Annotated in this window: 49 protein-coding genes (2 of these 49 cut by a window edge); 46 read left to right on the top strand and 3 right to left on the bottom strand. The window is 48.1% G+C overall.

Going from position 1 to position 57671, the window contains the following annotated elements:
- From mqnC to AB4Z29_RS17035, 7 genes are all read left to right on the top strand, one after another.
- On the top strand, positions 1-51 hold the 3' portion of the coding sequence (gene mqnC / locus AB4Z29_RS17065) for a cyclic dehypoxanthinyl futalosine synthase (RefSeq protein ID WP_441944235.1). It extends 1086 nt beyond the left edge of the window; 51 of the gene's 1137 nt are visible here — the last part of the coding sequence; its start codon lies beyond the left edge, outside the window; it ends in the stop codon at positions 49-51.
- A gap of 173 nt (positions 52-224) precedes the next feature.
- Positions 225-1157: a putative sporulation protein YtxC gene (locus tag AB4Z29_RS17060; protein ID WP_441944234.1), complete on the top strand. Its 933-nt coding sequence runs from the start codon at positions 225-227 to the stop codon at positions 1155-1157.
- A 413-nt stretch (positions 1158-1570) separates the two neighbouring features.
- On the top strand, positions 1571-3508 hold the full coding sequence (gene thrS / locus AB4Z29_RS17055) for a threonine--tRNA ligase (protein ID WP_441944233.1): 1938 nt from the start codon (positions 1571-1573) through the stop codon (positions 3506-3508).
- A gap of 61 nt (positions 3509-3569) precedes the next feature.
- Positions 3570-4172 carry a 3D domain-containing protein gene (locus tag AB4Z29_RS17050; RefSeq protein WP_441944232.1) on the top strand — a complete coding sequence of 201 codons (603 nt, stop codon included), beginning with the start codon at positions 3570-3572 and terminating at the stop codon, positions 4170-4172.
- Positions 4173-4233: 61 nt separating this feature from the next.
- A complete protein-coding gene (locus AB4Z29_RS17045; protein WP_269433050.1) occupies positions 4234-4362 on the top strand; it encodes a hypothetical protein in 129 nt (42 codons plus the stop codon).
- Between the two features lie 128 nt (positions 4363-4490).
- Positions 4491-5888: a methyl-accepting chemotaxis protein gene (locus AB4Z29_RS17040; protein ID WP_441944231.1), complete on the top strand. Its 1398-nt coding sequence runs from the start codon at positions 4491-4493 to the stop codon at positions 5886-5888.
- Positions 5889-5968: 80 nt separating this feature from the next.
- On the top strand, positions 5969-6352 hold the full coding sequence (locus AB4Z29_RS17035; RefSeq protein ID WP_183558835.1) for a hypothetical protein: 384 nt from the start codon (positions 5969-5971) through the stop codon (positions 6350-6352).
- Between the two features lie 221 nt (positions 6353-6573).
- On the opposite strand, the gene AB4Z29_RS17030 is transcribed toward AB4Z29_RS17035, so the two are convergent.
- Positions 6574-7869 (bottom strand): ammonium transporter, encoded by a 1296-nt coding sequence (locus AB4Z29_RS17030; protein ID WP_441944230.1) that lies wholly within the window; start codon positions 7867-7869, stop codon positions 6574-6576.
- A gap of 262 nt (positions 7870-8131) precedes the next feature.
- On the opposite strand from AB4Z29_RS17030, the gene liaF reads away from it, so the two are divergent.
- From liaF to serC, 11 genes are all read left to right on the top strand, one after another.
- A complete protein-coding gene (gene liaF / locus AB4Z29_RS17025) occupies positions 8132-9181 on the top strand; it encodes a cell wall-active antibiotics response protein LiaF (RefSeq protein WP_441944229.1) in 1050 nt (349 codons plus the stop codon).
- Positions 9182-9187: 6 nt separating this feature from the next.
- Positions 9188-10222 carry a histidine kinase gene (locus AB4Z29_RS17020; protein WP_441944228.1) on the top strand — a complete coding sequence of 345 codons (1035 nt, stop codon included), beginning with the start codon at positions 9188-9190 and terminating at the stop codon, positions 10220-10222.
- A gap of 23 nt (positions 10223-10245) precedes the next feature.
- Entirely contained in the window at positions 10246-10884 is a 639-nt protein-coding gene (locus tag AB4Z29_RS17015; protein ID WP_441944349.1) for a response regulator, read from the top strand.
- A 74-nt stretch (positions 10885-10958) separates the two neighbouring features.
- Complete coding sequence (locus tag AB4Z29_RS17010; protein WP_441944227.1) at positions 10959-11372, top strand: YugN family protein; 414 nt, start codon at positions 10959-10961, stop codon at positions 11370-11372.
- A 188-nt stretch (positions 11373-11560) separates the two neighbouring features.
- Positions 11561-13225 (top strand): S1C family serine protease, encoded by a 1665-nt coding sequence (locus AB4Z29_RS17005; RefSeq protein WP_441944226.1) that lies wholly within the window; start codon positions 11561-11563, stop codon positions 13223-13225.
- A gap of 82 nt (positions 13226-13307) precedes the next feature.
- Positions 13308-14000, top strand: coding sequence for a response regulator transcription factor (locus AB4Z29_RS17000; RefSeq protein WP_183558822.1), 693 nt, complete (start codon positions 13308-13310; stop codon positions 13998-14000).
- A 4-nt stretch (positions 14001-14004) separates the two neighbouring features.
- Positions 14005-15522, top strand: a complete 1518-nt coding sequence (locus AB4Z29_RS16995) for a sensor histidine kinase (protein ID WP_441944225.1) — start codon at positions 14005-14007, stop codon at positions 15520-15522.
- Between the two features lie 40 nt (positions 15523-15562).
- A complete protein-coding gene (locus AB4Z29_RS16990; protein ID WP_441944224.1) occupies positions 15563-16549 on the top strand; it encodes a 4-hydroxy-3-methylbut-2-enyl diphosphate reductase in 987 nt (328 codons plus the stop codon).
- A gap of 290 nt (positions 16550-16839) precedes the next feature.
- Entirely contained in the window at positions 16840-17901 is a 1062-nt protein-coding gene (gene aroF / locus AB4Z29_RS16985; protein WP_441944223.1) for a 3-deoxy-7-phosphoheptulonate synthase, read from the top strand.
- 335 nt (positions 17902-18236) lie between these two features.
- Positions 18237-19661 (top strand): type I glutamate--ammonia ligase, encoded by a 1425-nt coding sequence (glnA, locus tag AB4Z29_RS16980; protein ID WP_138754831.1) that lies wholly within the window; start codon positions 18237-18239, stop codon positions 19659-19661.
- A gap of 216 nt (positions 19662-19877) precedes the next feature.
- Positions 19878-20963, top strand: a complete 1086-nt coding sequence (gene serC / locus AB4Z29_RS16975) for a 3-phosphoserine/phosphohydroxythreonine transaminase (protein WP_441944222.1) — start codon at positions 19878-19880, stop codon at positions 20961-20963.
- Between the two features lie 100 nt (positions 20964-21063).
- Here the strand turns inward: serC and AB4Z29_RS16970 are convergent, their stop codons facing one another.
- Entirely contained in the window at positions 21064-21786 is a 723-nt protein-coding gene (locus AB4Z29_RS16970) for a response regulator transcription factor (protein ID WP_183558810.1), read from the bottom strand.
- Positions 21787-21936: 150 nt separating this feature from the next.
- Between AB4Z29_RS16970 and trmL the strand changes: the two genes are divergently transcribed.
- The 3 genes from trmL to AB4Z29_RS16955 all read left to right on the top strand — a co-directional run bounded on the left by trmL (position 21937) and on the right by AB4Z29_RS16955 (position 24417).
- Positions 21937-22401 carry a tRNA (uridine(34)/cytosine(34)/5-carboxymethylaminomethyluridine(34)-2'-O)-methyltransferase TrmL gene (trmL, locus tag AB4Z29_RS16965; RefSeq protein ID WP_183558808.1) on the top strand — a complete coding sequence of 155 codons (465 nt, stop codon included), beginning with the start codon at positions 21937-21939 and terminating at the stop codon, positions 22399-22401.
- Between the two features lie 176 nt (positions 22402-22577).
- Positions 22578-22826 carry an AbrB/MazE/SpoVT family DNA-binding domain-containing protein gene (locus tag AB4Z29_RS16960; protein ID WP_183558806.1) on the top strand — a complete coding sequence of 83 codons (249 nt, stop codon included), beginning with the start codon at positions 22578-22580 and terminating at the stop codon, positions 22824-22826.
- Between the two features lie 394 nt (positions 22827-23220).
- Positions 23221-24417, top strand: coding sequence for an aminotransferase-like domain-containing protein (locus AB4Z29_RS16955; RefSeq protein ID WP_441944221.1), 1197 nt, complete (start codon positions 23221-23223; stop codon positions 24415-24417).
- Here the strand turns inward: AB4Z29_RS16955 and AB4Z29_RS16950 are convergent.
- Positions 24401-25132, bottom strand: coding sequence for a DUF2161 family putative PD-(D/E)XK-type phosphodiesterase (locus AB4Z29_RS16950; RefSeq protein ID WP_441944220.1), 732 nt, complete (start codon positions 25130-25132; stop codon positions 24401-24403). The genes AB4Z29_RS16955 and AB4Z29_RS16950 overlap by 17 nt on opposite strands.
- A gap of 235 nt (positions 25133-25367) precedes the next feature.
- On the opposite strand from AB4Z29_RS16950, the gene AB4Z29_RS16945 reads away from it, so the two are divergent.
- The 25 genes from AB4Z29_RS16945 to AB4Z29_RS16825 all read left to right on the top strand — a co-directional run.
- Complete coding sequence (locus AB4Z29_RS16945; protein ID WP_441944219.1) at positions 25368-27263, top strand: PrkA family serine protein kinase; 1896 nt, start codon at positions 25368-25370, stop codon at positions 27261-27263.
- A 162-nt stretch (positions 27264-27425) separates the two neighbouring features.
- Complete coding sequence (locus AB4Z29_RS16940; protein ID WP_441944218.1) at positions 27426-28430, top strand: protoglobin domain-containing protein; 1005 nt, start codon at positions 27426-27428, stop codon at positions 28428-28430.
- 227 nt (positions 28431-28657) lie between these two features.
- Positions 28658-30115: a circularly permuted type 2 ATP-grasp protein gene (locus AB4Z29_RS16935; RefSeq protein ID WP_441944217.1), complete on the top strand. Its 1458-nt coding sequence runs from the start codon at positions 28658-28660 to the stop codon at positions 30113-30115.
- 18 nt (positions 30116-30133) lie between these two features.
- Positions 30134-31129 (top strand): alpha-E domain-containing protein, encoded by a 996-nt coding sequence (locus AB4Z29_RS16930; RefSeq protein ID WP_441944216.1) that lies wholly within the window; start codon positions 30134-30136, stop codon positions 31127-31129.
- Positions 31126-32016 (top strand): transglutaminase family protein, encoded by an 891-nt coding sequence (locus AB4Z29_RS16925; protein WP_441944215.1) that lies wholly within the window; start codon positions 31126-31128, stop codon positions 32014-32016. The genes AB4Z29_RS16930 and AB4Z29_RS16925 overlap by 4 nt, the downstream gene beginning before the upstream one ends.
- 129 nt (positions 32017-32145) lie before the next feature.
- The gene (locus AB4Z29_RS16920; protein WP_441944214.1) at positions 32146-32718 is read left to right on the top strand and encodes a YhcN/YlaJ family sporulation lipoprotein; all 573 of its coding nucleotides are present in this window, start codon (positions 32146-32148) and stop codon (positions 32716-32718) included.
- A gap of 190 nt (positions 32719-32908) precedes the next feature.
- Positions 32909-33616 (top strand): polysaccharide deacetylase family protein, encoded by a 708-nt coding sequence (locus AB4Z29_RS16915; RefSeq protein ID WP_441944348.1) that lies wholly within the window; start codon positions 32909-32911, stop codon positions 33614-33616.
- A gap of 210 nt (positions 33617-33826) precedes the next feature.
- Complete coding sequence (locus tag AB4Z29_RS16910; RefSeq protein WP_441944213.1) at positions 33827-35620, top strand: sensor histidine kinase; 1794 nt, start codon at positions 33827-33829, stop codon at positions 35618-35620.
- Positions 35610-37034, top strand: coding sequence for a response regulator transcription factor (locus AB4Z29_RS16905; RefSeq protein ID WP_441944212.1), 1425 nt, complete (start codon positions 35610-35612; stop codon positions 37032-37034). Before AB4Z29_RS16910 ends, AB4Z29_RS16905 begins: the two co-directional genes overlap by 11 nt.
- A gap of 190 nt (positions 37035-37224) precedes the next feature.
- Positions 37225-38130, top strand: coding sequence for an ABC transporter permease (locus tag AB4Z29_RS16900; protein WP_441944211.1), 906 nt, complete (start codon positions 37225-37227; stop codon positions 38128-38130).
- Positions 38130-39026 carry a carbohydrate ABC transporter permease gene (locus tag AB4Z29_RS16895; protein WP_441944210.1) on the top strand — a complete coding sequence of 299 codons (897 nt, stop codon included), beginning with the start codon at positions 38130-38132 and terminating at the stop codon, positions 39024-39026. The genes AB4Z29_RS16900 and AB4Z29_RS16895 overlap by 1 nt, the downstream gene beginning before the upstream one ends.
- Before the next feature lie 48 nt (positions 39027-39074).
- On the top strand, positions 39075-40718 hold the full coding sequence (locus AB4Z29_RS16890; protein ID WP_441944209.1) for a hypothetical protein: 1644 nt from the start codon (positions 39075-39077) through the stop codon (positions 40716-40718).
- 79 nt (positions 40719-40797) lie between these two features.
- Positions 40798-42510: an alpha-1,3-galactosidase-related protein gene (locus tag AB4Z29_RS16885; protein WP_441944208.1), complete on the top strand. Its 1713-nt coding sequence runs from the start codon at positions 40798-40800 to the stop codon at positions 42508-42510.
- Positions 42511-42633: 123 nt separating this feature from the next.
- Complete coding sequence (locus AB4Z29_RS16880; protein WP_441944207.1) at positions 42634-45012, top strand: glycoside hydrolase family 95 protein; 2379 nt, start codon at positions 42634-42636, stop codon at positions 45010-45012.
- A 552-nt stretch (positions 45013-45564) separates the two neighbouring features.
- Positions 45565-46248, top strand: coding sequence for a biuret amidohydrolase (gene biuH / locus AB4Z29_RS16875; RefSeq protein WP_441944206.1), 684 nt, complete (start codon positions 45565-45567; stop codon positions 46246-46248).
- Positions 46249-46344: 96 nt separating this feature from the next.
- Complete coding sequence (locus tag AB4Z29_RS16870) at positions 46345-47352, top strand: ABC transporter substrate-binding protein (RefSeq protein WP_441944205.1); 1008 nt, start codon at positions 46345-46347, stop codon at positions 47350-47352.
- 11 nt (positions 47353-47363) lie between these two features.
- Positions 47364-48188, top strand: coding sequence for an ABC transporter ATP-binding protein (locus AB4Z29_RS16865; protein WP_183558707.1), 825 nt, complete (start codon positions 47364-47366; stop codon positions 48186-48188).
- Positions 48185-48937, top strand: coding sequence for an ABC transporter permease (locus AB4Z29_RS16860; RefSeq protein WP_441944204.1), 753 nt, complete (start codon positions 48185-48187; stop codon positions 48935-48937). The genes AB4Z29_RS16865 and AB4Z29_RS16860 overlap by 4 nt, the downstream gene beginning before the upstream one ends.
- Positions 48934-50007 carry a ring-opening amidohydrolase gene (locus AB4Z29_RS16855; RefSeq protein ID WP_441944203.1) on the top strand — a complete coding sequence of 358 codons (1074 nt, stop codon included), beginning with the start codon at positions 48934-48936 and terminating at the stop codon, positions 50005-50007. Before AB4Z29_RS16860 ends, AB4Z29_RS16855 begins: the two co-directional genes overlap by 4 nt.
- Before the next feature lie 44 nt (positions 50008-50051).
- Positions 50052-50486, top strand: a complete 435-nt coding sequence (locus tag AB4Z29_RS16850) for a cupin domain-containing protein (protein ID WP_441944202.1) — start codon at positions 50052-50054, stop codon at positions 50484-50486.
- A gap of 15 nt (positions 50487-50501) precedes the next feature.
- Positions 50502-52109 (top strand): PucR family transcriptional regulator, encoded by a 1608-nt coding sequence (locus AB4Z29_RS16845; protein ID WP_441944201.1) that lies wholly within the window; start codon positions 50502-50504, stop codon positions 52107-52109.
- Between the two features lie 29 nt (positions 52110-52138).
- A complete protein-coding gene (atzF, locus tag AB4Z29_RS16840; protein WP_441944200.1) occupies positions 52139-53887 on the top strand; it encodes an allophanate hydrolase in 1749 nt (582 codons plus the stop codon).
- Between the two features lie 300 nt (positions 53888-54187).
- Entirely contained in the window at positions 54188-55417 is a 1230-nt protein-coding gene (gene spoIIP / locus AB4Z29_RS16835) for a stage II sporulation protein P (RefSeq protein ID WP_441944199.1), read from the top strand.
- Between the two features lie 244 nt (positions 55418-55661).
- The gene (locus AB4Z29_RS16830; RefSeq protein ID WP_441944198.1) at positions 55662-56384 is read left to right on the top strand and encodes a copper amine oxidase N-terminal domain-containing protein; all 723 of its coding nucleotides are present in this window, start codon (positions 55662-55664) and stop codon (positions 56382-56384) included.
- A gap of 401 nt (positions 56385-56785) precedes the next feature.
- Positions 56786-57671, top strand: partial view of an S-layer homology domain-containing protein gene (locus AB4Z29_RS16825; RefSeq protein WP_441944197.1) — the 5' portion only. It continues 2873 nt past the right edge of the window; 886 of the gene's 3759 nt are visible here — the first part of the coding sequence; its start codon is at positions 56786-56788; the stop codon falls past the right edge of the window.

Here is a 57671-nt window from a genome sequence, read left to right as displayed (position 1 = left end):
ATATACAATGAAGCCGACAAGGCTGACCTGGATTTCGTGATGCAAAACTAAGTCTGCTATCAGCCAATATGTATTGAATAGACGTTTGCGCAGCTTTCCACCTCCAGCGGGAGGAATGCTGCTCAGACGTCTTTTTGTATATACGCCTCTTTTATTCCAATGTCTTCATCGTATATCCCCGTGCGCGGCACCATATACTGATAAGGAAGGAAAGGGGTGAGCTTATGGAGCTATTCACGGTAACATTGCCTGCAAGTCTCCAAAAGTCAGTGAGCAAGCTGAAGGAATTGTTGACGGAACAAGCGCTAGCCGATTTACATAGCGATTCAAACCTGGAGCAGCCAGCGTTCATCGCGTATGAACAAACCTCGGAGCTGGCCATAAGCTGCGAAGCGCTGCTTCCGCATTTCCAGCTGAAAGTTCACGGTCAAGCCGTCTATCATGCGGCCGCTTCCGCAATTGCAGAATTTGTTGTCAGTGAAATGGAGCCTTCCATGCTGGCTGCTATTATACGAAAGAAATACCGCAACAACAGTGCTGCTGATTCAGCAGCAATTGAGAAATATTGTCATGATTTGCTGCATGGCAAAGAATGGGATGGGCTAGGCACCAAGTTTCTTGATGCTGACCGGCTCAGACGGAAAAACAAGGTAGCCGTAGAAGCGGAGCTGTTTTTGCAGGAGCATACAGTGCTTAACGTAAAGGGATTTACAACCTTCAGGCTAAATCCATACCGCAAGGAATTGGCGGAAGTGGTCGAATATGCGTTGGATGAATATGTATTAGATAAACAATATCAGGAGTTTATATCCTTGTTGAAATATTTTGTTTTTCTGCAGGATACGAAGCTTCCGATGGTTCATTTGCTGCATAAAGGCGGCCATGATTTCATGCTGTATGATGACGCTTTTCAACCGCTTGATCCTAACCCGCCGTCGGATCGTATCGTAGCGGAAATGCTCGAAACGGAGATGAACATCGAGGATATGGTTATTAGCTCGCTCATAGCCGTATCACCCAAACATATTACGATTCATACCAGGCAGCCGGATATGCAGGTAATCCGTACGATCGAAACGATTTTTGACCAGCGCGTTACCGTCTGTGTTCAGTGCGTTTCGTGCAGCAGCAGCTTGGATGAGCTCGTTCAGCCGTGACAATAGCCTTGACCAATTTAACAAGCCGGGCTATAATAATTTTCATATGAGATCTAATCAGCAATGACAAAGACATGCTTCTGCTTACGATGTTAGGCCTAGAGAGAGGAAACTTGGCTGCAATTTCCTTCCATAATGTCCGCAGATGTACCCCTTTGAAGCTGTATGGCGGAACCTGTAGCAATCTTTGATGAAGATGCTGTGGCACTATGCTGTACCGGATATCCCCGTTATCGGATATTACGAGGACTGCAATGCAGCATGGAGTAGCGCTTGCGCAGTCGAAGTAGGGTGGAACCACGAGTAAACAAGCACTCGTCCCTTTTTGGGATGCGTGCTTTTTTTGTGCTCATTTTTGCTTGTGGATAATGAAGCATCGATTCGTTTGCTAACTAATTGGAGGATGAAAAACAATGGCTATTCATATCACATTGCCAGACGGCGCAGTAAGAGAATACGAGGTCGGAACTACCATTGAGGAAGTGGCGGGCTCCATTAGTCCAGGACTTCGTAAAAATGCAATTGCAGGAAAAATCGACGGCAAAGTGGTCGACGTATACACGCCAATTGAAGCCGACGCTGCAATTGAAATCGTAACGGTTGATTCCGCTGACGGACTCGAAGTATACCGCCATAGTACAGCGCATTTGCTCGCGCAGGCGATTAAGCGCATATATGGCAATAAAAACGTTAAGCTCGGCATAGGTCCAGTCATTGAGGATGGTTTCTATTACGATATTGATATGGAGCAGTCGCTCACTCCCGAGGATCTCGTGAAAATCGAGAAGGAAATGGACAAAATCATTCAGCAGAACCTTGATATTCGCCGCAGAGTCGTAAGCAGGGACGAGGCGCTTGCGATCTTTACGGAGCTGGACGACAACCTGAAGCTGGAGCTTATCCGCGATCTTCCTGTTGACTCGGTTATTACCATGTACGACCAAGGTGAGTTTTTCGATCTTTGCCGCGGACCTCATTTGCCTTCTACAGGACGTATCAAAGCGTTCAAGCTGCTGAGCGTGGCAGGCGCCTATTGGCGCGGAGATTCCAAAAACAAAATGCTGCAGCGGATTTACGGAACCGCATTTCCGAAAAAAGCGCAGCTGGACGAGCATCTTCATTTCCTTGAGGAAGCAAAGAAGCGCGATCATCGCAAGCTGGGGCGCGAGCTCAAAATGTTCACCTTCTCTCGCGAGGTCGGCCAAGGCTTGCCGCTATGGCTGCCAAACGGCGCGAAGCTTCGCAGGACGATGGAGCGCTATATCGTAGACCTTGAAGAGAGATTAGGCTATGAGCATGTGTACACACCGGTGCTTGCGAACGTGGAGCTGTACAAAACTTCCGGGCACTGGGAGCATTACAGCGAGGATATGTTCCCCAAAATGATTATGGACAACGAGGAGCTCGTTCTCCGTCCGATGAACTGTCCTCACCATATGATGGTGTTCAAAAGCGATATGCGCAGCTATCGTGACCTGCCCGTCAGGATTGCCGAGCTTGGAACGATGCACCGCTATGAGATGTCGGGTGCGCTGACAGGCTTGCACCGCGTACGTGCGATGACGCTTAACGATGCGCACATCTTCTGCCGTCCGGATCAAATTAAAGAAGAATTCGCACGCGTCGTCAACCTGATCCGCAAGGTGTATGAGGACTTCGGCATCAAGGAATACCGTTTCCGTCTATCTTATCGCGATCCAAAGGACACGGAAAAATATTTCCAAAACGATGAGATGTGGGAAATGTCTCAGCGCATGCTTCGAGAGGTTGTCGAGGAGCTGGAGCTTCCATTCTTCGAGGCAGAAGGAGAAGCTGCGTTCTATGGTCCTAAGCTTGATGTGCAAATCAAAACAGCGCTTGGGAAAGAAGAGACATTGTCGACAGCTCAGCTGGATTTCCTGCTTCCAGAACGCTTCGAGCTTGAGTATGTTGGCGAGGATGGCAAGAAGCACCGGCCGGTCGTCATTCACCGCGGCATCATCAGCACCATGGAGCGTATGACAGCTTTCTTGCTGGAGAACTTCGCGGGCGCGCTGCCGCTATGGCTTTCCCCTGTTCAAGCTAAGGTTATTCCGGTATCTACAGCCTATGAAGGCTACGCCCGCAAAGTTGCGGAGCAGCTTCAGGAAAATGGCATTCGTGTCGAGAGCGATCTCCGCAATGAGAAGCTCGGCTACAAAATTCGCGAAGCTCAGCTGGAGAAGGCGCCATACATGCTGGTCGTAGGCGAGAATGAAATGCAAGCGGAAGCGGTATCCGTGCGCAAACGAGGCGAGGGCGACTTGGGAGCAATCCCAGTCACTGAGCTGATTACACAGCTGCAGAAGCAAATCGCAGACAAGGAACAATAAACATGTACGCATAAAGCTTGGGCCACTGGGGCATTATTCTTCTGAGGAGGAAGCAACCCAGATGGCCACAAGCTTTTTTTATTTCAGAAGAGGTTTTACTTTGCTGCTGCTTATTACTGTTTTTGTGATCGGTATAAATACAATGAGATGCTCAGCGCATGCGGAGCATTCCCATCCGAAAAAAAGTGCGAGTACGAGCTCGAGTGCTAGTATGGACTCAAAAACGGGCAAGGCATCGCGTGTGAACCCTGAGAAACTCGCTAAGGTAGAGGTAGTTGCTACCGGCTATACGGCAGGCGTGGAATCGACGGGTAAACGCCCAGGGCATCCACAATACGGAATCACCTATTCCGGTGTAAAGGTGCGCAGAGACCAGGTGTCAACGATTGCTGCCGATACGAGATTGTTCCCAATCGGAACCTTGCTCTATATCCCTGGCTACGGCTATGGCGTTGTAGCGGATACCGGCTCTGCGATAAAAGGGAAACGCATTGATTTGTATTTTGAAACGATCAAACAGGTGTACGAGCAATGGGGCAAGCGAACGGTGGATGTAGAGGTGCTTCGGATCGGAACGGGCAAGCTCTCACAGGCTTGGCTTAATCAAATCAATCAGGCAATTGAAGCAGGAAAGCCTATCCCACAAACGTATCTAGAATCGTAAATAGCCCGTATAATAAACGCCGATTCCGCCATACTATCTTTAGAACGGGGAGGTGATTATAATGGCTAAAAACAAAAACAACAAAGCCCAAAATAACCAATACAATGCGGAATTTGCAGAAGAATTGAACCAAAATAATGCTGCTGGCAAACAAGCAGCAAACACAGCGCAGCAAAAAGCAGAAAAGTAGTATTTTTTTCCATAAAATAACGTGAGTGAAAAGAGGAACCGTAGCGGTTCCTCTTTTCTTTTGTCCTATGCTGATATATAATTTAGGGAAATTTTGTATCAGCAAGCGAGAGGAGCGATAAACCTGACATGAGTCCCACGACCAGTTGGTTTTCACGGAATACGAAAGCCCGTTCAGCTGCCTCAGTAGAGGCGGATGATTCTGTTAAGATGACACGCTTGTTGAATGAATCCGTCGTCATCTCCGACCAATTAAACGCTGCTGTAGACGAAGTGGATCAATCTGCCAGCCGCTTGACTGAAATTGCTGATATCTCCTCAGAGCATGAACAGAAGCTGCGGTCGAACAGTACACTTGCGATGAGCCGAATTGAGGAAGCGTTCTCTGCGCTGCAAGAGGTTGCCTTGGCAGCCGAGCAGATCAGCGGGACATCAACGCATTTGAACACGAAGAGCAAAGAGACGAAGGATGTTGTTCTAGATGTTGTCCGTTCATTGACTAGCACGGATGAAGTTATGAAGAATTTGAACCGCAATAATCAATCGATGGAGGAGCATATTCGCCAGTTAATTGAACAAACCTCCCATATCAATGAAATTAATCAATTCATACAAGAAATTGTATCACAAACCTCGTTGCTGGCATTGAACGCTTCAATTGAAGCCGCTCATGCCGGCGAATACGGACGGGGTTTTTCTGTCGTTGCCCAGCAAATCAAAAAACTTGCGGAGCAGAGCGGGGAAGCAGTTAAACGTTCTTCATCCATCGTTGAGCAAATTGAAGGCAGAGTGAAGCAAGTTGTGGACGCAGTCGATACAGAGAAGCTTTCCGTTGAACGAGGGGTTGCGGAAATGAGTGTTACTCGAGATCGTATGGATCTTATTTTCTCTAGAATTGTTGAAGTGGATGAGCTAGTTGAACAGACGAGCGCAGCCAGCAAGCAGCAAACCGACCATATGACCGAATCAACGCTTATGCTGAAGGATGTCGTCGATTCGGTTCATAATACGCTTCAAAGCGTCGATAGCACGCTTGAGATGACAGAGCTGCAGCGTGAACAAATCGGCCATATGAACCGAATCAGCGAAACCCTTAAACGATCGTCCTCAGATCTGTCCCTAGCGATTGAGCAAGTAGGCGCTGGCCAAGCGAACCGTGAGATCAAAGTGAACGTCGCAGCTATTCAGGAATGGCTGAGATTGGCAGCTGCAGATGTGAAGCTGGCACAATTGAGTCAAACGGAGCATGAACCGAAGCTAACGGCTTTATTGAGATCAAAAGCCGAGATTGAGGCGATTTGGTCTAACCGGGCTGACGGTTCCTTTATCTTTTCTTTGCCGGAGGCAGGACTTATGAACGCAAAGGGAAGAGAATGGTGGAAACGGGCAATGGCGGGACAGATCTTTCGGTCTGAGGTTTATGTTTCTGCGATAACCAAGCAGCTGTGTTTAACCGTCTCGGTGCCTATCTATCGAGCGGATGGCAGCGTAGCTGGCGTAATTGGCGCAGATATTTCCATCGCGTAAAAAACAGTTTTCAACGATCCTGATTTGTTGTATGATTACATATGTAAGAAATAATAACATGACAAGACAGGTGAATTCTCATGACAGATCCGATCATTCATTCAGGCTTTGTAATTGCTGCCCATCATCGTAAAGCGGGCGAGGTTTTTCCTTTTATTGATGCCTACGTAGCTAAGAAAGAGCAGGAAATAGCCGAAATTGAACAGATGGTTGAGCGTTATGAGAAACGAAGGCTAATGGAAGACCGAGCTTATCAATCCATGTCTACACTAAGAAGAATGCTCACAGGCAAAAAGCCCGATCACCATTTGGCTGTTGAATATATCCATTTCGTAAGAAAGCCGATGGAAAAGGTTCGTGCACTGCGCCTTGAAATCGAAAGTGCCCGTTCCATTAAGAATGTAGCTGCTCCTACAGATATTGTTACGGTTTCCTACGAGCTTGCTAATGAGATGAACGAATAGCGCAAGCAGTTACGTGATGAATGACTAACGAAATAAATTGCAATATCAATGGCTAACGAGTCAATTGCAAATTAACGAAATCAATTGCATTTCCAATGACTAACGAGCCAATTGCATTATCAATGGCTAACGAGTCAATTGCATTACCAATAACTAACGAGTCAATTGCATATAGAAGAAAAGAACCGTCTTTGCCACGTGGCAAAGACGGTTCTTTGTGTTTATTTGCTGTTTCTCAAGCGATCGAAATCGAGGAAGTCATGCTCTTGGCTGTAGGCGGGTACGCCGTGTATGCCGACATCAAGCCCGATAAGCTCCTCGTCCTTGGATACGCGGACAGGCATCACTTTACGAATGAGCCATAGCGCCCCCCATGTAAGAAGGAAGCCCCAAACGGAAACGGTTACGAGTCCGAGCGCTTGCACGCCTAGCAGATTGAAGCCGCCGCCGTAAAATAATCCGTAATACCCTTTTCCGACTCCCTCCGTCAGTTCCGGAAGCGCGAACAGGCCAACTGCGAGAGTGCCAATGCTGCCGCTAACGCCGTGAACGGCAAAGGCGCCAACAGGGTCGTCTACCTGTCTGCCCTCCAGCCATTCCGTCACAAGCACCATTGCAATTCCGGATACAGCGCCTATCCCGATGGCCGCAATGTCGGAAACGAATGCGCAGCCTGCTGTTATTCCGACTAGACCCGCAAGCGAACCATTAATGACCATAGGGGGATCCGCTTTCTTATAGCGGAACATTGTGAACAGAATGCAAGTCGCGCCGCCTGCAGCAGCGGAGAGCATCGTTGTAATAGCGATATGGCCGATTGAACCGTTTGTAGCGCTAAGCGTGCTGCCTGCGTTGAATCCGAACCATCCAAACCACAGGATAAACGCCCCAACGGAAGCAAGCGGCAGGTTAGAAGGCGGTACAATGTTTACCTTGCCGTCAGCGCTGAATTTGCCGATTCGCGGTCCGATAAAAATTGCGGCTGCCAGCGCCGAGAAACCTCCCAAAGCATGGATAACGGCAGATCCTGCGAAGTCAATCATGCCCAGCTTTCCGAGAAAGCCGCTGCCCGACCAAACCCAGTGACCGGCAAGCGGATAGATAAAGCCCGTCATTGCGATGGTTAAGAGAATATAAGCTCTGAAATTGATCCGTTCCGCAACCGCTCCTGAAACGATGGAGATGACGGCAATTACGAACGCACACTGGAATAACCAAAAAGTTTCGTGAGTAATATTTAAGACAATGTGAGACAGGTCGCCATTAATGAGAAAGCCGGTTGTACCGATTAAACCGCCTGCATCTTGTCCATACATGAGAGCGAATCCAAAAAAATAAAAAACGAGTGCGCCGAAAGCGATGTCGACAAACACCTTCATAATAATGCTGACGGCATTCTTCTGCCTGACAAATCCCGCCTCAAGCAAGGCGAAGCCGCCTTCCATAAGCAAGATCATGGCTGCTGTCAAAACGACCCATATCGTATCCAGTCCCTTTGACAGTTCGATTACGTCCATTGCTTCATCCCCTGTTCCTTTATTTGTGCATAGTTGTCTCTATTATCCTAATCCGTTCATCATTATAAATAGAAGAAGTGAGCAATGTCAACGTGCGAAGTGATGTTTCATGACGCATGTTAGGTATGAATTGGATAGAATCAACAAAAGCTCCGTCTAGAGACTGACTGCGATTTCAATCGGTCGTCCCTTTTTCTATTGATTCCCGTCCGTTATACTAGGATTATCAAACCAAGATGGAATCGTAAGGAGCTGGAGCCGCATGAACGGAAATTTCGCAAACCGGTTGTTCACCGGGTTAGTCATCATTACAATTGGCGTGTTGTTTTTGCTTAGGCAGACAGGTCATGTGACCTTTGATATTGGTTATGTGATTTCCACTTATTGGCCTGTTGCGCTCATTATTGTCGGAATACGCGGTTTATTGTCCTGCAGGTCAAACGGCTCGGGTTCGAGCTGGTGGGGAGCCGTCGTGATGCTGATCGGCTGTATATTCCTAGGCCGGAATTTAGATCTATTCTCGTGGTCGATTGGCGATATTGTTCCTTATATTTGGCCAGTTGTCGTTATTTTAGTCGGTATTAATTTAATATGGAAACCTAAATCAAAGTTTCAGGAGCCTCCAACGGATGATTGGAAGTCTTATCAGCCTTATTCGGAAGAATCAACGGTTCCGCCGGCTCCTCCTCTGCATCCGGATCCTACTAAAGAGCCCCTTGAGGTTCCGAAGCAGGAAGCGAAGATGGAAGGTGAGGCTCATAAAACTTATGACGCATTTCCATCTGGCAAGAAGGAAAGCAAAGAGTGGAAAAATCATGATAAGGCAGAGCTCAAAAAGAACGCGCATGATTGGAAAAGAAACCATAATCATAAGCATAACCATAACCATAACCATAAAGAGCATGTAGAATGGTGGAGCCATGGTGACTCAAGCGTTCAGACTCGTTCCGGATTCATCGGCGACATTCACATCGGCCATGATTATTGGGATTTAAAGCCGCTTAATATCTCACATTTCATTGGCGATACGGTGCTTGATTTGACGAAAGCGCAGGTACACCCAGGCGAGACTAAAATTCATATCTCTTCCTTTATAGGCGACGTTAAGGTATTCGTACCGAATGATTATGAGGTAGGCGTGCAGGTCATATCCAGCGCTTTTATCGGTGACGTGAAAATATTGGGTCAAAAGGAAGGCGGATTATTCACGAATATTAATATCCAATCTCCTTCGTACCAAGAAACGGACAAAAAAATCAAGCTGATCGTCAGCACGTTTATTGGTGATGTGCGTGTCACGAAGGTAGGGTGATCGGAGATGATGGTTCGTTTTCTGCGGAGCGGCAAGTGGGAGCTGATCGGCATGTTCGTTATTGCCTCTGTTGTTTCGCTTGTGCTTGGTGCGGTTACCTGGCTCGGACTAATGAATGAAGCGGGAAAGACGGAAGTACGCCTTGGGGCGGCCTCCGTCTTCCTGCTTGTGAGCGCGGCTTTCGGTTATTGGGCAGCACAACGAATTGGACGACGGATTGATACGCTGCATTTGTCGTTAAAGCAGGCCGCTAATGGCAATTACGGCATTCGCATCACGGAAGGCGGGCATAATTCGTTTATTGAGGTTTATCGGGAATTCAATGAGCTTGCCGGGCAAATGGAAGAGAAAATGAAATGGCTGCAAATGCGCGGCGAGGAATATGTCATGACAGAATCCGCTTCTAATGAAGCAGCGGTTCTGGAGGAGCGTAAGCGGCTTGCAAGGGATTTGCATGATACGGTAAGCCAACAGCTTTTTGCGATTCATATGTGTGCCTCTTCGCTTCCAAAGCTGCAGCAGGTTGACCGCGAGCGTGCCGATTCTGTATTGGAGCAGCTAGTAAACATGTCCAATCTGGCGCAGAAGCAAATGAGAAATTTTATCGCGCAGCTGCGCCCAATGGAGCTCGAAGGTAGAACTTTATATGAAGCGCTGGATAAGTGGTTTCCTGATTATTGCCGGCAAAACAAGCTGCAGGGCGAATTGGAATGGCGTTTGAAGGAGCGCTTGTCCGAAGCGAAAGAGCATCAGCTGTTTCTAATCGCACAGGAAGCAATGGCTAACATTGTGAAGCATGCTGGCGCAGCAGGCTGTACGTTAACGCTTACGGACAATGAAAGACAGGTTGTGATGATTCTGCAGGATGACGGAATCGGATTCAAGCCCGATGAGGTCAAAAGAGGCTCCTATGGTCTTTCAACGATGCAGGAGAGGGCGCAAAAGCTTGGCGGAGCGGCAGAAATATGGAGCAAGCCTGGCGGCGGAACCAGAGTTAAAGTTACGATACCTAAGATGCTGAAGGGAGAACTGGAAGAGTGAGCGGAGCAGAGCAAATTAAAATTATGATTGTGGATGACCATGACATGGTCAGGACCGGTCTTCGGACGTATTTGATGCTGGAGCCTAAATTTCAAGTAATTGCGGAGGCGAGCAACGGACAGGCTGCTATCGACTTTCTGGATTCAAGTTCGGATGACAAACGCCCGCAAATTATTTTGATGGATCTAATGATGCCGGGAATGGACGGCATTGCTGCCACGAGAGCAATTATTGCCAAGCATCCGGAGATGAAGATCGTAATGCTGACGAGCTTTCTGGAGGATGATAAGGTTTATGGCGCGATCGAAGCAGGTGCTGTCAGCTATGTGCTCAAGACGGTTTCCGCCGAGGAGCTTATCTATGCGATTAGCGGCGCTTTCAAAGGAATGCCCGTAATGACGGCGGACGTATCCCAAGCCTTAACGAGAGGGCTTAGGCAGCGTACGGCGCAATCGGGAGATGAAGGCTTAACAGAGCGCGAGAAGGAAGTGCTGCTGCTTATTGCCGATGGCCAATCGAACAAAGAAATCGCAGAAGAGCTGCATATTAGCATCAAAACGGTGAAAACGCATGTGAGTAATCTATTAATGAAGTGTGAGCTGGATGATCGCACCCAGCTGGCTGTTCTCGCCCATCGCAAGGGTTGGGCGAATCGCACATAAAGGAAGAAATAGGCGGGCATACTACCTCTAGCCGAATAAAGCTGAGAAATATGCTAGGGGAAGGAGCGCCTTTCATGATACCGATATCGTCCGTGCTGGAGTCGCGGGAGCAACATTTTCTACAAACGAAGGAGCTGCTGGAGTCAAAGCAATTCACGCTCGGGGGCAACTGGGAATACGACGGAGGTTCATTTGACCGATCGCTTGATGAATCGCATAAAGTATGGCTTCGCATACCTTTCGAGGTGGTGGCAGGGCATATTGATATTGGTGAAGCCGATAACGAGGCAACGATCAAGATGGGGACGCCTTACGTGCTGAAGCATCTTTACCGGGAAGGAAATGATCCTGAAGCGTCGGTGCGCGTCGTCGGCGCGCTGTTCGATCAATTCCAAGCGCCAACTGATCCTGACGCACATATAGAGCCCAAATGGATTGACCAGGCTAAAGCGGCTCTTGATGAAGTTGAGCAGCTTTTCCCGCATTGAATACCAAATTTCCCATCCGGAAAACGTTTCCAAATTCACTTTGGAGCGTTTTTTTTATTTCTGTTTAAATTCCTTTTAAGTTTGTTTTAAGGTAGAATGTGCATGATAGAGCTATACCAAATAACAGGCTGCGTGCAAGAAGACCGCACGGGAGCATGATGCAATAAGATTCAAGGAGGAGAACGGACATGGATGATCAAAACAACAAAAAAGGCTTTGATGATTTCTTTCGAAAAAATGATGAGGAGCAAGGGGCGCCTGAACGTGTTGATAGCAGCGTAAACGAAGAGCCGCAAGCGGCAGCTGATACTCAGGAGCAAGCAGCTAAGCCCTCTTATTATTATTCTTACGGCCCTTTTAAAGCAAATGCTCAGGAAGGCGCAAATGCAGCCAATCCGGGTCCAAGCCCAGAGAAGCCTAAGCTGATTCAAGACGAGCCCTATGGGGACATACAGCGAACCCAACCCGATGCTTCGCATTCACAAGGTGCACTGCCGGAAGCGGAGCAGTCAAGGCCGCAGGCTCCGATCCAATCGCCAATTCGTTCGTTTAATCCATCTCCGCAGTCTGCAAAGGGACCTTGGCAGGTTCGCGAAACAAAACGAACTTCTTTTAAAGCGGTATTTGCATCGTTTCTTGCAGGCGTAATTCTTGTAGGGTCATTGATGTACACTGCCGATTTGAACAATTGGTTCACGAGCGAGCCGACTGCAGCGAGCACGACACAATCAAGCGGAGCGGGCTCTACGGCTTCTGCAGGAGCGGGAAGCTCAAGCGGTGCGGCTACGGTTGCAGCAAGACCTGACAACATCGCTCAATTGTTTGAGACGTCAAGTCCTGCAGTCGTAAAAATTGAGACGTATGTGAATACGGCTAAGCGAAGCAACAGCGGCAGCATGCTGGATGATTCCTTTTTCAGACAATTTTTCGGAGATGACTATCCGGGTACGACAGAGCCTGAAGCAGGAGCCAACCAAGATGATAGTCAAATGCAGCAATCAGGAATAGGTACAGGCTTTTTCTTCGAATCGACTGGCTATATCCTAACGAATCAACATGTTGTAGGCGAGTCCGATCAAATTAAAGTTATTGTGCAAGGCTATGATAAGCCGTTCACTGCTGAATTGCTTGGATCGAGCTATGATCTAGATTTAGCCGTACTTAAAGTGACTGGCGACAAAGCATTCCCAACGCTGCCGCTCGGCAACTCCGACAACATTAACATTGGTGATTGGGTTGTGGCGATCGGCAATCCGTACGGCTTCGATCACACGGTAACTGTAGGGGTGCTTAGCGCGAAGGAACGTCCTATCGATATTCAAGATGCACAAGGCGAACGCAAATACGAGCATTTGCTGCAAACGGATGCTTCTATTAATCCCGGCAACTCAGGGGGTCCGCTGCTGAACGTGAACGGAGAGGTAGTCGGTATCAATACAGCGGTAAGCTCGCAAGCTCAGGGTATCGGCTTTGCGATTCCGACGAGCACGATTCAGGAAGTGCTTGAGAATCTTAAAAACAACACGACGATTCCTAAGCCAGCTGTTCCTTATATCGGTGCAGAGCTGCAGGATGTAACGGCAGATATCGCGAAGCAGCTTGGTATGGATACGGTGGAAGGTTCTATCGTTCGTAATGTATACTATAATTCTCCGGCATATCTAGCCGAACTTCAGCAATTTGACGTTATTGTCGGAATTGACGGCAAGAAATACGGAAATACGCAGGAGCTCATTGCCGCGATACAAACGAAGAAGGTCGGCGATAAGGTCGAGTTGAATATCGTACGCAAAGGCAGCGCTATGAATTTGCAGGTTGAGATCGGCGATAAGAATTTATCGGGCGCTCAATAAGATTAAAAGAATGACGTAGGGCAAAAAGCGCAGAGTGACAGATGGCTCTGTGCTTTTTGCTGCAAATAAAGGGGATACGCAGATGAGGCAGCATATTGTGGTAGTAGATGACGATGACAAAATTATTTCGTTGCTTAGAAGAAGCTTGGCATTCGAGGGGTACGAGGTGACAACGGCTTCAAATGGCATGGAAGGTTTGAAGGTGCTGCTCAAAGCCGAGCCTGACTTGCTTATACTCGATGTTATGATGCCGCAGGTGGACGGCTGGGAGGTTTGCCGCCGCGTGCGCGAGAGCGGAAGCACGGTGCCGATTATGATGCTAACAGCAAAGGATGACGTCATTGACCGGGTAAAGGGGCTTGATCTCGGGGCAGACGACTATTTGGTCAAGCCATTCGCGCTTGAAGAGCTGCTCGCCCGCGCCCGCGCGCTGCTGCGCCGCAAGTCGGACAAAATCGAACAATCCAGCAACCAACTATTATATGAAGATTTAATATTGGATATGGATGCGAGAGAGGCTATTCGTTCCGGGCGCCGTATTGAGCTTACATCCAAGGAATATGACCTGCTTCTGCTGTTTATGCAAAATCCGCGCCGCGTGCTTACCCGCGATGCGATTATGGAGAAAATATGGGGCTATGATTTCAGCGGTGAATCGAATGTGCTTGAGGTATATATTGCGATGCTGCGCCAAAAGGTAGAGGACGGAGGCAAAAACCGGCTTATTCAGACGGTTCGCGGCACCGGCTATGTGCTTCGCGGAGAGGCAGGTTAGGCATATGTCTATTAGGCTGAGGCTTACATTATGGATTTCGGGCTTGCTAGCTGTTACGATGATCGTTTTTGGCATCGGCATTTACTTTTTCGTCAACTGGAATACGTATGCTGAGATTAAAGAACAAATGAGAGTCCAAGATAGCAAGATTGATGTGATCGGGGCAACGAATTTTTTGGATCAAACGTTGGATTTAATTGTAGGCCCTCAATTTCGAATAGAAAAGAAAGATATGTTCATTCAATTAGTGAATTATAAAGAAGGCGCTATCAAGCAATCGAACAATTTTCCCTATGAATTCGTCATTACCTACCCTGAAGCAAAAACGAATCCGAAAAAGGGTTTTGTAAAAACGCATGTCGTCATTAATAAAAGCAAATACTCCATGCTGACCTACCAGCGGCCCTATTATTTGGATAAAGATTTGGTAGGACTGGTTCAGGTTGCCGTATTTTCGTATAACGAGGAAAGATTTTTAAGCGGGCTCCGTACGATTCTCATATTCTCCTCGTTAGCAGTCGTTTTTATCGCATTCACGGTAGGGCTATTCGTGGCTCGCCAAGCCTTGCGACCGATTGAACGGGTCATTCGCGCCACGGAGCAAATTGAGAACGGCTCAGATCTTAGCGTTCGGATACCAGCATTGGGGCCGAAGGATGAGATCGGCAGGTTGGTCACTACATTGAACATTATGTTGGGACGACTTGAAATGGCGTATAACGAGCTTAATGAAGCCTATAAGGCACAGCGAAGGTTCGTATCCGATGCGTCGCATGAGCTGCGGACGCCGTTAACGACGATTAGAGGAAATATTGAGCTTCTAGAGCGGATGTGGACGAAGGTAAAGGAAACGAACCAAAATGCGGAAACCGGGGAATGGATGCCGCTTGATCTAGATCGGTGGGAAATGTCGAAGGAATCGATGAGCGATATATCTGCCGAAGCGACCCGAATGAGCACGCTGGTGAATGATCTGCTCGCATTAGCAAGAGCGGATGCAGGGTACACCATGGAGAAGACGCCACTTGACCTAATGCCGCTTACGGAGGAGGTTGTCCGCAGGGCACAGCTGCTTCCGCGAACAGCGGATTGGGTGGTCGGTGATCTAAATTCGCTTGTTGGCGTTCGCGTGAATGCGAATCACAATTATTTGCAGCAGCTGCTGTTTATTTTTATTGAGAATGCGTTCAAGTATACCCCGGAAGGTTCGATAGAGCTAAGTGCGGTTCGGAATGACCAGCAGATCGGGTACGTCATTCAAGATACAGGGATCGGCATGAACCCGGAGGAGATTCCACATATCTTCGACCGCTTCTACCGGGCAGATGAGTCAAGAGGCGTTACCGTCGGAACGGGCCTTGGCTTGTCGATTGCAAAGTGGATTATTGACGAGCACCAAGGGTCTGTGGAAGTGACGACACGGGAGGGCTTCGGAACGAAGTTTATTATATGGCTGCCATTAAGCTTTTCTGACACGCCTCATTCGTCTATAATAGTAGCAACGGATGAAATGAAGGAATGATAAATGTTACGTATATCCGGTCAGAAAGCAGGTGCAAGGAATGGAAATCGTAAGAATATCACCGCGCGGCTACTGCTATGGCGTCGTTGACGCGATGGTGCTGGCTTTGCAAACGGTCAAAAACTTAGAGCTGCCAAGGCCCATCTATATATTAGGCATGATCGTTCATAATGCGCATGTTACGGATGCATTCGAGCAGGAAGGCGTTATCACGCTCGATGGCGCGAACCGTCTCGATATTCTCGATCAGGTAGATAAGGGGACTGTTATATTTACAGCGCATGGTGTCTCTCCCGAGGTCCGCCAGCGCGCTCGCGAGAAAGGCTTGTCTGTCGTGGATGCTACCTGTCCCGATGTAACAAGAACGCATGATTTGATTCGCGACAAGTCAGCCGAGGGCTATCATATTATTTATATCGGCAAGAAGGGGCATCCCGAGCCGGAAGGCGCAATCGGTGTTGCGCCGGAGCAGGTGCATCTTATTGAGCGTGAAGAGGAGATTGCTTCTCTTAACGTGCCAGAGGGCCGTATTCTCATAACGAATCAAACGACGATGTCGCAATGGGATATCCGTCATATTATTAGCCGCCTATTGGAGCAGTATCCGACGGCAGAGGTGCACAACGAGATTTGCATGGCAACCCAGGTCCGTCAGGAGGCTGTTGCCGAGCAAGCAGGGGAGGCCCAGCTTACGATCGTTGTAGGCGATCCGAGAAGCAACAACTCTAATCGACTCGCCCAGGTTTCTGAAGAAATTGCAGGAGTGAAAGCCTATCGAGTATCCGATGTGTCGGAGATCGAGCAGGAGTGGCTTAAAGGCATAGACCGCGTAGCGGTTACCTCAGGCGCTTCTACGCCGACTCCGCTGACGAAAGAAGTGATCACCTACCTGGAGCAATATGATCATAGCAATCCGGATACGTGGGAGATTCGCCGTACTGTGAATATGAATAAGCTATTGCCTAACGTTAGGGTTAAATCCACTGTTTCGCCGTCAGCAACGGCAACGGCAGAAAAACCGGAATAAACCGCGTATCCAAATCGAATAAAGAAGCCAGGCTCATCGTAGAGAAAATACTCGCGGTGAGTTTGGCTTCTTTCTTTTTTACAACGCATGGGTTGACGCTTGCCGCATTCTCGTGTATATTTACTTTAGTGATTAAAAGCGTAGAAGCTTAAAAGCTACGAAGCATAAAAGCCTTAAAGCGAAAGAGGCACTGTTAATATTTATGCTTTCCCAATGTGCATACCAGACAAGTAAATGCTCGCGAAACGGGCCTTGCTTTATCCAACCAATAAAATTCAGGAGTGATCCCTATGATCGTTATTACACATTCAAACATTGCAGAAGAACGCATTTCCGAAATCGTCGCCCATATTGAAAAAGCAGGCGTTCAGGCGCATGTGTCCAGAGGTACGGACCGTACGGTTATTGGCATTATCGGCCAGGCTGAGCCAACCCTTGCTGAGCACTTGCGTCAAATGAAAGGCGTAGAAAATGTCATCAAAATTTCAAAGTCCTACAAGCTGGCAAGCCGCGACTTCCATCCGGACGATACGGTGATCGATATTAAAGGCGTGAAAATCGGCGGAAGCAACCTCGTTATTATGGGAGGACCATGCGCCGTTGAAACACCGGAGCAGATCGATGAAATCGCTCGTCTGGTGAAAGCCGCAGGCGGTCAAGTATTGCGCGGAGGCGCGTTCAAACCGCGTACAGGGCCTTACAGCTTCCAAGGCGTAGGCGTAGAAGGTTTAGTCATGATGGCCGAAGCAGGGAAGAAGCATGGGCTCCTGACGATCACCGAGGTTATGACGCCTGAATACGTAGACGTGTGCGCGGAATACGCTGACATTCTGCAAGTAGGTACGCGCAACATGCAAAATTTCGATTTGCTGCGCAAGCTTGGAACGATTCAAACGCCCGTGCTTCTGAAGCGCGGATTCAGCTCCACGTATGATGAATTCCTCAATGCAGCGGAATACATTCTAGCGGGCGGGAATCCAAACGTTATGCTTTGCGAGCGCGGAATCCGAACGTTCGAAACGTACACGCGCAATACACTCGATCTGTCGGCTATACCGGTACTGCAATCACTCAGCCATCTGCCGGTCATCTCGGATCCGAGCCATGGCACAGGACGCCGTGAATTGGTAGAGCCGATGTCCAAAGCATCGGTAGCTGCAGGCGCTAACGGCCTAATCGTGGAAATGCATACAGATCCTGATAATTCAATGACTGGAGACGGCGTACAATCGCTCTTCCCAGATCAATTCGCTAATCTTTTGAAGGATTTGGAAAAGCTTGCACCAATCGTTGGCAAGCAATTCGATACAGAGAAAGCACCGGTGGAAGCTTTTAAAGAATGGAAGATCTAATTCTTGGATAAATCAAAAAAGCTTTGCCGCCTTTGAAGAGGCAGCAAAGCTTTTTTGATTGCAGCTGGCAATTTCTGCCGTGTGAAAAAAAGGCTGAAACTATCTCTCAGCCTTTGCTATTCAAGGGATGAGGCGAAATTCGAGATGCTTTAAGGAGGAATTGTGAACAACTGTTCAAACTTGTAAGTATAGCTTACATAGCTTTAAAAAATACCTTACATAGCTATTGACGGAGATTGAGAGCTAGTTTTATAATAACGACATGGATTTGGAGCAATAATTGAACAATACCTGTTCAACACTACGCTAATGTTCGGAAATGGAGGAAATTATTAATGTCAGTTCAAAACGTTTTGGACAATATTAAAGAAAACAGCATTCAGTTTGTAGATTTCCGCTTCGTGGATCTTCTTGGTCATGCTCACCACATTACACTGCCAGCAGCTGAGGTAGACGCTGATACTTTCGTAAACGGGGTAGCATTCGACGGTTCTTCCATTCACGGTTTCCGTGGTATTGAGAATTCCGATATGGTTATGATCCCAGATACAGAATCCGTATTTATCGATCCTTTCACTGATCACCCTACACTAAACATTATGTGTAATATTCATACACCTGAAGGCGACCGCTATGACCGCGATCCGCGCAGCATCGCTCAAAAGGCTGAAGAGTATCTTCAAACAACTGGCATTGGTACGACAGCATTTTTCGCGCCAGAGCCTGAATTCTTCATCTTCGACGAAGTTCGCTACGAAAGCTCAATGAATTCTTCCTCGTACATGGTTGAATCCGAAGAAGCTGGCTGGAACACGAACCGCAAAGAAGAAGGCGGCAACCTTGGTGGCAAAATTCCGGTAAAAGGCGGCTATGTTCCTGTAGCGCCAGTTGATTCCCAACAAGATATCCGCAGCGAAATGGTTCGCCTATTGCAAGAGTCGGGTCTTCGCGTTGAGCGTCATCACCATGAAGTTGCTACAGCTGGTCAAGCGGAAATTAACTTCCGTTTCGATACCCTTACCAAAACAGCTGACAACCTGATGAAATTCAAATATATCATTCACAATACAGCTCGCCAATACGGCAAAACGGCTACTTTCATGCCGAAGCCTCTATTCGGTGACAACGGTAGCGGTATGCACGTTCATACTTCTATCTTCAACGGCGACGAGCCAATGTTCTACGACAAAGGCGCGTATGCAAACCTTAGTGAGCTTGCTATGCACTACATCGGCGGCGTGCTTTACCACGCTCCGGCTTTGATCGCGATCACTAACCCAAGCACGAACTCGTTCAAACGCCTTGTACCTGGTTACGAAGCACCAGTTAACCTTGTATTCTCGAAAGGTAACCGTTCCGCAGCAATCCGTATTCCGATTGCAGCTGTAACACCTAAAGGCTGCCGTATCGAGTTCCGTACACCGGATAACACAGCTAACCCGTACCTTGCATTCGCAGCTATGCTGCTTGCAGGTCTTGACGGTATCAAGCGCAAGCTTGATCCAGTAGCTCTTGGCTACGGTCCTTTCGACAAAAACATCTACGAATTGCCAGAAGAAGAGAAAAAAGAAATTCGCAGCGTTCCTGGAACGCTTGACGAAGCGCTTAGCGCTCTTGAAGCTGATTCCGATTTCTTGACAGAAAGCGGCGTGTTCACGAAAGAATTTATCGAGAACTACGTAGCAATCAAACGCCAAGAAGCGAAAGCTGTTGCAATCCGCATTCATCCGCATGAGTTCAGCCTTTACTACGATTGCTAATCCAATCGCTATGGAATATAAGAAACGGGTCCTTCTAGGGCCCGTTTTTTTATGGATTATGAGCAAAATGTAAATGAAAACCGAATGTTCATTGTCGGTAATTCGACATACGTTCGACTTTTAGTTCTTTTAATATGCGGAATACACTTGATGAAGGCCTCCAAAATTGCTATCATAACCATATCATAAAGAAACTATAGAGGTGGGTATCCGAAGATGACACGAGCATTTAATTTCAATGCAGGACCAGCCGCAATTCCACTCGAGGTGCTGAAGCAGGCGCAGGAACAATTTGTTGATTATCAAGGCGCGGGCATGTCCATTATGGAAATGTCTCACCGCAGTAAAATGTATGAAGCGGTAAACGATAAATCGCAGTCCTTGCTTCGCGAATTGTTCGGAATTCCTGAAAATTACGATGTGCTGCTTCTGCAAGGCGGCGCAAGCACGCAATTTGCCTTGCTTCCTATGAATCTTCTGCAGGCTGGCAAGCCAGGCGCGTATGTAATGACGGGTGCTTGGGCAGATAAAGCGCTGAAGGAAGCGAAGCTTGTCGGAGAAACGGTTGTAGCCGCATCGACGGAAGCCGACAAATTCATGCGCATGCCGACATTGTCTGAGATTGAGATTCCGGGAAATGCATCTTATTTGCATCTTACTTCGAATGAAACGATTGGCGGGACCCAGTTCAAGGAGTTTCCTGAAACGGGTGATGTGCCGTTAATAGCGGATATGTCGAGTGATATTCTAAGCAAACCAGTTGACGTAAGCAAATTCGGCGTTATCTATGCTGGCGCTCAGAAAAATTTGGGGCCATCGGGCGTTACGCTTGTTATTATCCGTAAGGACCTTGTTGAGAATGGCTCGAAAACCATACCTGCAATGTTCAGATACAGCACGCATGCGAAGAGCGGCTCGCTCTATAATACGCCGCCGTCTTTCTCCGTCTACATGATGAATCTCGTGCTGGAGTGGATCAAGAATAAGGGCGGAGTTGCCCAGCTGGACCAGATTAACCAGAACAAAACAAAGCTTATTTACGATACGATTGATCAAAGCGGAGGCTTCTATATCGGCTGTGCGCAGCCGCAAAGCCGCTCGCTTATGAATATAACGTTCCGGATCCAGAACGAGGAGCTTGAAGGTTTGTTCGTGAAGGAATCGGAGAAGGAAGGTTTTGTAGGCTTGAAGGGACATCGCGATGTCGGCGGTTTGAGAGCTTCGACCTATAACGCTGTACCGCTTGAAAGCTGCCAGGCACTTCAGCAATTTATGATTGATTTCCAAAAACGCAACGGATAACTGCCGATATCCCTGTGCGGTAGGTATCAGCAGGGTACAACAAGCCGCCCTCTCCTTGCAAGAAGCAGGAGAGGGCGGCTTTCATTTGCATAACTGATGATTATGCCTGAAGCGCAGAGTTCTCGGCAACCTGGGGGCCGCCCATCTTATAGCCGACGTTGCGAACGGTCATAATGTACTCCGGCGTACGGGCATTTTTCTCGATTTTGTCACGAAGATGGCTAATGTGAACGTCAACGATGCGAGTATCGCCAAGGAAGTGGTAATCCCACACGCCATGCAGCAGCTGCTGGCGGCTGAGTACTTTGCCCTTGTGCCGGCAAAGAAACAGGAGAAGCTCGAATTCTTTTGGCGTAAGCTCTACAGGCTTGCCATCGATGAATACTTCACGCTGCTCAACTAGAACCTTCAGCCTGCCAATCGTAAAGGTGGTTTCATCCGACGTGCCCGGCAAGGACTGGACTCTGCGGAATATGGCTTGAATGCGTGAAACAAGCTCTTGCGGACTGAATGGCTTAGTCATATAATCATCGGCGCCGTTATCGAGACCTGCAATTTTATCGGTAACGTCCTGAAGCGCAGTTAGCATAACGATCGGTACGGCATTGCTTTGCTTGCGAAGCTCGCGACAAACTTGGATTCCGTCCATTTTGGGAAGCATGAGGTCTAGCACGATCAAATCCGGGCGAAATGGTTTCAGCATATCAAAGACTGCTTCACCGTCGCCTACACAGCGTACATCAAAGCCTGCCAGCTTTAAATTAAATTCAATCAGCATCGAAATGGATGGCTCGTCATCCACGACCAGTATCTTTTTTCGCATGGTTCAGCTCTCCTTCATGTGTTTCCGCCTATTCTGTTTCCTATTATGAGGGTTGAAATTATGCTTGAGATTAACGGTACGTAAAGTGGGTGTAAAAATATTTAGCATTTTCGTGTATAATAGGCAAAATGAGAGGTGAGATAGAAAGCCATGCCATTTCATATTGTTTTGGTAGAACCGGAAATTCCGGCTAATACAGGGAACATATCGCGTACCTGTGCCGCAACCGGTACAATTCTGCATTTGGTAAGACCGTTGGGCTTCGATACGGATGACCGTACGTTGAAAAGAGCGGGACTCGATTATTGGCATTCTGTACAAATCGAGTACCATGATTCCTTTGAAGAAGTGCTGTCTGCGAATCCGCAGGGGCGTTTTTTCTATGCAAGCACGAAGGCGAGCAAGCCATATTCACAATTCGATTATCAGGATGGCGATTTTTTTGTTTTCGGCAAGGAAACAAAAGGTTTGCCACAGGAGCTCATAGATGCGAATATGGAAACTTGTATCCGGATGCCGATGACAGATAAGGTTCGATCGCTCAATTTATCGAATTCAGCAGCAATCATCGTGTATGAGGCGCTTAGGCAAATTGATTTTCCTGGACTTGACTAATAAAGTTTCTTTATTTATCATTTTTTGGGATTTATTAGCCTGAAAAAAAGTTTTTATTGCAGGATATTAAGAAATTATGAAAATGGGAAGGAAAAGCCGAAGAGCCATCGAAAGACTATAACGCAGGGGTTTCTCAAAGATGACTTGCGAAACCAGACACAGAAGAGGTGAAAGTGATGAAACCAGCAGGTGTAGTAAGGAAAGTGGACCAACTCGGACGTATTGTACTTCCAAAATCATTACGTAAACGTTATTTGATGAACGAGGGCGATCCCGTTGAAATTTTCGTCCAAGGTGACCATATCATTTTGGAGCGTTATCGCCCCAAATGCGTATTTTGCGGATCGATGGTTGAAGTTCGTGATTTCAAGGATCGATATGTATGCGGAGTATGCATGGAGGAAATGGCGGTTATTCAGCGTTAATTAAAGCTGGGAGCTGCTGCCGGAACGAAATGAAGCTTCCCGTAGTGAGCATAAGGCTCGTGCGGGAAGCTTCATTTGTTGTGAAGGGCGTTTCCTTCATAAGGAAGCGCCGGCACGCTATACGGAACCGAACGCTTGCTATATACCGATTGCAAACCGGATTATAGTCCTTTTGTTTTGTCTTCGTTGTAGGAGCTGGTAAGCATCGCCGTAATGAACAATGCAAACACAGTCATGACGATAATAAAGTTCATCTGTGGGACACCTCCAAGTATATTGTCTTTATTATAACCAACGTCGGCTAAAAAGAAAACTTTAAAAGTTGTGAACACATTGTTAACATAGAGAGTATAAGCGCAGTTATCGTTTCAGCACATGAGGAGGAGCATTTGTTATGAACTATCGTTTTTCATCCCGGGTATCACAGCTTAAATCGTCAGCGGTTAGAGATATTTTGAAGCTGACACAAGGCAAGGACATGATTTCGTTCGCAGGGGGCTTGCCTGCTGAAGAGTTATTCCCGGTACAAGCCATTCGCGAAGCGGCAGACCGTGCTTTTACAGCGGGTACAGGCGCGCTGCAGTATGGCTTGACTGAAGGCTATATGCCGCTGCGTGAGCAGCTATGTACGCGAATGGCTATAAAGAACATGCATGTGAATCCGGAGCAGATGATTCTGACCACAGGCTCGCAGCAAGCGATTGACTTGCTGGTTGGCGTGCTCACAGAGCCGGGCGATACGGTCTTGGTTGAGAAGCCAACCTATCTGGCTAGCCTGCAAGTATTCGCGCTGCATGGACTTAACGTTATTGCGGCCGAAAGCGATGAGGATGGCATCATTCCCGAGGATGCGGAACGGTTGATCAAAGAGCACCGTCCGAAGCTGCTTTATGCGGTGCCTACCTTCGGCAATCCGACGGGCAGGGTATGGAGCCTCGAGCGCAGGAAGAAGCTGCTTGCGCTTTGCAAACAAAATGAGATGCCAATCATTGAAGATGATCCTTATGGAGATATTAAATTTGATGACAGCGAACAATTCCCTACGATGTTCTCGCTTGAAGGTCAAGCAGAACGGGGAGCCGTTTTTTATACGAGCACATTCTCCAAGACGGTTGCGCCTGCTTTGCGTTCGGGCTGGGCTATGGGCGATAGCAGCGTGATCGGAATGGTAGCCAAAGCAAAGCAGGCTGCGGACCTTCATTCCAGTGCAATCGACCAGCAAATATTGAGCCAGCTGCTTAGTGGGTTTGATCTTGACGCTCATATCCGCCTGATCTCTACGTCTTACGGAGAGCGTATGCTGGAGATGCACGAGCTGTTGAAGCGCCAGAACCTAAAGGATATCTCGTGGGTTAAGCCAAAAGGCGGCATGTTCTTGTGGCTTGAGCTGCCGGACGGTCTGGATGCAGAAGCTCTTCTGCGCTGCGCAGTGCAGAAAGGCGTTGCTTTTGTGCCAGGCAGCTCGTTTTATGGGGTTGATCCGCAGCGCAATACCGCTAGGCTGAATTATACGTATAATTCAGGTGCGCGCACGGAGCTGGGTGTCGAGCGTTTTGTAGAAGCTATTAGTGAATTCACGGCGCGGAGCTGACCTGTGCAGCCCATTCGGCTATAACTTCGCCATATTCGGTTAATGCAGCCGCGCCCTCCGGGCGAAGGCTGTATTTGCCGCGGCCAACACGGTCGAACCAGCCGTAATAATTGTTCCGCAGCGTTTGCCCGCTTTGGCTATACCCTGTTATGGCGGCAACCTCGCGCGGAGCAAGCGGTCCCGCCTGCTGGAGGGCGTAAGCGCACCTTAGAGCCTTTTCGCGGTAAGCTGTAACAAGCTTGCGGCGGGTGCTTCCGCCAACGTTATAATCGCCGCTACGTTCTTTAAACTCCGTCAAAAGCTGAGCTTGCTTCCTGCGCCTGATGCCTCGCTGAGGAGCATCACCCGGCTGGCAGAGCAGCTCGATGACTGGCGGCTTCGTTTTATAGAAGGTTACTGTCATTAATCCAAGGCCGAGCATTCGGCAAAGCTCCGTCAAATCGCCGAAGCGCTGATTATGGGCACCGCTTTTTTTTCTGTTCCGTTCAATGGCGAGTACGACATGGCTATTCAAGCGAAGACGTTCAATCCCTTGCAGCAGCAAGGCGAGATTGAACGTTTTTTTCATTTCGACAATTATCGTTTCATCCTGTTCGGGATGGATTGCGACCAAATCGCAGTGCAGCACCTCGCTTTTTACGATAAAGCCAAGCTGCTCATAATGCTTTTTTATAGGGGTGTAGAGCTCTTCCTCGCGTGCAACAGCCACTTTCACTTTCTCCTCTCCTGTTGTTTCGATCGATTCATATGTCTTCATTATAACAAAGGAAGCAGCCAGCTTGTCGGTTTTTGATGGATGATGGACAAAAATAGTGTGCAATTATCCAGCCGAATAAGCATAGGATTGTTATATCTCAATAAAAGTTGGCACCACGGGAAAGAGCGTCTAGAGACAAATCCCGGGCGTAGAATGATAAGTGGAATGCGGAAGCGATGGGAGGAGGCACGGTATGGACATATTCAAGCGAATATCGGAGTATCAGGCTGAGAGCGAGAAGCTTGCATGGACAGGAACATTCAAGGAGTATATTGAATTGCTGAGGACGGACCCGTCCCCGGCCATGACTGCACATTCACGCGTTTATGAAATGATTGAATCTCATGGGGTGGAAGATGTTGGCGGCCACAAGCAATATAAGTTTTTCGATCAGGAAATTTTTGGGCTGGATCGTGCGATTGAGAAGCTGGTTGAGGAATATTTCCACTCATCGGCTCGCAGGCTTGAGGTGCGCAAACGGATTCTGCTTCTAATGGGTCCCGTCAGCGGCGGCAAGTCAACGATTGTTACTATGCTCAAAAAAGGTCTTGAGCGTTTCTCCAGAACAGAACGCGGAGCGGTGTATGCCATCAAAGGCTGCCCGATGCATGAGGATCCGCTGCATCTCATTCCACATGAGCTTCGCCTAGATATCGAGAAGGAGCTAAGCGTCCGAATCGAAGGCAATCTATGCCCGTCCTGCCAAATGAGGCTTCAGACAGAGTATGGAAGCGATATCGAGAATGTGCTTGTTGAGCGCGTGTTCATTTCGGAGGATAATCGCGTCGGAATCGGCACGTTCAGTCCATCCGATCCAAAGTCGCAAGATATAGCGGATCTAACGGGAAGCATCGATTTCTCCACGATTACGGAGTTTGGCTCCGAATCAGATCCGCGTGCCTATCGTTTCGACGGAGAGCTTAACAAAGCCAATCGCGGCTTAATGGAATTTCAAGAGATGCTCAAATGCGACGAGAAGTTTCTATGGAACTTGCTTTCCTTGACGCAGGAGGGCAACTTCAAGGCTGGACGCTTCGCGCTGATTAGCGCCGATGAGCTGATCATTGCGCATACGAATGAATCCGAGTATAAATCGTTCATCAGCAACAAGAAAAACGAGGCGCTCCACTCCAGGATGATCGTTATGCCGGTTCCTTACAACTTAAAAGTATCGGACGAAGAGAAAATCTACAAAAAGCTAATCGCCCAGAGCGATATGCGCCATATCCATATTGCGCCGCATGCGCTCCGTTCAGCCGCGATCTTCTCCATCCTGACGAGGCTTAAGGAAACGAAGAAGCAAGGCATGGATCTGGTCAAAAAAATGCGGATGTACGACGGCGAGGAAGTCGAAGGCTTCAAGGAAGCCGATTTGAAGGAAATGCAAAACGAGTATTTGGAAGAGGGCATGACCGGCATCGATCCGCGCTACGTCATTAACCGGATATCCAGCGCGCTGATCAAGCAAGATACACAATGCATAAATGCGCTTGACGTATTGCGTGCTCTCAAGGAAGGGCTGGACAGTCATCCTTCTATCACGAAGGAGGAACGCGAGCGGTACTTAAATTTCATCTCGGTTGCGCGCAAGGAATATGACCTTCTTGCGAAGAAGGAAATTCAGAAAGCATTCGTCTACTCCTATGAGGAGTCGGCCCGCACCTTGTTCGAGAATTACCTCGACAACATTGAGTCTTATTGCAATTGGGCCAAAATCAAGGACCCGCTCACCGGTGAGGAAATGGATCCAGACGAGCGGCTGATGCGTTCAATAGAAGAGCAAATCGGTGTTTCGGAGAATGCGAAAAAGGCATTCCGTGAAGAAATATTGATTCGGATTTCCTCCTACTCGCGGAAAGGCAAGAAATTCGATTTCACCAGCCATGAGCGCCTGCGTGAAGCGGTGGAAAAGAAGCTGTTCGCCGATCTGAAGGACATCGTCAAAATTACGACATCCACAAAAACGCCGGATGAGAGCCAGCTGAAGCGGATAAACGAAGTGACGAAACGGTTGATGGATGAGCATGGCTACTGCCCGGTATGCTCGAATGAATTGCTGCGTTACGTGGGAAGCTTATTGAATCGATAAGCGGCTCTCGCAGCTGCGGAGAAGCTGATAGACAATTGTCTATCGGCTTTTCTGCACATCATTGGGGTTTAAAAAGAATTTAATAGGTCCATACTAATTCTTGTATGTTTTCCGATATAATAGGTGATAGTGCAGGACTATACACCGAAGGAGTCGGGATATTTGATTAATTTATCGGCAGAGCGCAAGAGACAGCTTGACTACACGGGCATTACTGAACAGGATTTGAAGTATCTGGCAGAGAATAAGCCTATTTTCCAAAAGATTGTGGACGAAGTGGTTGATCGATTCTACGATAGTGTCGGCCAGCAGCCGAATTTGGTGTCGCTAATTTCAAAATTCAGCACCATCGATCGGCTGAAGGAAACGCAGCGCTGGTATTATATGTCGCTAACCGATGGCGTCATCGATCAAGCCTATATTGATAATCGCATAACGATAGGTGCCGTTCATTCACGAATTGGTTTGACGACCGATTGGTATTTGGGTGCCTATATGACATATCTGGACATCTCCACTAACGTGCTGCAACGAGTTCTTCCGGGGAACTGGCAGGAAGTCGTGCATGCGCTGACGAAATTGTTTAATCTAGATTCGCAATTCGTATTGGAAGCCTATAACCAGCATGAGCAGCATAAAATCCAAGAGCTTGCCGACAATCGTTCGGTCATGCTGACTACCGTGACAAGCGCCGTACAGGAACTCGCCTCGCTCATGTTCGAATTGGACGAGGGTGCGCAATCTATTGCGGCAACTGCAATTTCGACCTCGCAATCGCAGGATAAGACGCATACATTATTAGGGGAGCTTCGTGAGGAGCTGGACGGCATTAATGAAATGGGCACATTAATTCGCGGCTTGTCGGACCAGACGCATCTTCTCGGACTCAACGCGGCGATCGAAGCGGCTAGAGCAGGTGAGAATGGGCGAGGATTCGAGGTAGTGGCGAATGAGGTGCGTAAGCTGGCAGCTTCATCGCGCAATGCGCTTGAAGGGATACAGTCAAAACTTGAAGAGATTGACAAAAAGCTCTCCGCCGTACGTCATGAATCTGAGCAAACCTCGGTTGAAGCGCGCAACCAGGCAGCCAGGTCGCAGGAGCTTGCCTCGTTCGTCCATATGGTCGATAAGGTTACGAAGGACCTGCAGCAATTAAACCAATCCTAGAATAAAACGCAGCTTAGAAAAAGCAGGAATTCTCTCCACCGAGGGTTCCTGCTTTCGCGTTATATAAGTTGACACAATTTTCAGATTTTAGTATGATAATCCTAACATTAAGATGCGATTCCGTTATAAATGTTAAGTTTTTTGACGCAAATATAACATAATTGATCGAATGTTTACCCAGCACGTACCAAATTGGTGCAGCGCCCATCATGGAGGAGGCGGTTGTCATGTCGACGGCCAAACAGTCGCAATCGCAATATTACGATGCTCAAACCTTTTACGATGAAATGTTCGAGAAGGACTTTTCGGTCCGTGCCCACTATGACACGGTCCACCGATTGTTCGGCAGAATGAAGCCATCCGAGCTTGCGACCAGGCAGAAAGCGATCAATCAACGAATGCTGGAAGAGGGCATTACGTTTACGCTGTACAGCGGGACGCAGAATGAGCCACTTGAGCGCACCATTCCGTTTGACTATATCCCGCGCGTTATACCGAAGCATGAATGGGATGTTGTCGATCGAGGCGTCAAACAACGGATAAGAGCCTTGAACGCATTCCTGCATGACGTGTATCATGGTCAAAAAATCGTATCGGACGGCATTATACCTCGGCGCATGATTATTTCGAATACTTATTTCCGGCCGGAAATGGCTGGTCTACATGTACCGGGCGGTGTATATATTACAGCATCGGGCATTGATTTAATTCGTGATGAAAAGGGCCGTTATTATGTGCTGGAGGATAATTTACGGTCGCCTTCGGGGTTCTCCTATCTCTTCAAAGGCAGAACGCTTATGAATGAACTGTTCCATGATCTGTATCTATCGAGCTCCGTGCAAAGCATTGACCGCAGCTTGAACTGCTTCTTAAGCTCACTTCGCGCATTATCTCCAAATGGCAAACGTGATCCGTTAATCGTATTGCTCACGCCTGGCGCCTACAATTCCGCTTATTACGAGCATACCTTTCTTGCGCAGCAGATGGGCATCCATCTCGTTGAAGGAAGAGACCTCGTCTACAAAGACCATAAAATCTATTTGCGTGATTTGCGCGGACTTCGCCAGGTTGACGTCATTTACCGCCGGATCGACGATGATTTTCTGGATCCGCTTGCCTTCCAGCCTGACTCCTTCCTCGGTGTGCCGGGTCTTATGAACGCGTATCGCGCAGGCAATGTCGCCATTGCCAATGCACCTGGAACGGGAGTGGCGGATGACAAGGCGGTATACGCCTACGTGCCGGATATGATCCGTTATTACTTAGGCGAGGAGCCTATTCTGCAAAATGTACCGACGTATATTCTCTCTCGCAAGGAAGAGCGTGAATATGTGCTTGAGCATCTTGAGCAGCTTGTCGTGAAAGAAACATCGTTATCTGGCGGTTATGGCATGCTGATCGGCCCAAGCGCTTCGCCCAAGGAGATTCAAGCATTTGCGGAGGCGATTAGACGCGAGCCAGAGCGATATATTGCACAGACGACGATGAAGCTGTCCCGCGCCCCGGTCATGGTGGATGGCGGCATGACGCCGCGGCATATCGACTTGCGTGCTTTTGCATTAATAGGTGAGGAAACGCACGTTATCCCTGGAGGCTTAACGCGTGTCGCGATGACGGAGGGCTCTCTCGTTGTCAATTCATCGCAAGGCGGCGGCGTCAAGGATACTTGGGTTCTTAATCGATAAATAAGGGGAGGGAATGCCATGCTGAATCGGAATGCAGAAGCATTATTTTGGATTGGCCGTTACATGGAACGGGCTGAGAATCATGCGAGGCTAATCGATGTGCATTATCATCTCCAAGGAGAGGATAGCCCAGAGGAGGCGGAAGGCAAGCAAGCGGGAGAGTCAGCTGAGCCTTATATGAAATGGGCGAGAATCGTGGATGCCTTAGGCAGCAGAGAGGCTTACGAGCAGCAATACAGCACCTATAATGAACGCGATGTATTGTTTTATACGACGCTTGACCGCGATAATGCCAATTCCCTCGTTTCCTGCGTCAGTCATGCAAGAGGCAATCTGCGTACGCTGCGCGAGAAGGTGCCAAGCGAAATGTGGGATGCGACAAATGCCTTCTATTTATGGCTGCGCGAGAAACAGCCCGACGATCTGCTTCAGGAATCCCCGCATCTGTTCTTCGGTAAAATCAAGGAATGGACCGCTTTGTTTCAAGGGGTAAGCCAATCCGTCATGCCGCGCGAGAATGAATGGCATTTCATCGAATGCGGGCGTTATTTGGAGCGTTCGGAGAATACGCTTCGAATCATCAAGGCGGTAGGCAATGCAGCCAGCGGCGAAGGCTGGAACAGCGCAAGCGCGTATCCCTATCTGCAGGCGGTGCTCCGCTCGGTAAGCGGCTATCAGGCATTTAGACGCTACTACGCGGACGGCATTTCTGTTGAGACGATCGTCGAATTCGTTGTGCTGAATGCTGCATTTCCACGTTCTCTGCATTTTGCGCTGCACACGCTTGATGATCATATGCGCCATATTGAGCTGCAGGATAAACAGCTGCGCATCGCACATGAACGAGTGATTCGCCAAGTAGGCAAGGTGAAAGCGGATCTCGCATGCTTGGAGCGAGAGGATATGGTTCTCGATCGGAGCGGTGCAATCGTTGCCCATCTGCTGGATGCCAGCCAACAGCTCGGCATGATGTTCGCCAAAACCTTTTTTCGTATGGGGGAGGCAAGCGCATGAAGCTGAGTATTTCACATGTGACGCAATACGAGTATGCAGAAGCAGTAACGGACAGTGTCAATGAAATCAGGCTTACGCCTAGCACGAACGAGAGGCAATCCTGCTATCAGCAAGCGATTTCCGTAGAGCCGAACGCCTCCCTGTTTACCTACGAAGACTATTTCGGCAATCGGGTACATGCTTTTTCGGTGAACGGACCACATAAAAAGCTGACGATTAGGACGAATATGACGGTCGTCACGAAGCAGGCGCCAAGCTCCGAGGAGAGAGCCCAATACTTAAGGAAACGTTCGCCGGAACAAGCTTGGAGCTGGCTGCGGACAGAGGATGCGGCCAATCGCTTTACGGAATTTTTGCTTACGACGGAATATACGGCGGTTACAAGCGAGGTCGAAATATTTGCCAGCGAAATTACGGATGCCGAAGACGATGGCAAAGTCAGCGTGCTGGATTGGCTTAATGCGTTATCGACCAAAATAAGAACGGAATTCGTATATGATCCTGAAGCGACGGACGTCAAAACAAAGACGTCGGACATGTTTTTGAGTAAAAGGGGCGTTTGCCAGGACTTTGCGCATTTGATGATCGCAAGCTGCCGTGCTTTTATGATTCCATCTCGGTATGTGAGCGGCTATCACTTTGTAGGTGATTTGCAGGGCGGCAGTGCGGATTTTGAGCAAGCTTCTCATGCTTGGGTTGAAGCCTTCGTGCCTGGACTAGGCTGGTGCAGCTTTGATCCAACGAACGTTGATCCTGTTGGCGAACGCTACGTGAAGCTAGGTCATGGACGGGATTACAAAGATATTGTACCGGTCAAGGGCGTTTACCGGGGCACGGGCGAGCAATTGCTGCATGTTTCGGTTGACGTTAGAAATGTAGAGGATTGACGGATGGAACAGGAGCCATAGAAAGAACAGTTAGCCGCTGATTCATGCCGCGGTCAACTGTTCTTTTTTGCATGTATGATTTAACGGCAATAGCAAATCTTATAAGCAATAAGCAGGAGGTGCATTGGCGTGTTTGTAGGAATAAAGACAGCGGCTGTTGCCGTAGTTGTGCTCGCACTAGGCAGCTCGATAGCGGGATGCGGACAAAACGACAGCGTGAATCAAGCCGAATACAGGGCGAAAAACGAAATGATGCAAAGCGAAACAAAGTCTTTGCCGAACCGGGACATGATGATGGAGAAAAACAATACGCATTATCATCAGAAGCTCAGTATGGATTCACCAGAGGAAACAGGTATGTCCACAGGTATGGAGCATAATGCCAAGCAGCTGGAGAACAGAGCCGATCAGGTGACGGGAGTGGGGAAAGCAGCCGTTGTGATTCTGAAAAAGGACGCTTTCGTAGCCCTTTCTCTTGACGAGAATGGCAAAAAAACGATAATCGAGAAGCAGGTGTATGCTGCTTTGAAAGGGCAATATCCCGCTTATGATATTCATGTAACGGCAGACGAGGGCTTGCGAGAACGAATAACCGAGTTGAATGCGCTAATCGGCAAAGGAGCTCCCATACAGAGCCTGTCTAAGCATGCGGCTTTGATCGTTCAAGATATTAATGCACAATTATCGCCAGCTGTTCGCTAAGGTGTAAATTTGTTTTTGATCAGCTCCTGATCGAATAGTAGCATATGATCATGTATGAAATGATAGGGAGAATAGTCATTCGCTTGCAGAGCTGCCGTTAGCGAGCAGCTCTTTTTGCAGGTGAAGCTTGTTGGATGGCTGGGAGGCGAATATATTGATAGTGCTGATACGGGGTTTGTTATTGCTGCTCATGGTTTCATTGCTGGCAGGGTTCGGCATGCCTGTAAGAAAAGACCGTGCTTTCTATGAGCAGAGGGGAGAAGTTGTATGGGAGGTTCCGACAAGGGATAAAAAAATAGCGTTAACCTTCGACGATGGCCCTTATCCGGCTACGACGGAAAGGATATTGGATTTATTGAAAAAATACAATGCCAAGGCGACTTTTTTTGTGTTAGGCAACAAGGTGGAGCGTTATCCGGAAACCATCAAACGGGAAATTGCAGAAGGCCATGAGGTAGCCAACCACACGTTTAATCATGTGTATTTTGAACGTTCGGTTAGTCAGGCGACAATGAAGGAAGAAATTCTGAAAACCGAAAATGCTTTGGTATCGTTGACAGGGAAAAAATCGCAGCTCTTTCGCCCGCCTGGCGGCTTCTACAATGAGCGTTCGATTGAAATGGCCAAATCCCTAGGATACACGACAATTATGTGGTCCTGGCATCAAGATACGAACGATTGGCAAAGTCCCGGCGTGAACAAAATCGTAAACAAGGTGCTTAATCATGCAAGGAATGGGGATATCGTGCTATTGCATGATTATATACCCGGTTCGACGCAGACCGTAATGGCGCTAGACAAAATACTGGATGAGCTTACTAAGCGAGGATATGTGTTCGTCACGGTAACAGAGCTTATGAATACAATGATCGAGGTTCCGTCTTATGAATTGAAATAGTACATATCGCGGTTATAAGTGGAATCATGCAGGGAGCTCATTGGCACGGGCTCTCTTTTGGTTATTCATATAGACGATTTTTAGTATTGTTATGGACGAATTATAGGCTTTTTAATATTTCCGTTAACGGGCTTGACCTCGTTCTAGCCTAACGTTAATAATTAGCGGTATGATCGACAATGGTTACTATGAATGATGGAGATGAGCCCTATGGCCTTTCTAAGAAAACTATCCATTCGCTCTCAGTTGTTAATATTGGCGGCGTCATCTATTATCGTTATCCTGATTATTATTTTGCATACGTATTCCATGATGTCAGGCATGATTACGAAAAACCACGAGGAATATGTGAGGCAGACCGTCACGGAAATTCAGAAAAACGTTATTTCCAATAAAGACGTTGTCTATAGGCTTATGCAAAACATCTCTTACAATGAAGAGGTGCAAAGCTTTCTTGTTGAGAAAAACGCGTTGCGCCGCTATGAGATGTTCAAAAAGCTAAGCCAGCTAATTACGAATCAGAAGGAGCTGAAGGATGGCGTGCTCGACATCGTCATCTCCGGCAATAACGGCGGCTGGGTCGATATCAATGGCGGCAACCGTTATGTTGCTCCGATGGTCGGCAAGCTGCCCAAAACAAAATTTAATGCTTATTATGTAGGGATGCAAACCTTTGGCAGTTCCTATGGGTCTGCGGAGGGTCTCATATTTGCGACGTCCATTACGTATATGCAGCCCGGGGAGCTTTTTAATTCGAATGTCGGAACACTCTTCTTCATCATTAGGCCGAAAGCGCTTGCAGGCGATGAGGAATATGCGATGAAAGAAACCGGTACGCAAATCTATTTGCTGGACCGCAACCAGAAGATTATAACGAGCAACTCGGAGCATGAGGTTGGCACGGTGCTGCCGGAGGGCCTCTTCATTGGGAGTAGAAACGGCGGTCAGCACACCGTGCAATGGAAAAACAAGCCGTATGTGATTCAGACCGAGCAGCTGCCGGATATCGACGGGGTTATTCTAAGCATAGCGCCCAAGGATGAGCTGCTGCGCGACCTGCGGTCGATCCGTGAGGTCGAGCTTGCGATATTGGGCGTTTGTCTTCTTCTCCTAGCCATACCGTTCACATTCATTATCAACAATATTTTGCGGCCGCTTAAAAAAATGATGTTGTTCATGACGAACGTCAAGCGCGGAACCTTGTTTGAATTCCAAAAGAGAATTGCGCTGCATGGCTATATGGAAATCAATGTGCTCGCGACGCAATTCAATCATATGCTCGATGAGATTGAGCAGCTGACTCAGCGCTTGCTGGAGACGAACAGCCGCTTGTACGGCAGTGAGCTGGAGAAGAAAAAGGCGGAGCTTGCTTTTCTCAAAAGCCAGATCAACCCCCATTTTTTGTACAATACGTTTGAGGTCATTACGGGTATCGCCGTAGTCGAGAAGCAGACGCGAATTAAGAACATGACTAGATCCTTATCGGCAATATTTCGGTACAGCATCAAAGGAGCGGATGTCGTTCAGCTGCGTGAGGAGGTCAAGATGGTTGAATCCTTTATTCAAATTCAGCAAATCAGGTTCGCGGATCGATTCACTGTCCGCTATGATTTTTCGGAGGAAGCATTGTCTTACCGCATTCCCAAAATGATTCTGCAGCCGCTCGTAGAGAACGCGATCTATCATGGGCTCGAGCCGACGCTAAAGGCCGGAGAGCTTTGGCTGAAAGGGGTTGTGGACAAAGAAAATGCGCTCCATATTCTTATTTCGGATAATGGTGTCGGCATGACGAATGAACGATTGGGACAAATTCGCGATATGCTGGCCGAGAGTTCCTCTGCGCTGGCAGCTGATGAAAACGTCAAAAGCATCGGTCTTGGCAACGTGAATAATCGGATCAAGCTTATTTACGGGAATGAATACGGCATCCAAATCGAGAGCGAGGAGGGTATGGGGACGAAGGTAAGGCTCATGATGGGAGAGAGGAAGAAGCATGATGCATAAGGTATTTCTAGTCGATGATGAAAGCTGGGTTGTGGAAAGCTTAAAGGATTTGGTGGACTGGGGCAGCTACGGCTTTGAAGTGGTGGGACAAGCCTATAGCGGAATGGCTGCCTTGGAAGCGATCGCTGAAGTTAAGCCGGATGTTGTGTTTACCGATATAAGGATGCCGGAGATGAATGGGCTGGAGCTGATCCAAAGAGGCAAAGCATTTCCTTTTCCGATTCAATTTGTCATTGTAAGCGGCTACGCGGAGTTTGCTTACGCGCAAAAAGCGATCAGCCAGGGAGCGGTTGCTTATTGCTTAAAGCCTTTTGACGAGGTGGAAATATCGAGCGTATTGGCTAGACTGAGCAAACAGTTGGGTGCCGCTAAGCCTGCTTTCGAGCCGTCGCTCATTCATCTTATTGACGAGCCTAGCTTGGAAAACGAATGGTTGATTCGTGATCGATTAAAGAGGGATGGCGTGCTGGAGCAAGGCGGGGACTCGCTAATTGCCGTCATTTCCGTAGGTCCGGAAGAGCTGCCGTTGTGGGCACAGGGGATGACCCGAATGAAAATGGGTGCCGCCAAAACCGCTTATTTGGTCCAAGCGCGTCTAGCAGCTGCAGCGAGGCATGAATGGGAACGCAACAGGCCGAGATCGATGTTGGGTATCGGGATGAGCGATTCGTTCAATGATTTGCAAGAGATAAAGCGTGCTATCGAAAATGCGGATGTGCTTGCCCATCACTATTTTGTAAGCGGCGAGGTTGTTGCTGTGAACACAAGCATGCAGCCTGAGAGCGGCGCTGAGCTTAATGAATGGCTCTTGCAGGTAAGCTATGCGATTCAAGAAAGGAATCTGGATTCGGCGCTGTATGCAATGGACAAGATCGGTGGGTTGTTCGTAGACAGCTCGTTAACGGTGAAACACGCGCTCAAAGTTTATCATATGACCGTTTCCTTTTTGTTTGGCCTTGGAGAGACGGAGAGCATGCTGTACAGCTATGAGCAGTTGGTCAAGTCGTTTAATCGCCTTTCGGTCATGCTCAGCGAATTGAAATTGCTGTTGACCAAATATTTGACCAGTACGGGAGCAGCGCCTGTCGAAACGAAAAATCCGACTGTCAACTCGATCTTGCAATACGTAGCATTGAATTTCCGCAGAGACATTTCGCTGCAAGACCTATCGGAGCAATTTTTCATGAATCCGAGCTATATAAGCCAACTGTTCAAGAAAGAGGTGGGCGAAACGTTAACCACTCATATGGCCAAGCTGAGAATCGCTTATGCTTGCGAGCTGCTGGATAGCGAAGCTGGATCGATTCAAGACATTGCCGAGAAGATTGGCTATCATGATTATTTTTATTTCACGCGCATATTCAAGAAAATGACGGGCAAAACACCAACGCAGTACCGTGAGAAGCATTCATGATGGGTGAGATGGACGATTTTTATAATCGGTATGGATGATTTCAAGAAAACTTTCGATGAAGGTTTTCTTTTTTTATGTCGTAGGTTGAAATTGCAGATGGAACGAATGGAATGCGTCCATGTACGCATCTTCCTTGTCAGGCGATAATAAAGCAAGAAAGTGACAACGCTTACAAGGAGGTTAGACTAACATGAATACATTAGGGAAGGAAATGTACAAGCATCGCTTCTTGTATATTTTGCTCCTTCCTACGTTGCTCTTTTATGTGTTGTTTCAGTACGTTCCGATGTATGGCGTGCTGCTCGCATTCAAGGAGTATCACATCAGGGAAGGGATAATGAGCAGTCCGTGGGTAGGATTGGCGAACTTTCGGGAGCTCGTAAACCAAAGCGATTTCTGGCAAGCGTTTACGAATACGATCATCATCAGCTGCGGCCGAATCCTATTCGAATTTCCTACGGCCATTATATTGGCGCTGCTGATCAATGAGGTAACGAAGGAGAGGTTCAAAAAGTTTTACCAGACCGTGTATACATTCCCGCATTTCATTTCGTGGGTTATCATAAGCGGCATCATGTTCAATTTTTTAAGCGAATCCGGGGTATTGAACCAAATTATCGCGTCATTCGGCTTCGATAAGCAGACGTTTATGACCGATCCGGGATTGTTCCGGCCCATTCTATTCTTATCCAGCATGTGGAAGGAAATTGGCTGGAGCGCGATCATTTATTTGGCCGCAATCGCTGGCATTAATCCGGAGCTGTACGAAGCGGCTCGGATTGACGGCGCCAATCGCTTTCAGCAGTTGATGGCGGTGACGTGGCCGTCGATCAGGGGGACAGCCGCAATACTGTTGATTCTAGCCGTAGGCAATGCGATGAACGGAGGGTTTGAGCAGGTGTTCAACCTCTACAATCCAGGCGTGTATGAAACGGGCGATATTATTGATACGTATCTGTATCGCTCCGCCTTTGGCGACGGGTTAAGCTTTGGCGTTACGACCGCTGTCGGCTTGTTTAAAGCGGTTCTGAACTTTGTCTTGCTGTACTCCGCCAACTTTATGGTGAAGCGGCTAGGCGGGGAGGGATTGGTATAATGGCGGCGCATAGCGTAAAACGACGCAAAAAGATTAGCATGCCGGATGTGATCATCCATACGATCTTGATCCTGCTTACGATTTGTACCATCTTTCCTTTCTATAATGTGGTGCTGATGTCCTTTAGTGACTCCGTGGCCATATCGAAGCAGATCGTCTATTTGATTCCGACGGCATTTGATTTCTCGGCATACAGCTATATATTTCATGAGCCGCGCTTTCTGAATGCGTTCCTTGTGACCATATTTGTTACGGTTGTAGGGACTCTCGTCAATATGCTGGTCACGCTGACCGGCGCGTACGTGCTGTCCAAAAGTGGATTTCCCGGCCGGAAAGCGGTTATGTCGGGCATCTTATTCACGATGTTTTTCAATGGCGGGCTCATTCCGTTCTATCTGACCATGAAGAGCTATGGCTTGATTAACAATCTATTCGTTATGATTCTTCCAGTCGCTGTAAATACTTTCTATATGATGATTTGCATCGCTTTTTTCCGAACGTTGCCGGCTGCGCTGGAGGAATCGGCGAAGATCGATGGCGCGAATGAGATTCAAATTTTGTACAAGGTCATATTGCCGATATCGAAGCCGATGATTGCGACTATCGCTTTATTCTACGCGGTGGACCGCTGGAATGAATGGTGGTTCGGCGTATTGTTTATGACGGACGTCAATTTGCTGCCGCTTCAGGCGCTGCTCAGAGAGCTGTTGACCAACTATCAACAGCTGCTTACGAGCATCAGTGTAAGCTCTGTCGTCTCGTCGAACTCGGCTTTGCAGCCGGAAATGCTCAAAATGGCGGTGCTGGTCGTTAGCGCTTTGCCGATTGTGTGCTTGTATCCCTTCCTGCAAAAATATTTCACGAAGGGCGTTATGATCGGCTCGATCAAAGGGTAGTAGAAGCTTCGCGCTTTTATTATATAATTGTACAGGGGGAACGAGAAAATGAAGAAAACAAGCAAAGCTGCCTCATTCACGTTATTGACCGCATTATTCATCTCTGTTTTATCTGGCTGCGGATCGGCAAATAATGTGCCTGAAGCCAGCAATAACGCTCAAGCGCCAACCAATGCGGAGTCTGATAACCCGTATAAGGACCATATGGATATTTCCGTATCCTGGTGGGGAATTGGCGTCGGCTTTCAGCAGAAGGATGACATTTTGCAGCATGTGGAGAATACCTTCAATGTCACCTTCAAGCCGATGGATATCGGCTGGGACAACTACAAGCAGAAAGCGCAGGTATGGGCGGCTGCTGGCCAGCTGCCGGATATTATTACGAACAGCATTACCAACGACAGTCCTGCCACTTATAATGAATGGGTAAATCAAGACCTAATTCATGCGATTCCCGATGATTTGAGTGCGTATCCGCATTTGGAACAGGTGACTAAAGCCAAAGGCGTTGATGGCATACGCCGGGACGGCAAGCTGTATGCGATTCCTCGGATGACATTCCCGCTGGAGCAAGCGGAAGCGGTATGGGCTGTTGACCGTGCGATCTTTGTCCGGAAAGACTGGATGGAGAAGCTTGGTATCGAGGATCCGAAAAGCTTTGAAGAATTTAATGCGATGCTGAAAGCGTTTGTCGAGAAGGACCCGGACGGCAATAACAAAAATGATACGACGGGCATCGTGATGAACACACTTGGTTATTTCAAATCGGTATTCGTTCCTACCTTCCCGCAAATGGGGAATTCGGGATGGGTGGAGGAGGATGGCAAGTGGATTCCATTCTATGCTTCGCAGAAGATGGATGAAGTGGTCGTTCAAGCTCGCCAAATGTACAAGGATCACACGCTGGACCCTGATTTTGCAGTAGCGAAAGCGGGAGAGGGCAATCAGAAGTTTTACCAGAACAAAGCGGGTGCGTTTGCGTTCAAAACGGATGGCATTCTAGGCGCTACAGGCATCAAGTCGGAATGGGAGAAAAACAATCCGGGGCTTAACTTTTTTGACCATGTGAAAATTTTGCATCTGTGGCCTGGCGCAGACGGCACAGTCTATCGCCAAGTGAACAGCCCGTGGTGGTCGGAGACGATGATTAACGTGGATGTGGATGATGAGAAGCTTGACCGCATTCTACGCATCTATGACTGGCTGTTGTCTGCAGAAGGCAAAGAGCTTTTCGACTATGGCATAGAAGGCAAGGACTACACCAAGGATGGCGACAAATATGTCATTACACGGGCGAAGGAAGAAAACGGCCAATTTATCGATTTGAAAAAAGCGTATCCGTCGATGGATATCATCTCACAAATGGCTGCTTGGAGAAATGCGAGCGCCATTGAAGACAGCGAGTCCAACCGAGCGGCGCATGGAGACGAAGCGATTCAGTTCATCCAAGATGAAATAAAATGGCAAATGGATAACGCCAAGCCGATGCCAACCGCTTTCGAATTTTTCACGATGACCACGCCTGCGAAAGACAAGCTGTCGGCAATCAACTTTGACGATGATTTCACGAAGATGATACTAAGCAAGGATGATCCGATCCAAATCTGGAGAGATATCGTCAAGGGCTATGACAGCAAAGGCCTGCAGCAAGCAATCACGGAAGTGACGGCGGAAATGGCCAAACAAAAATAAATGATATAACAAAGGGAATGTTCTGTCCTAAGCGGCAGGGCATTTCCTTCGTTCATGAGGCATGAGGAGGTTAATTGGGATGACGAAAGAGCAGTTCGCAAATGGAGGACGGCAGACGGTTTTACAGCTTGCCGATTTCGGAGGCATGCCGGACTCGGGCGAGGATGCGATGTCCGCCATGCAGCTTGCCATCGAAGCCGCTTCTAGGGTAGTTGGTCCCGTCGTGTTGGAGTGCGCACCAGGCAGATATGATTTCTTCGCGAGTGGCGCGACGAGAAAGCCCTATTATATTTCAAATACAACGAGTGAAGCGGAAAATCCGGACGTTACGAAAACGATAGGCGTTTTTTTGAAGGGTATGCGCGAGTTTACGTTAGAGGGAAATGGTTCATTGTTTGTCTTTCATGGCAAGCAAACGATGTTTCTTGTTGATGAATGCGAGCATATCGTGTTTCAAAATATCAACGTCGACTATGAGCAGCCAACCGTCGTGGAAATGACCGTGTTAGAGACGGGAGCGCGCCATCTTATCCTTGAGGTTCATCCCGCTTTCCGATACGAGATCGAAGAGGGGAAGCTGACATGGGTAGCGGATAATTGGCGTTTTCTGGCAGGCCCGATGCAGGAGCTGGACCTCGAGGAAAACCGTACATGGCGAACGGATAATATTTTCGAGCATGCGGTCAAAGTCGAAGAAATATACAGAGGGAAGCTGAAGGTGCATGTGAATGATCGCCCCGTTCAGTCGAATGGGAACGTTTTGCAGGTACGCGACGGCATTCGTGACCAGGTCGGCGCGTTCATTAATAGAAGCAGCGGCATTCGATTCACGAACGTGGGCATGCATTTCATGCATGGCCTCGGGATTGTTTGCCAGTTCAGCGAAAATATGACGTTCGATCGCATGGATATGCGGCCGAGGAAGGAAACGGGCCGCACGGTGAGTGCTTTTGCTGATTTTATCCATTTCTCTGGCTGCCGAGGGCTCATTCAGGTGAACGATAGTAAATTCAGCGGGGGACATGACGATCCGATCAACGTTCATGGTACGCATCTTCGCATAGTTGGGCAGCCGGCGAAGAATCAACTGAAGGTGAGGTTTATGCATCATCAAACCTACGGCTTTGAAGCTTTTTTTGCCGGGGATGAGGTCGAATTGGTTAGAAGCAAGTCATTGCATGCTTATCATAGCAACAAAGTAACCAGCGCCGTACTGTTGAATCCGCGGGAAATGCTGCTTACGCTGGAGCGAGCCGTGCCCGAGGCTATCGAGCCGGAGGATGTCGTTGAGAACGTGACATGGACACCTGAAGTGAGCATTATCGGCAATGCATTTGAAAGAGTGCCGACACGCGGCATATTGGCTACGACGAGACGCAAAGTTGTGATTGCCCGCAACCGATTTGAGAAAATGACGATGAGCGCCGTTTTTATAGCAGATGACGCGGAAAGTTGGTATGAATCAGGCCGCGTTCAGCAGGTCTCCATTCAAGATAATCACTTTATTGCTTGCGGAAACGAGCAGCATCCCGTTGTGTTCATTGCTCCTGAAAATACGCTGATAAGTGCGGAGCAGCCTGTTCATAGCAATATTCAAATCGAAAATAATAGATTCGAAACGACTAGCGTGTTAGTTCTTTCGGCGAAAAGCACGCGTAATATTGGATTTTTAAACAATGAAATTATCGTGAAGGGCGACCAGAGTGAATGTAACGTCCTTGACGATGTTATGCGCTTTGAAGCATGCACAGCTATTGTGCTCGAAGGCAATTCCTTAATTCGGGAAGTCTGACTAAATGATGAACAAAAATGCGGAAATAGCATGTGTCTAGGAGATTTCCCTTGCTAGATTAAGCGCTTCACTTCATAATAGGATTCAAACATGATTATGCGATAAATTAAGAGAGGTGCTAGCATGAAGCTGCAATACAAGAAACCGGCTTCCGCATGGACGGAAGCGCTTCCTATCGGCAATGGGCGTTTAGGGGCAATGATTTTTGGCGGTGTGGAGAAAGAGCGAATTGGACTAAATGAGGATACGTTATGGTCGGGCTACCCGAAAGATTGGAACCATGCGGAAGCCAAAGAAGCGCTGCCGCGCGTGCGCAAGCTGATCAAGGAAGGACGGTATGCGGAAGCGGATCTGGAAACCAAGCAAATGATGGGGCCTTATACGCAGTCTTACCTGCCGTTCGGCGATATGCACATAGCGTTCGAGCACGGCAATAAATATGAAAACTATCAACGGACGCTGGATTTGGAAAACGGCTTGTCTACCGTCGAATACGAGATTGGCGGAATTGCCTATAAAAGGGAATTGTTCGCTTCATATCCGGATCAGCTTATTTTGTTGAAGCTTGAGGCTAGCGAGCCAGGCGTTCTAAATGTTCATGTGAGATTGGACAGTCCGCTCCGTTACCGTACGGAAGCCGATGGGCAGCGCTACCTCCTGAAAGGAAATGCGCCTGAGCACGTCGCTCCCAGCTATTTCAAGGATAACAACCCTATCGTATACGGCTCCGGCGATGAATCGGAAGCTATGCGTTTCGAGGGCGTGCTCGCCGCCACGTCGAAGGACGGAGTCGTTATAACGGATGGAGACGGGCTACATGTATATGGTGGCACCGAGGTGGTTATCTATTTCAGCGGAGCTACCAGCTTTAATGGATACGACCGGCTTCCGGGAAGCCAAGGCAAGGATGCGTCAGCCGCAGCAGCCTCTGCGCTCGATAATGGGTTTAAGAAATCATATGCGGAGCTGAAAGCATCGCATCTTTCCGATTATCATTTTTTGTTCAATCGGGTCGAGTTTCGAATCGGTGATGCTTTGGCGCCGATAGATATGCCGACAGACCAACGGATTAGGGAGTATGGCGCGAAGGATCCGGGCTTAATTGAGCTGCTTTTTCATTATGGTCGTTATTTGATGATATCGAGCTCGCGCGGAGGAACGAAGCCCGCAAATCTGCAGGGGATTTGGAATGAATCGACAAGGCCGCCATGGAGCAGCAATTGGACGTTGAATATTAATGCGGAAATGAATTATTGGCCGGCGGAAACCTGCAATTTGGCCGAATGCCATCAGCCGCTGCTTGCTTTTATCGAGGAGCTTTCGGTGAACGGTGCCGTTACGGCTCGCACGAATTATGGCGCAAGGGGCTGGACGGCGCATCATAATGCGGATATATGGGCGCAAACCGCGCCGGTTGGCAACTATGGGGACGGAGATCCTGTATGGGCCTATTGGCCAATGGGCGGCATATGGCTTGCTCAGCATTTATGGGAGCATTTTTCGTTCGGCAGGGACGAAGAGTACTTGCGCGGCCATGCCTATCCGATTATGAAAGAAGCGGCATTATTTTGCCTCGATTGGCTGGTTGATGACGGGCATGGACGTTTGATTACTTCACCTTCCACCTCGCCGGAGCATAAGTTTAGAATCGGAGATGAGCTGTTCGGAGTAAGTGAAGCAGCCACGATGGATTTGTCGTTAATTTGGGATTTGTTTACGAACTGCATTGAAGCCTCGGAGAGCTTAGTAACGGACGAGGCGTTCAGAGCGGAGCTGAAGGCTGCGAGAGCAAGCTTGCTTCCGCTGCAAATCGGCAGCTATGGCCAGCTGCAGGAGTGGTCGCAGGACTTTGCGGATGAGGACAAGCATCATCGCCATGTCTCGCATTTGTTCGGTATTTATCCCGGCAGGCAGCTTACGCAAGATGGAACGCCAGAGCTGTATGAAGCAGCCAAACAATCGCTGCTCCGCCGCGGCGACGATGGGACGGGCTGGAGCTTAGGCTGGAAAGTAGGATTGTGGGCAAGGTTCCGTGACGGGGACCATGCTTTGCGCCTGCTGGATCAGTCGCTGCGGCTTGTGAAGGAGAACGAGGCGGAGCTCTATGATCATGGCGGCGTGTACGGCAATTTATTCGGTGCGCATCCTCCTTTCCAGATTGACGGGAATTTCGCTGCGACAGCGGGCATTGCCGAGATGCTTCTGCAATCCCATCAGTCCTACTTGGAACTGCTTCCGGCGCTTCCGGCTGCTTGGCAATCGGGCGAGATCAAGGGCTTGCGAGCGCGCGGCGGATTCGAAGTGAGCATTCGCTGGGAGAATGGATGCTTAGCGGAAGCTGAGCTCTTATCGCTGAGCGGCGAGGATTGCTCATTATTGGCGGAGGCATCATGGTCAATTGAATCGTCAGACGGAGCTGTCATTAACGGCAGCCGTTCCGAAGAGACGGTTATTCGATTCCGTACAAAGTCTGGTCAAGCCTTCCGGATCATCACAAATTGAGATGGAATATAGAAAATAGAAATTGAATGTAGAAATAGATTATGGAAATGGAATATAGAAATAGATTATAGAAATTGAATGCAGAAATAGATTATAGATTATAGATTATAGATTATAGATTACAGAAATAGAAAGCCATGATTAAGGTCCTAATAGACCAACAATCATGGCTTTCTTTGTGTGCTGCAAATCTTGGATTAGGATTTTGAAGTGTTGGACAATAATTTATGGAATCAAAGCAACGGAATGTTTGAATGTTTAATATCATCTTTTCGACCATTCATGTGAGAAAGGATAAAGAGAACAATTACCGGAATAATGCTTCCATTTGTGAAAATTATAATCATCATGTTAAAAAACATGACACAAACCATCGGTTTTTGTGCAAATTACGAAAATAGTTCATGCTTTTTTGTGAAAAATACAAAGACATCGTTATTTGTTTGTAATATAATATGACACAAGAAGAAAACGAAAGAAATTAGGTTAGGTTATGTGACATAAATATTTTGCTAGGTCATATGCCGATAAGCTTTGAAGGGAGAATGGAGCATGCAAATTAAAGCAACGCCTTACAGCTGGCCTTATGATGGGGCAATTGATCCTTCGAAAACCGCATTAGTCATTATTGATATGCAGATCGATTTTTGCGGTAAAGGCGGGTATGTGGAGCAGATGGGGTATGACTTATCATTGACGGCGAAACCGATCAAGCCCATTCGGGAGCTGCTGCAGCGCGTTCGGGAAATTGAAGGCTTCCATGTCATTCATACGAGAGAGGGACATAAGCCTGATTTATCCGATTTGCCTGCGAACAAACGGTGGCGCAGCAAACAGATCGGCGCAGAAATAGGTTCGCTTGGACCAGCGGGACGTATTTTGGTCAGAGGCGAGCCAGGATGGCAGATCATAGAGGAGCTTGCTCCGATCGAAGGCGAATCGATTATAGATAAACCGGGCAAGGGCAGCTTTTATGCAACTGATTTGGATTTGATTCTTAAAAACAAAGGGATTACCCACCTAATCTTGACCGGCATCACAACGGATGTTTGTGTGCATACGACGATGCGCGAAGCGAATGACCGAGGATATGAGTGTTTGATTCTTGAGGATTGCACGGGAGCTACGGACCCGGAGAATCATCATGCAGCGCTTAATATGGTGAAAATGCAGGGCGGTGTGTTCGGAAGCGTAAGCAGCTCGACGGAAGTATTAAAAGGACTTATCCATTACTAAATAGGCAACTGAAATAGAAATGAAATAGATATAGAAATGAAATAGATATAGAAATGAAATAGAAATAGACAAACCAACAACATTGGAGGAAACCATATGTGGAAATTATCTAGAAAGTCGTTAATGATCGTGATGTCGGCGTTTTTACTCGTGCTATCCGCTTGCGGATCCAATAATCAACCGAGCTCGAATGCTGCGGGTGGAGAAACAGGGGAATTGAAAAAAGTCGTTTTGCGTTTGAAATGGATTCACCAAGCACAGTTTGCCGGGTTCTACACGGCGGTTGAGAAAGGCTTCTACAAAGAAGCAGGCTTGGATGTCGAAATTAGACCAGGCGGCGCAGATTTCCCATCTGTCCAAATGATCGCGTCAGGCACGGAGCATTTCGGGGTAACAGGCGCGGATCAAGTCTTGATGGCGAGAGAAAAAGGAGTTCCGGTGAAGGCACTTTCAACCATTTATAGAAAAACGCCTTTCGTATTGTTCAGTCTGAAGGATTCCGGCATTACGAAGATGGAGGATCTAGTCGGCCAAAAGATCGGCGTCAAGCTTGGCGGGAATGAAGAGCTTACTTACCGCGCTATGGTGAAAAATGCAGGCATAGATGGATCGAAGGTGGAAGAGATGCCTGCAAAATATGACCTGAGCCCGCTGCTCAGCGGTCAAGTAAAGGCTTGGCCAGGTTATGTAATTAATGAGGTGCTTGCTGTACAGGAGCTGGGCAATGAAGTCAACATTATAGAGCCTAGTGATTATGATATTAATTTTTATGCGGATACCTTGTTCACAACAGAGGCTATTATCAAACGCGATCCGGAAATGGTGAAAAGCTTCGTTCAAGCTTCCATGAAAGGATGGAGCTATGCGATTGAGAACCCGGATGAAGCGGCGGAATTTGGCCTGAAATATGGAGATAAACTGACGCTTGACCACGAGGTCAGCATGATGAACGCGAGCATTCCGTTGCTTGAGCCTGAGAATCTGCCTCTGGGCAAGATGCAAAGCGATGCTTGGGAAGTTTTGCAAAAGAATTTAATCGATCTCGGTTTCTTGAAAAAAGAACAGAACCTTGACGACGTATTTACAAACGAATTCATTGAATAGGGTGTGATTGTATGCTAACAACGGCCAGTGATTTGGGGAAAGATTCTTCAAGGCTGCAGAAACAACCTACGACCATTTCTTCCAAGAGCGAAATCGCGGTTACTTTAAAAAATTGCTCCCTTTCGTTTGGCGATGTACAGGTGCTAAATAACGTCTCGCTTGATATTTACAAAAACGAGTTTGTCTCGATCCTGGGGCCGAGCGGCTGCGGCAAATCTACATTGCTCCGCCTGATGCTAGATTTGCTTCAGCCGAATGCCGGAGGGGAGATCGTCTATCCGTCGAAGGACCTAACGCTTGGCATGGTATTCCAAAAGCCGGTTTTGATGCCGTGGCTGACCGCGATCCAAAATATTGCGCTGCCACTTACAATCGGGGAGAAGAAATTTACGAAGAAGGAAGCGAAAGAAAAGGCGGAGGGTGCGCTTCGCTTAGTGGGACTGCAGGATTTCGTGAATCATTTCCCGCATCAGCTAAGCGGGGGCATGCAGCAAAGAATCGCGATCGCACGGGCGCTTGCTGCTGATCCAACCGTATTGCTCATGGATGAGCCGTTTGGAGCATTGGATGAATTCACGAGAGAGAAGCTTAACTTCGAGCTGCTGCGTTTATGGGAAAGTCCAGAAACGAGCCTAAGCACGGTTGTTATGGTAACCCACTCGATTCAGGAGTCTGTGCTGATGTCTAACCGCGTCATTATGATGTCGCCAAGGCCAGCTGGCGTGGAGGATATTATCCCAGTTCCGCTGCCGTCGCCAAGAGAAGTGGGCATGGAGGAGCTTCCGGCATTCCATCAGACGGTTAAGGAATTAAGAAAGCGGGTCAAACATCTATGAGTACGAAAATAAAAGACGCCATGTATCCTATCGCATTCGCCATTGGTTTTCTAGTGATATGGGAGCTTGCGGTGCGACTGTTCGATATACCGATCTACTTGCTGCCCTCACCTACCGATATCGCAGCCGTCATAGACAACTCGCTGTGGTCGCATATGTTCGTCACGCTGATGGAAGCTTTGACAGGTTTTGTGCTTGCTAACATTCTTGGATTAATTACCGCCGTCATTTTTGTACATTCCAAGCCGATTGAGAAGGGCATCTTCCCACTTGCGATAGCGCTCAAAACAACGCCGCTTGTCGCGCTTGCTCCGCTCCTAGTCGTATGGATGGGAACGGGCTACTCCTCCAAGGTTGTAGCCTCGATGCTCATCTGCTTCTTCCCGATTCTCGTCAACAGCGTGAAGGGCTTGAAAGCCATCGAGCATGAAGCGTGGGAATTGTTCTCGACCTATAAAGGGACCAAAGCAGAGATATTCTGGAAGCTGCGCCTGCCGACGAGCTTGCCTTACGTGTTCTCCGCGCTGAAGATATCAACGTCGCTTGCGATCGTTGGCGCCATTGTTGGCGAATTCGTCGGTGCGAGCAAGGGACTCGGCTATGTCGTATTGGTGTCATCGTATCATATGGATACGCCAGTCATGTTCTCAGCCATTATTGCTTCAGCATTATGCGGCTTGGTCCTCTTCTGGGCAATCAGCCTACTAGAGAAGAAAGTTATTTTCTGGCAAAGGACGGATGACTTATGATGAAATGCACGGTGAATCGCGTTCCTAGCCGCTCTCCGAACGATGTAACGGCACTTGATAAATGTATCAAAGAAGGCTTGATTGAACCGCAGGATGTAGTTGCCGTTTTAGGCAAAACCGAGGGCAACGGCTGCGTGAACGATTTTACCCGCGGTTATGCTGTGCTCGCGTTAAAAAGCTTTTTTGCCGAATATCGAACTGAAAAAACTTCCTCGATATCGTATGTCATGTCGGGCGGAACCGAAGGCATATTGAGTCCTCACTTTACGGTAATCAGCCGCAAGGGAACCTATAGTCAGGCTGCGGTGAAACAGGATCGCAAATCGCTGGCGATCGGTGTAGCAAAAACAGCAGATTTTCTACCGGAAGAGATTGGCCGGCTTGCTCAAGTGGACGAGGTCGCTGCTGCCGTCAGACGCGCGATTGCGGAAGCTGGTATCGAATCTGCGTCGGATGTACATTTTGTGCAAATCAAATGCCCGCTGCTAACGGCTGACCAGGTTCATGATGCGCATAACAGAGCCACTAGCACAGTAACGGAAGATACGTACAAGTCGATGGGCTATTCGCGTGGCGCATCGGCGCTCGGTGCGGCGATTGCTCTTGGAGAGGTTGACCGCGAGAGGCTTACGGACGAGGATGTTTGCAGCTCGTGGCAGCTGTTCAGCCGCGTAGCTTCTACCTCCGCGGGCAGCGAGCTCTCGTATTGCGAGGTTATCGTATTCGGCAACTCCGCATATGCGGAAGGCCCTTATTTCATCGCTCATGATGTGATGAAGGATGCTATCGATGCACCATCGCTCAAACGCTTGCTTGACGAGCATAAGGATGCGGAAATGGTGCAGGTGCTGGCGAAGGCAGAGGCTGAACCAACGGGCTACATCCGAGGCCATCGCCATACGATGCTGGATGATTCGGATATTAACCATACGAGACATGCCCGCGCAGTTGTCGGCGGTGTACTCGCTTCGGTTTGCGGCGATCCCATGATTTACGTATCCGGCGGCGCAGAGCATCAGGGTCCGCCGGGAGGCGGGCCGGTAGCCGTCGTTTTTAAACGCAGAGAATAAACGCAAGTAACCAATCACATCGCGAATATTGGAGGAATATCATTATGATCACAGCAAAGAAAACAGAGGTAGTCATTGGAGAGCAAATGCAATGGGGGCTTATGCCGGACCATATTGAGCTATATCACCGCGAGATTGTATCAGCGGCGCAGGCCGATCAAATGGGGTTCCGCACGAGCTCCGTTCTATGGGAGAAAATTGGCGTTGGCGGACAGGTGCTGCCGCATTTTCATGACGTAGCGGAAATTATTTATATTACGGTAGGCAAAGTAAAGCTGCTGTGCAATGGAGAATGGCAAAGCTACAAGGCTGGCGACACGTTCCATGTGCCGGCAGGCGTTGTACACTCCGTAGCGAATGACGATGATCAGCCCACGGAGCAGATCAGCATTTTTTTACCGGTAGGAGAAGATACCCCGGTCAACTCGTTTTTTAATACGACGCTTGTGGAAGATGTATATTCCACGCAGCTGAAATAACAGGCGGAATATACGATGGCAGATAACAAGAAGGCAGGCTTCACGTGCAGCGACGTATTGCTGATCCCCGACTTTAAGGAAGCTGTCGTCTTGGCAGGCGCTAATGGCATGCAGCGAATCATTAACCGCGTGAACGTGATGGAAGTGCCGGATGTTATCGATTGGGTGCGGCCCGGGGAGTTCCTCATAACGAGCGGCTTTCCGTTCCGCGACCAGCCGGATGCCATTTCGGATATGATTCCGCAGTTAGTGGAGAAGGGTGTATCAGCCCTTGGAATTAAGACCAAACGATTTATCGATAAAATTCCAGCCCGTGCATTGGAACTGGCGGATCAACTTGACTTCCCGATCCTCGAGCTGCCATCGTCGACCGTATTCTCGGATGTTGTACGGGATATTATGGAGCGCGTACTGGTTCAGGAGGCAAGGGAATTGTCGCTGCTGCAAAGCCGCTTCCAGAAGCTTTCGCAGCAGCTATTGTACGGAAAAGGGCTGGAAGAATTTTTGCAAACGCTGGATGGCATATTGAACAACCCGATTATTTTGCTCGATGATTCCAATCATTTGTTTCTTTCACCTCAGGCGGAGCAGCTTGAAGAGGCTGACAATGCGAGGCTCTGGGCCAGCTTGCGCGAGGAAAGCAATCTTGGCGTCAGCTTCGTTACGCTTGGCGAGCGCCGCATCCGCGTCTACGTATCGGCTGTCAATGACAAGCAGTATGAGAAATGTCTGCTTATTCTGCTGGAATGGAATCAGGAGCACTCCGTAGTCGATCGGCTGACGATCGACCGCGTTGGCGTTCTGGTAGGATTAGAGATGATCAATGCCAATGCCAGGCGGGAAGTCGAGCTGAAATACGTGGATCAATTTTTGCAGGACTGGATTACGGGCAGGATCGTGACCATGGAGGATTTGAAGCTGAGAGCGGAGGCGTGTGGCTGCCCTCTGGAAGAGGATCGGCCGCGTTATGTTGCGCTGGTGCGCTTTCTGAATGCCAAACCAAGCATCAAGCATATGCAGCAGGCGATTAAACGGCTTAGGACCAAATCCATATGCGAAGACCTTCAAGCAACGATACTCGAGGGCGAGTTGATCATTCTATTTCCAGAGGCGAAGCAGGGGATGCGGAATTTGGCGATTGAGGCGATTTCGGCGGATCTGAAGGCGGTCTTCCCTTCAGAGAGCTATTCGCTTTGTATCGGGAATCGGACCAAAAGCGCTGACAGAGTGTATGAAAGCTATAACGATGCCAAAAAAATTTATCATATCAGCTCGATATGTGATTACCGTGAGCCTTATGTGGACTATATGAAGCTTGGTGTATTTCAATTGCTATATCATCTTCCGGATACGGAGGAGGTCAAAGACTACCGTAATCAATTCATCATGCCGCTGCTTGCCTATGATGCGAAGCATAACTCGCAGTTGTTTGAGACGCTGAAGGTTTATTTCAAGCATAATCGGAATGTGAAAAAGACGTCGGCGGAGCTGTTTACCCATTACAATACGGTATCCTACCGGGTGGAGCGGGTATGCGAATTGCTTGGCATTAGCTTGGATAATGGCGATGACATTTTGCAGCTGCATTTGGCTGTTAAACTGAACGAGATGAGACCGGCATAGTGTAAAACGGGATTGAAGGAGGGAACCGGATGAGCAGGCTGAATATACCGCGTGAGCTTACTATAGATTGGCTGCGCGTGCATTATGCGAGCGGGAATCTTACACCGGAGCAAGTAATAGAAGAAGTTATCCGTCGTGCCCGTGAGGACGAAGGGATGAATATTTGGATTGCGCCGCCTGAGAGGGCGACGATTCAACCATACTTGGAGAGGCTGGGGACGATGGACCGCTCCTTGCCTCTGTGGGGCGTGCCATTCGCAATTAAGGACAACATTGATTTGGCCGGCATGCCTACGACGGCAGGCTGCTCCGAATTTGCCTATTTGCCTGAGAGGCATGCGGCAGTCGTGGAACGATTGATAGCTGCAGGAGCGATTCCTGTCGGCAAAACAAATCTGGATCAATTTGCTACTGGGCTTGTTGGCACTAGAAGCCCTTATGGCGAGACGCATAACGCGCTGCAAGGCGATTGGATTAGCGGAGGCTCCAGTTCAGGCTCTGCCGTTGCGGTTGCGCGTGGGCATGCCGCGTTTGCACTGGGCACCGATACCGCGGGATCGGGAAGAGTACCGGCGGCGTTAAACCGTTTGGTCGGCTATAAGCCAAGTCTTGGAGCATGGCCGACTAAAGGTATCGTTCCGGCCTGTGCGAGCCTGGATTGTGTCACTGTATTTGCCCATACGTTGCAGGATGCGAAAGCCGTCGATCAGCAAGCTCGCGGGTTCGACCAAACAGATCCTTGGTCGAAGAGCGTCCCGCGCTGGCAGGCAAAGCTACCGGATAAGCTTTTCCTGCCGAGCAAGCCGCTGGATTTCTATGGTCCGCTAGCTGAGGCTTATCGCAAGGCATGGGACGATGCAGTGGAGAAAATTAGAACGCTGCCTATAGCCATTGAATATATCGATTATGAGTTGTTCGCGCAGGCTGCTGCTATTCTGTACGAGGGTCCTTGGGTTGCTGAACGATGGGCTAGCATTGGCGGATTTGTAGAATCGCGGCCGGGTATTACTTTTCCCGTAACGGAGCAGGTGCTGCGCTCGGGGGCACCCGGAGCGCATGACGCGGCCTCCGTGTTTAAGGCGATGCATCAGCTGCAGGAGCTGCGTATGAGAAGCAATGAGCTTCTGCAGGGCGCTGTTCTTGTTATGCCGACTTGCGGAGGAACTTGGACGAGATCGCAGGTCGCAGCCGAACCTATTGCAGCTAATTCGGCTATGGGCCGTTACACGAACCATTGCAATCTGCTCGATTTATGTGCGGTTGCTGTACCGGCAGGCGATGCCGCGCCGGAAATGCCTTTTGGCATTACATTATTTGCGCTCTCCGCCAATGAGCATTTGATTGAAGCAGCTGCGGCTTCGTTTCTAGGGGCGCAATTATCGCTGCCTGCGGCAGAGATGGCTGAGAATATGTCAGTCGCCGTCTGCGGCTTGCATATGAGAGGTTATCCGCTGGAGAAACAGCTGCTGTCGTTTGGCAGCCGTTTCGTGCGAGAAGCGCATACAGCGGCCAAGTATCAACTGGTGAAACTCCCAACAGTGCCGGCTAAGCCGGGGCTGCTGAAGAAAAGCGATGGCGGACATGCCATCGAGGTTGAAGTGTGGGAAATGCCTGTTACATCCTTCGGGGCGTTTGCGTCTTTAATTCCTGCGCCGCTCGGGATCGGCAAGGTCGAGCTGGCGGATGGGACAGAGGTATCCGGCTTTATATGCGAGGGCTACGCGGAAGCGGGAGCTGAGGACATTTCCGCTTTTGGCGGGTGGAGACATTTGAAGTAGCAACAAGCATTCCTTATCAGAGATATCAGAGCGGTCCAATACCGTAAAAGGCAAATAAGAACCTATAACACCATGGAAAATGGTGCTGTAGGTTCTTTTTAAGCTGATATTTCATACTAGGCGGTTACTGTATTTACAAAAATGACTCTGGGACATTATCTTCCGTTATTAATCTGGCAGGAAGAACCATAGTGTGAGGCTTTACGCTCATTTTCGCAGGGCCATGCTTGAATAAGCAGGATTTTCCTCCGCTATTGTCGAAATTCGTAGAACAGAATTTTGGAATGGAGGAAAGCTAGCTTGAGACTTCGAAATCAATTATTGGGCGGAACCGCCATTATTGCTTTATTGTTTGGGGGACCCGACGCTGCCAATGCGTCCATTCAGGGCCTATCTGGAGGGAAAACGTCCAGCGCCAGTCCGCAACTACTCGCACAAGCTAAAGTTGTATCCAATAAAGCAACAGTAGCTAAAATAACGGACATAACTAATTTGCGAAAAGGGCCAGGCACTAACTACGAGATAGTAGCGAGGGCAGTTGCTGGTGATTCGTACCCGATTGTTGGATCGGAAGGGGATTGGTATCAGATCAAGCTTTCAAGCGGCAATAAGGCTTACGTTGCGAATTGGGTCGTGGATACGGATACCTCTACAAACAGCGGGAATTCTTCGAATACGGGGCAAAAGCCCGATAAGGAAGCGATCGTGAAAATAGTGGATACGACCAATTTACGTAAAGGACCCGGGCTTGATTATGAGGTTGTAACGAAGGCAAGAGCAGGCGAATCGTTCCCGATCATTAAGCTAACTGGGGACTGGTATCAAGTTTCATTGCCAAGCGGAGGCAGTGCATACGTTGCGAAATGGGTCGTTAACACAGGTGAAGTCAGTCAAAAGGATAACAAAGTATACATCTATCATACCCATAATCGTGAATCGTGGAAAAATGTATCAACCAGCACAAAAGGCACCTCTTATGATGATCCCAAAGTTAACATTACGCTCGTAGGCAAACAACTCGCGCAAAGCTTGGAGAAAAAAGGAATCGCTTCTCTGTTGGAAGAGACTGATTTTGCTGCCAAGCTGAATGAGCAGAAATTAAGCTATACGAAGGCTTATGCTGAATCACGCAAAGCAGTAGATCACGCGATTCAGTCCCATGCTTCCTTGACTTATTTCTTCGATATCCATCGTGACGCAGACGTGCCGCGCAGTAAAACGACGGTTACGATTAATGGCAAATCGTACGCACGCATCATGTTCGTTATTGGTGACGTGAATCCTACGTATAAAGAGAACAAGAAATTCGCAGATGCCTTGCATGCACTGCTGAACAAGAGATACCCCGGCATTTCGCGAGGCGTTCTGACCAAGAGCGCGCATCAAGGGAATGCCGAGTACAACCAATCTGTTTCCAACGGAAGCCTGCTGCTGGAATTCGGAGGCGTAAACAATACCCTGCAAGAAAACTTGCAGACGGCGGATGCTTTCGCAGATGTGTTCGCGGAATATTACAAATCGATCAAGTAAAAGTGAAGTTCATATGGATTAATGTAAAGGAAAAATAGAAAAAGTGAGGGAAGGTTTCCCTTGCTTTTTTTGTGTGCGCGAACAGCATTCGCAACATTTCATTAAGATTAGCGTCCTAATGTTTGAAAGGCTTTGGCTCGAATGTCCGAAAGAAAGGAAGACGATGATGAAAAGAAATATCACTTTGGTCTGCATGCTAATGGTATGTCTGACATGGATACTTCCAATGTCAGAAGCAAATGCAATGTCTTATCATTCTATCCGTATACCACATGATAAATTGACCAATGGACGGCTGCTTGTGCCTATTCGATTAATATCTGAATACATGGGCGGAAGTGTACAGTGGAATAAAAGGAATAACACGGTCATCATTAGCAAGAATACGAAGCAGATTGTACTGCAAATAAATTCAAAGTCAACTCAAGTAAACGGGGAGCCGATAGAGATGGATGTGCCAGCTAGCGTTAATCAAGGCGTTACGTATGTGCCCATCCGTTTTGTAGGCGAGTCGTTAGGGTTAACAATCGAATGGCTGCCGCACGACCGTTTGGCATTGTTGACTGATCATGAGCAGCAGAAGAGAATCGACATCATCGTGGAGCCTCCGCTTTCTTTGGAGAACGCTGTCGCGTTAATGAACAAGGCAGCGATGGCATATGACCTGTCAACGATTAAACAAAAGCAACAGTATTTAAGACCATATTTTACAGAAGGCATGATGCGAGAAGTTTTATTTACGGGTGGCTTAAAGCAATTTCCAGACAATCCTAAAATTCCTTTCCTTTCATTTGCTAGCGACAAAAAGCCAAGCTATCATTATGGAAATGAGAATATGATGTTTATTTCAAGAACCGTTAAGGTGGAGCAAGAAGGCGCATATGCTTACGAAAATGGAACGCTTGTTAAAACAGTAAACGGTTGGAAAATTGCAGTGGCAAGATATACGCTGGATTACCCGCATTAATCATTGGAGATGAAAAGGATAGAAATCTATTCGCGATAGAACCCGATCCATTATGATCGGGTTTTTATCTATTTCAGAGTAATCATTCCTAGCCGATTGTAAATGACGACATTAATGACTGACACGCTGAATATTTCATTGTACAGCTGTTGAAAATGCGATCGGAGTTGATGACGGGCTCATAGCTCTTGCTAAGTTACCATTGTAGACGTCTACGATTACTTTAAATTAAAAGATTTGCTTTGTAGTTAGCTTACTTTGAGTGAAATAACGTGCATTAAAGATTATCAACGTATTTAGAATAAAATATAATTTCTTAATAGTAAATAAGATTTAATTTTACAATGCATTGTTAGAATACTCCTTGAATAATAATTTTACTAACGGGAGAAGGAAGAAGAATGAAAGCAAGAATTTTACGTAAGATACTGGTAATCGCATCAATAATATCGTTACTAGGAGGAGGTTTACATACCGGTTTTGGTCAGAGCAATCATGTCTATGCTGTAGATGAGGCTACTCCACCCGTCATCGTTGAAGATTTTGAAGATGGAATCTCAGATGTGAAATTTAACCCTAAACGTATGTACGAGGCTACGCTGCATTTGGAAGATAACCAGAAGCGTGTAAGAAATGGACAATATTCGGCTAGAATTGATTACGATATGATTGGCATAGTAGATAACCCCTCTCAAATTGAAGTAGGGTATAAAACGGGGAATATTCCATTAACAGGCTACCCAACTAAAGTGGGCATGTGGGTTTATGGAAACAATGAAGGGCATTTGCTAACGACAAAGTTCAGAGATGCAGGTGGATCATCGTTCCAAGCAGAATTCTATGATGCTAATCAATTGGGTGTGGACTGGTCTGGTTGGAAATATATCGAGGCGAATGTCCCGCAAGGTAAATCAGGTCCGATCGTCCTTGAATTGTTTTTCCAACTGAAACAATCGAATATGAGTAAAAAAAATAAAGGTTCAATTTGGGTGGATGATATTACCTTTATCTATAATGCGGTTGATGAAGATAAAGAGGTTCCCATCATTAAGCCAATAGCCCCTGCCCCGAATGAAGTATTAAGCGCTCCGCTTGATGAATTAAAAGTTGAGCTGGACGATAATGGATCGGGTTTGGATTTGGACACATTATCTGTTTTATTGGATGGAACGAATATTTCGGATAACGTGCACTACTCTGAAGATACAAAGGTATTAACCTATCCCGGAGAATATGTGGATGGCGGTTATCATGAACTTGTTATTGAAGTGAAGGATAAAGCTGGCA

The organism is Paenibacillus sp. 2TAB23, assembly GCF_052115165.1.
Classification (GTDB): Bacteria; Bacillota; Bacilli; order Paenibacillales; family Paenibacillaceae; genus Pristimantibacillus.
The sequence above is the reverse complement of the archived record's forward strand: the minus strand, read 5'-3'. Positions and strand labels throughout refer to the sequence as shown.

Excerpts from the sequence above, each read along its gene's own strand:
- AB4Z29_RS16850 (WP_441944202.1), top strand. The coding sequence starts at position 50,052 with ATGATCACAGCAAAGAAAACAGAGGTAGTCATTGGAGAGCAAATGCAA.
- AB4Z29_RS17035 (WP_183558835.1), top strand. The coding sequence starts at position 5,969 with ATGACAGATCCGATCATTCATTCAGGCTTTGTAATTGCTGCCCATCAT.
- AB4Z29_RS16955 (WP_441944221.1), top strand. The coding sequence starts at position 23,221 with ATGAACTATCGTTTTTCATCCCGGGTATCACAGCTTAAATCGTCAGCG.
- AB4Z29_RS16895 (WP_441944210.1), top strand. The coding sequence starts at position 38,130 with ATGGCGGCGCATAGCGTAAAACGACGCAAAAAGATTAGCATGCCGGAT.
- AB4Z29_RS16890 (WP_441944209.1), top strand. The coding sequence starts at position 39,075 with ATGAAGAAAACAAGCAAAGCTGCCTCATTCACGTTATTGACCGCATTA.
- AB4Z29_RS16860 (WP_441944204.1), top strand. The coding sequence starts at position 48,185 with ATGAGTACGAAAATAAAAGACGCCATGTATCCTATCGCATTCGCCATT.
- AB4Z29_RS16880 (WP_441944207.1), top strand. The coding sequence starts at position 42,634 with ATGAAGCTGCAATACAAGAAACCGGCTTCCGCATGGACGGAAGCGCTT.
- AB4Z29_RS17015 (WP_441944349.1), top strand. The coding sequence starts at position 10,246 with ATGATTGTGGATGACCATGACATGGTCAGGACCGGTCTTCGGACGTAT.
- AB4Z29_RS16910 (WP_441944213.1), top strand. The coding sequence starts at position 33,827 with ATGGCCTTTCTAAGAAAACTATCCATTCGCTCTCAGTTGTTAATATTG.
- AB4Z29_RS16865 (WP_183558707.1), top strand. The coding sequence starts at position 47,364 with ATGCTAACAACGGCCAGTGATTTGGGGAAAGATTCTTCAAGGCTGCAG.
- aroF (WP_441944223.1), top strand. The coding sequence starts at position 16,840 with ATGATCGTTATTACACATTCAAACATTGCAGAAGAACGCATTTCCGAA.
- atzF (WP_441944200.1), top strand. The coding sequence starts at position 52,139 with ATGAGCAGGCTGAATATACCGCGTGAGCTTACTATAGATTGGCTGCGC.
- AB4Z29_RS16930 (WP_441944216.1), top strand. The coding sequence starts at position 30,134 with ATGCTGAATCGGAATGCAGAAGCATTATTTTGGATTGGCCGTTACATG.
- AB4Z29_RS17030 (WP_441944230.1), bottom strand. The coding sequence starts at position 7,869 with ATGGACGTAATCGAACTGTCAAAGGGACTGGATACGATATGGGTCGTT.
- biuH (WP_441944206.1), top strand. The coding sequence starts at position 45,565 with ATGCAAATTAAAGCAACGCCTTACAGCTGGCCTTATGATGGGGCAATT.
- AB4Z29_RS16935 (WP_441944217.1), top strand. The coding sequence starts at position 28,658 with ATGTCGACGGCCAAACAGTCGCAATCGCAATATTACGATGCTCAAACC.
- AB4Z29_RS17050 (WP_441944232.1), top strand. The coding sequence starts at position 3,570 with ATGGCCACAAGCTTTTTTTATTTCAGAAGAGGTTTTACTTTGCTGCTG.
- AB4Z29_RS16845 (WP_441944201.1), top strand. The coding sequence starts at position 50,502 with ATGGCAGATAACAAGAAGGCAGGCTTCACGTGCAGCGACGTATTGCTG.
- glnA (WP_138754831.1), top strand. The coding sequence starts at position 18,237 with ATGTCAGTTCAAAACGTTTTGGACAATATTAAAGAAAACAGCATTCAG.
- AB4Z29_RS17020 (WP_441944228.1), top strand. The coding sequence starts at position 9,188 with ATGATGGTTCGTTTTCTGCGGAGCGGCAAGTGGGAGCTGATCGGCATG.
- AB4Z29_RS16960 (WP_183558806.1), top strand. The coding sequence starts at position 22,578 with ATGAAACCAGCAGGTGTAGTAAGGAAAGTGGACCAACTCGGACGTATT.
- AB4Z29_RS16885 (WP_441944208.1), top strand. The coding sequence starts at position 40,798 with ATGACGAAAGAGCAGTTCGCAAATGGAGGACGGCAGACGGTTTTACAG.
- AB4Z29_RS16915 (WP_441944348.1), top strand. The coding sequence starts at position 32,909 with ATGGTTTCATTGCTGGCAGGGTTCGGCATGCCTGTAAGAAAAGACCGT.
- AB4Z29_RS17000 (WP_183558822.1), top strand. The coding sequence starts at position 13,308 with ATGAGGCAGCATATTGTGGTAGTAGATGACGATGACAAAATTATTTCG.
- AB4Z29_RS16970 (WP_183558810.1), bottom strand. The coding sequence starts at position 21,786 with ATGCGAAAAAAGATACTGGTCGTGGATGACGAGCCATCCATTTCGATG.
- AB4Z29_RS16990 (WP_441944224.1), top strand. The coding sequence starts at position 15,563 with ATGGAAATCGTAAGAATATCACCGCGCGGCTACTGCTATGGCGTCGTT.
- AB4Z29_RS17005 (WP_441944226.1), top strand. The coding sequence starts at position 11,561 with ATGGATGATCAAAACAACAAAAAAGGCTTTGATGATTTCTTTCGAAAA.
- AB4Z29_RS16925 (WP_441944215.1), top strand. The coding sequence starts at position 31,126 with ATGAAGCTGAGTATTTCACATGTGACGCAATACGAGTATGCAGAAGCA.
- thrS (WP_441944233.1), top strand. The coding sequence starts at position 1,571 with ATGGCTATTCATATCACATTGCCAGACGGCGCAGTAAGAGAATACGAG.
- AB4Z29_RS16855 (WP_441944203.1), top strand. The coding sequence starts at position 48,934 with ATGATGAAATGCACGGTGAATCGCGTTCCTAGCCGCTCTCCGAACGAT.
- AB4Z29_RS17060 (WP_441944234.1), top strand. The coding sequence starts at position 225 with ATGGAGCTATTCACGGTAACATTGCCTGCAAGTCTCCAAAAGTCAGTG.
- AB4Z29_RS16900 (WP_441944211.1), top strand. The coding sequence starts at position 37,225 with ATGAATACATTAGGGAAGGAAATGTACAAGCATCGCTTCTTGTATATT.
- AB4Z29_RS17010 (WP_441944227.1), top strand. The coding sequence starts at position 10,959 with ATGATACCGATATCGTCCGTGCTGGAGTCGCGGGAGCAACATTTTCTA.
- AB4Z29_RS16995 (WP_441944225.1), top strand. The coding sequence starts at position 14,005 with ATGTCTATTAGGCTGAGGCTTACATTATGGATTTCGGGCTTGCTAGCT.
- AB4Z29_RS16905 (WP_441944212.1), top strand. The coding sequence starts at position 35,610 with ATGATGCATAAGGTATTTCTAGTCGATGATGAAAGCTGGGTTGTGGAA.
- trmL (WP_183558808.1), top strand. The coding sequence starts at position 21,937 with ATGCCATTTCATATTGTTTTGGTAGAACCGGAAATTCCGGCTAATACA.
- AB4Z29_RS17045 (WP_269433050.1), top strand. The coding sequence starts at position 4,234 with ATGGCTAAAAACAAAAACAACAAAGCCCAAAATAACCAATACAATGCG.
- AB4Z29_RS16945 (WP_441944219.1), top strand. The coding sequence starts at position 25,368 with ATGGACATATTCAAGCGAATATCGGAGTATCAGGCTGAGAGCGAGAAG.
- liaF (WP_441944229.1), top strand. The coding sequence starts at position 8,132 with ATGAACGGAAATTTCGCAAACCGGTTGTTCACCGGGTTAGTCATCATT.
- AB4Z29_RS17040 (WP_441944231.1), top strand. The coding sequence starts at position 4,491 with ATGAGTCCCACGACCAGTTGGTTTTCACGGAATACGAAAGCCCGTTCA.
- AB4Z29_RS16870 (WP_441944205.1), top strand. The coding sequence starts at position 46,345 with ATGTGGAAATTATCTAGAAAGTCGTTAATGATCGTGATGTCGGCGTTT.
- AB4Z29_RS16830 (WP_441944198.1), top strand. The coding sequence starts at position 55,662 with ATGTCTTATCATTCTATCCGTATACCACATGATAAATTGACCAATGGA.
- serC (WP_441944222.1), top strand. The coding sequence starts at position 19,878 with ATGACACGAGCATTTAATTTCAATGCAGGACCAGCCGCAATTCCACTC.